The sequence below is a fragment of the Novosphingobium sp. BL-52-GroH genome (assembly GCF_044813085.1).
Lineage (GTDB): Bacteria > Pseudomonadota > Alphaproteobacteria > Sphingomonadales > Sphingomonadaceae > Novosphingobium.
The window spans coordinates 457188-500253 of sequence record NZ_CP171150.1 but is presented as its reverse complement, the minus strand read 5'-3'; the positions used below and the strand labels follow the sequence as shown (position 1 = coordinate 500253).

Annotated in this window: 41 protein-coding genes and 2 pseudogenes (1 of these 43 running past the window's edge); 26 read left to right on the top strand and 17 right to left on the bottom strand. The window is 60.8% G+C overall.

Annotated features, from left to right (window positions below; translation table 11 throughout):
* Positions 1-293: 293 nt before the first annotated feature.
* The gene (locus ACFFDA_RS10030) at positions 294-893 is read right to left on the bottom strand and encodes a hypothetical protein (protein ID WP_404478545.1); all 600 of its coding nucleotides are present in this window, start codon (positions 891-893) and stop codon (positions 294-296) included.
* A 115-nt stretch (positions 894-1008) separates the two neighbouring features.
* On the opposite strand from ACFFDA_RS10030, the gene ACFFDA_RS10025 reads away from it, so the two are divergent.
* On the top strand, positions 1009-1662 hold the full coding sequence (locus tag ACFFDA_RS10025; RefSeq protein ID WP_404478544.1) for an NAD-dependent epimerase/dehydratase family protein: 654 nt from the start codon (positions 1009-1011) through the stop codon (positions 1660-1662).
* Between the two features lie 171 nt (positions 1663-1833).
* Entirely contained in the window at positions 1834-3018 is a 1185-nt protein-coding gene (locus ACFFDA_RS10020) for an FAD-dependent monooxygenase (RefSeq protein ID WP_404478543.1), read from the top strand.
* 55 nt (positions 3019-3073) lie between these two features.
* Here ACFFDA_RS10020 and ACFFDA_RS10015 read toward each other — a convergent pair whose 3' ends face one another.
* Together ACFFDA_RS10015 and ACFFDA_RS10010 are read right to left on the bottom strand one after the other, a co-directional pair.
* Positions 3074-3520, bottom strand: coding sequence for a response regulator (locus ACFFDA_RS10015; RefSeq protein WP_404478542.1), 447 nt, complete (start codon positions 3518-3520; stop codon positions 3074-3076).
* The gene (locus ACFFDA_RS10010) at positions 3520-4623 is read right to left on the bottom strand and encodes a histidine kinase dimerization/phosphoacceptor domain -containing protein (protein WP_404478541.1); all 1104 of its coding nucleotides are present in this window, start codon (positions 4621-4623) and stop codon (positions 3520-3522) included. Before ACFFDA_RS10010 ends, ACFFDA_RS10015 begins: the two co-directional genes overlap by 1 nt.
* A 344-nt stretch (positions 4624-4967) precedes the next feature.
* Between ACFFDA_RS10010 and ACFFDA_RS10005 the strand changes: the two genes are divergently transcribed.
* The 5 genes from ACFFDA_RS10005 to ACFFDA_RS09985 all read left to right on the top strand — a co-directional run bounded on the left by ACFFDA_RS10005 (position 4968) and on the right by ACFFDA_RS09985 (position 13609).
* Positions 4968-5780: an exonuclease domain-containing protein gene (locus ACFFDA_RS10005; protein WP_404478540.1), complete on the top strand. Its 813-nt coding sequence runs from the start codon at positions 4968-4970 to the stop codon at positions 5778-5780.
* 127 nt (positions 5781-5907) lie between these two features.
* Positions 5908-7035: a VWA domain-containing protein gene (locus tag ACFFDA_RS10000; protein ID WP_404478539.1), complete on the top strand. Its 1128-nt coding sequence runs from the start codon at positions 5908-5910 to the stop codon at positions 7033-7035.
* Positions 7036-7166: 131 nt separating this feature from the next.
* Positions 7167-8606, top strand: coding sequence for an IS1182 family transposase (locus ACFFDA_RS09995; RefSeq protein WP_404478538.1), 1440 nt, complete (start codon positions 7167-7169; stop codon positions 8604-8606).
* Between the two features lie 441 nt (positions 8607-9047).
* Positions 9048-13181 carry a hypothetical protein gene (locus ACFFDA_RS09990; protein WP_404478537.1) on the top strand — a complete coding sequence of 1378 codons (4134 nt, stop codon included), beginning with the start codon at positions 9048-9050 and terminating at the stop codon, positions 13179-13181.
* Positions 13182-13474: 293 nt separating this feature from the next.
* Positions 13475-13609 carry a hypothetical protein gene (locus tag ACFFDA_RS09985; protein ID WP_404478536.1) on the top strand — a complete coding sequence of 45 codons (135 nt, stop codon included), beginning with the start codon at positions 13475-13477 and terminating at the stop codon, positions 13607-13609.
* Positions 13610-13780: 171 nt separating this feature from the next.
* On the opposite strand, the gene ACFFDA_RS09980 is transcribed toward ACFFDA_RS09985, so the two are convergent.
* The gene (locus ACFFDA_RS09980; protein ID WP_404478535.1) at positions 13781-14071 is read right to left on the bottom strand and encodes a hypothetical protein; all 291 of its coding nucleotides are present in this window, start codon (positions 14069-14071) and stop codon (positions 13781-13783) included.
* A gap of 89 nt (positions 14072-14160) precedes the next feature.
* A complete protein-coding gene (locus ACFFDA_RS09975; protein WP_404478533.1) occupies positions 14161-15945 on the bottom strand; it encodes a chloride channel protein in 1785 nt (594 codons plus the stop codon).
* Positions 15946-16018: 73 nt separating this feature from the next.
* Between ACFFDA_RS09975 and ACFFDA_RS09970 the strand changes: the two genes are divergently transcribed.
* Positions 16019-16432 (top strand): MarR family winged helix-turn-helix transcriptional regulator, encoded by a 414-nt coding sequence (locus ACFFDA_RS09970; protein WP_404478532.1) that lies wholly within the window; start codon positions 16019-16021, stop codon positions 16430-16432.
* Between the two features lie 260 nt (positions 16433-16692).
* Here ACFFDA_RS09970 and hmpA read toward each other — a convergent pair whose 3' ends face one another.
* From hmpA to ACFFDA_RS09955, 3 genes are read right to left on the bottom strand one after another with little or no spacing between them, the layout of a single operon-like run.
* A complete protein-coding gene (hmpA, locus tag ACFFDA_RS09965; protein ID WP_404478530.1) occupies positions 16693-17904 on the bottom strand; it encodes an NO-inducible flavohemoprotein in 1212 nt (403 codons plus the stop codon).
* 45 nt (positions 17905-17949) lie between these two features.
* Entirely contained in the window at positions 17950-18225 is a 276-nt protein-coding gene (locus ACFFDA_RS09960; protein WP_404478529.1) for a DUF1971 domain-containing protein, read from the bottom strand.
* Positions 18222-18662 carry a group III truncated hemoglobin gene (locus ACFFDA_RS09955; protein ID WP_404478528.1) on the bottom strand — a complete coding sequence of 147 codons (441 nt, stop codon included), beginning with the start codon at positions 18660-18662 and terminating at the stop codon, positions 18222-18224. The genes ACFFDA_RS09960 and ACFFDA_RS09955 overlap by 4 nt, the downstream gene beginning before the upstream one ends.
* Positions 18663-18771: 109 nt before the next feature.
* Between ACFFDA_RS09955 and ACFFDA_RS09950 the strand changes: the two genes are divergently transcribed.
* From ACFFDA_RS09950 to ACFFDA_RS09935, 4 genes and pseudogenes are all read left to right on the top strand, one after another.
* A complete protein-coding gene (locus ACFFDA_RS09950) occupies positions 18772-19221 on the top strand; it encodes an Rrf2 family transcriptional regulator (protein WP_404478527.1) in 450 nt (149 codons plus the stop codon).
* 379 nt (positions 19222-19600) lie between these two features.
* Positions 19601-19876: a hypothetical protein gene (locus tag ACFFDA_RS09945; protein ID WP_404478526.1), complete on the top strand. Its 276-nt coding sequence runs from the start codon at positions 19601-19603 to the stop codon at positions 19874-19876.
* A 97-nt stretch (positions 19877-19973) separates the two neighbouring features.
* Positions 19974-20279 (top strand): hypothetical protein, encoded by a 306-nt coding sequence (locus ACFFDA_RS09940; RefSeq protein WP_404478525.1) that lies wholly within the window; start codon positions 19974-19976, stop codon positions 20277-20279.
* 85 nt (positions 20280-20364) lie between these two features.
* Positions 20365-20663 (top strand): annotated as a pseudogene (locus tag ACFFDA_RS09935) (transposase); the annotation flags it as partial.
* Positions 20664-21731: 1068 nt separating this feature from the next.
* On the opposite strand, the gene ACFFDA_RS09930 reads toward ACFFDA_RS09935, so the two are convergent.
* Positions 21732-22145, bottom strand: coding sequence for a hypothetical protein (locus ACFFDA_RS09930; protein WP_404478524.1), 414 nt, complete (start codon positions 22143-22145; stop codon positions 21732-21734).
* Positions 22146-22213: 68 nt separating this feature from the next.
* Positions 22214-22792 (bottom strand): hypothetical protein, encoded by a 579-nt coding sequence (locus ACFFDA_RS09925; protein ID WP_404478523.1) that lies wholly within the window; start codon positions 22790-22792, stop codon positions 22214-22216.
* A 95-nt stretch (positions 22793-22887) separates the two neighbouring features.
* Here ACFFDA_RS09925 and ACFFDA_RS09920 point away from each other — a divergent pair, with 95 nt between their 5' ends.
* Positions 22888-24099: an IS256 family transposase gene (locus ACFFDA_RS09920; protein WP_404477663.1), complete on the top strand. Its 1212-nt coding sequence runs from the start codon at positions 22888-22890 to the stop codon at positions 24097-24099.
* Between the two features lie 28 nt (positions 24100-24127).
* Here ACFFDA_RS09920 and ACFFDA_RS09915 read toward each other — a convergent pair whose 3' ends face one another.
* Positions 24128-24445, bottom strand: a complete 318-nt coding sequence (locus tag ACFFDA_RS09915) for a hypothetical protein (RefSeq protein ID WP_404478522.1) — start codon at positions 24443-24445, stop codon at positions 24128-24130.
* A 600-nt stretch (positions 24446-25045) separates the two neighbouring features.
* The gene (locus ACFFDA_RS09910) at positions 25046-25429 is read right to left on the bottom strand and encodes a VOC family protein (protein WP_009822167.1); all 384 of its coding nucleotides are present in this window, start codon (positions 25427-25429) and stop codon (positions 25046-25048) included.
* A gap of 511 nt (positions 25430-25940) precedes the next feature.
* On the opposite strand from ACFFDA_RS09910, the gene ACFFDA_RS09905 reads away from it, so the two are divergent.
* The 8 genes from ACFFDA_RS09905 to ACFFDA_RS09870 all read left to right on the top strand — a co-directional run bounded on the left by ACFFDA_RS09905 (position 25941) and on the right by ACFFDA_RS09870 (position 32140).
* Complete coding sequence (locus ACFFDA_RS09905) at positions 25941-26936, top strand: hypothetical protein (RefSeq protein ID WP_404478521.1); 996 nt, start codon at positions 25941-25943, stop codon at positions 26934-26936.
* Positions 26927-27613, top strand: a complete 687-nt coding sequence (locus ACFFDA_RS09900; RefSeq protein ID WP_404478520.1) for a phytanoyl-CoA dioxygenase family protein — start codon at positions 26927-26929, stop codon at positions 27611-27613. Before ACFFDA_RS09905 ends, ACFFDA_RS09900 begins: the two co-directional genes overlap by 10 nt.
* A 41-nt stretch (positions 27614-27654) precedes the next feature.
* A complete protein-coding gene (locus ACFFDA_RS09895; protein ID WP_404478519.1) occupies positions 27655-28368 on the top strand; it encodes a M24 family metallopeptidase in 714 nt (237 codons plus the stop codon).
* Between the two features lie 68 nt (positions 28369-28436).
* The gene (locus ACFFDA_RS09890; RefSeq protein WP_404478518.1) at positions 28437-29507 is read left to right on the top strand and encodes a hypothetical protein; all 1071 of its coding nucleotides are present in this window, start codon (positions 28437-28439) and stop codon (positions 29505-29507) included.
* Positions 29504-30307, top strand: a complete 804-nt coding sequence (locus tag ACFFDA_RS09885; RefSeq protein ID WP_404478517.1) for a hypothetical protein — start codon at positions 29504-29506, stop codon at positions 30305-30307. Before ACFFDA_RS09890 ends, ACFFDA_RS09885 begins: the two co-directional genes overlap by 4 nt.
* Before the next feature lie 75 nt (positions 30308-30382).
* Entirely contained in the window at positions 30383-30670 is a 288-nt protein-coding gene (locus ACFFDA_RS09880; protein ID WP_404478516.1) for a hypothetical protein, read from the top strand.
* Between the two features lie 71 nt (positions 30671-30741).
* Positions 30742-32004, top strand: a complete 1263-nt coding sequence (locus ACFFDA_RS09875; protein ID WP_404478515.1) for a radical SAM protein — start codon at positions 30742-30744, stop codon at positions 32002-32004.
* Entirely contained in the window at positions 31952-32140 is a 189-nt protein-coding gene (locus ACFFDA_RS09870; RefSeq protein WP_404478514.1) for a hypothetical protein, read from the top strand. Before ACFFDA_RS09875 ends, ACFFDA_RS09870 begins: the two co-directional genes overlap by 53 nt.
* A gap of 885 nt (positions 32141-33025) precedes the next feature.
* Here the strand turns inward: ACFFDA_RS09870 and ACFFDA_RS09865 are convergent.
* Entirely contained in the window at positions 33026-33301 is a 276-nt protein-coding gene (locus ACFFDA_RS09865) for an HU family DNA-binding protein (RefSeq protein ID WP_404478513.1), read from the bottom strand.
* A gap of 102 nt (positions 33302-33403) precedes the next feature.
* Complete coding sequence (locus tag ACFFDA_RS09860) at positions 33404-34405, bottom strand: MucR family transcriptional regulator (RefSeq protein ID WP_404478512.1); 1002 nt, start codon at positions 34403-34405, stop codon at positions 33404-33406.
* An 887-nt stretch (positions 34406-35292) separates the two neighbouring features.
* Between ACFFDA_RS09860 and ACFFDA_RS09855 the strand changes: the two genes are divergently transcribed.
* Positions 35293-35544: a hypothetical protein gene (locus ACFFDA_RS09855; protein ID WP_404478511.1), complete on the top strand. Its 252-nt coding sequence runs from the start codon at positions 35293-35295 to the stop codon at positions 35542-35544.
* A gap of 64 nt (positions 35545-35608) precedes the next feature.
* Here ACFFDA_RS09855 and ACFFDA_RS09850 read toward each other — a convergent pair.
* A pseudogene (locus ACFFDA_RS09850) lies at positions 35609-36804 on the bottom strand (tyrosine-type recombinase/integrase).
* 281 nt (positions 36805-37085) lie between these two features.
* Here ACFFDA_RS09850 and ACFFDA_RS09845 point away from each other — a divergent pair.
* The 3 genes from ACFFDA_RS09845 to ACFFDA_RS09835 are packed head-to-tail and all read left to right on the top strand — an operon-like array spanning position 37086 to position 40107.
* Positions 37086-38744, top strand: coding sequence for a Mu transposase C-terminal domain-containing protein (locus ACFFDA_RS09845; RefSeq protein WP_404478510.1), 1659 nt, complete (start codon positions 37086-37088; stop codon positions 38742-38744).
* Complete coding sequence (locus ACFFDA_RS09840; protein WP_404478509.1) at positions 38741-39664, top strand: TniB family NTP-binding protein; 924 nt, start codon at positions 38741-38743, stop codon at positions 39662-39664. The genes ACFFDA_RS09845 and ACFFDA_RS09840 overlap by 4 nt, the downstream gene beginning before the upstream one ends.
* Positions 39661-40107, top strand: a complete 447-nt coding sequence (locus ACFFDA_RS09835) for a TniQ family protein (RefSeq protein WP_404478508.1) — start codon at positions 39661-39663, stop codon at positions 40105-40107. Before ACFFDA_RS09840 ends, ACFFDA_RS09835 begins: the two co-directional genes overlap by 4 nt.
* 28 nt (positions 40108-40135) lie before the next feature.
* On the opposite strand, the gene ACFFDA_RS09830 is transcribed toward ACFFDA_RS09835, so the two are convergent.
* Positions 40136-41347, bottom strand: a complete 1212-nt coding sequence (locus ACFFDA_RS09830; protein ID WP_404477663.1) for an IS256 family transposase — start codon at positions 41345-41347, stop codon at positions 40136-40138.
* Positions 41348-41681: 334 nt separating this feature from the next.
* Between ACFFDA_RS09830 and ACFFDA_RS09825 the strand changes: the two genes are divergently transcribed.
* The gene (locus ACFFDA_RS09825; RefSeq protein WP_404478507.1) at positions 41682-42212 is read left to right on the top strand and encodes a hypothetical protein; all 531 of its coding nucleotides are present in this window, start codon (positions 41682-41684) and stop codon (positions 42210-42212) included.
* 236 nt (positions 42213-42448) lie between these two features.
* Here the strand turns inward: ACFFDA_RS09825 and ACFFDA_RS09820 are convergent, their stop codons facing one another.
* Positions 42449-43066: the 3' portion of a hypothetical protein gene (locus ACFFDA_RS09820; RefSeq protein ID WP_404478506.1), read on the bottom strand. Its footprint extends 183 nt past the window's final position; the window shows 618 of its 801 coding nt (coding positions 184-801); the start codon falls outside the window, past its right edge; the stop codon is at positions 42449-42451.

Here is a 43066-nt window from a genome sequence, read left to right as displayed (position 1 = left end):
ACCCCATCCAATCATCATGATGACATCCCCCTGTTTCTTCATCCGGTCTGAGTGAGAGTTTTTCGGTAATGTGACCCTCGTGCTGAAGGAGCATGCCGTGAAGAAGAGTCGCTATACCGAAAGCAGATCGCCTACGCATTGAAGCAGGCAGAGACGGGCGCACCGGTAGCGGAAGGGATCCGCCGCATGGGACGCTGGGCAGATTCTCAAATCGACCAGACGTTGCCTCCCGAAATTTGCGGGCGAACGACAGCTTGCCGACCTAGTCCCAGCCATTCAAAGGCCTAAGCGGCTCAAAACTTGGCCGGCGGCGAGAAGGGTCGATCCGCATCGACGACGAACATGACGAGCTGGCTTAGTCTCGCGCGACCTGAACTGCTCAGTTGCATCACCATTTCGGCGCCATGGGCGTTGAGGGCTTCGCGCGGCCCGGCGGTTTCGACGCCGTGCCGGGTCCGCTGGGTGACTTCACCGTTCAGGACGTAGATCGCCTCGGCACCGGGATGGGTGTGGACCGGTGTCGCTGCACCGGTTGGGCCGCCGGCATGATTTATGCGCAACAGATAGGTCTTGGCACTCGGGACCGGGATTGGGCCGATCTCGGTCACCTTCGTGCCGCCCGGCGTCGCCCCGCCCTTTGCGCCCAGAGTGAAGAGCCAGTGCCGGCCATCGACCGAAGCTGCCAACGCATAGCTGTTCTTATGCACCAGCGCAGACGCTGCATCCGAGAAGGTTTCGATGCGCCAGTAGAGCGGACGTGCGGTTGCCAGATGCTCGACCCGCTGCTCGGCGACGGTCGTGATGAAGAATTTCGCATCGGTCGCGGGCGCGACGTCTGCTGGCTGAGCGATGACCACAGACCCGGTCAAGCTGGCCAGAAGAATGGCGCTCATGATGCGCAACATCATCATCTCCGAAGCGGTCCGCCAAGACTAATTCCAGCGACACCGAGCGACAAGTTTTTTACCAGGCTGGTCTGACCCGCTGGCCAACCCCAAATAGTGCGACATGACCAAGCTCCTTCTCGCAGGCGCAACGGGCCTGATCGGCTCGGCGGTGCTCAGGCAACTGCTCGACGACCCTCGCGTCGCGCAGGTGGTGGCGCCGACGCGGCGGCCACTTGCTCCGCACGGCAAGTTGATCAACCCGCTCACGACGATAGAGACCCTGCCGGCCGATTCAGACTGGTGGGACGTTGATGGCGCGATCTGCGCACTCGGCACGACACGGGCGCAGACGCCTTCGCCCGAGGCTTATCGCGTCATCGACCATGATTATCCGCTGAAGATCGCGACCCTGGTCCGCGAGCGCGGCGCCATCGCGTTCGCGCTGGTCTCATCAGCGGGTGCCAACCCGAAATCGTACTTCCGCTACGCCCGCATCAAAGGCGAGCTGGAAGACGCAATCACCAGTATAGGCTTCCCGTCGCTAACGATCGCACGTCCAGGCTTTCTCAGCGGCCAGCCGAGGGCAGAACGCGCAATGGAGCATGCGATGGTGACGCTGCTGCGTTTCGCCAGCCCCGTCCTGCCCGCCAGTGCCCGCATCAATCCGGCCGCAACGGTGGCCGCATTGTTGATCGAAGCGACGCTCGCCGGCGTCGCGGGCAAGCGGATAATCATTTCGGCCCAGATCGCCCGCGCTGCCGACCGGCCGCGCTGAACGCTGCTCCTTGCGGGGCAAGAGTAGTTTGCACGCGGCAACATCGCGCTCTGGTTTGTGGAGAAGGATCCAACGCGACCCGCAGCCAGAGGGCGAGCCGATGCGCCGTCCGGATCAAGATCGGGGAACGCGAAGGTCGGAGCGCAGGTTTACCCCTGAAAGGAGACCTTCATGCCCCGACGCGTCCTCATCACCGGCGCCAGCATCGCCGGCAATACCGCTGCGGCAGTGCTGGCGCGGGAAGGCTGCGAGGTCGTGGTGGTCGAACGGGCTCCGGCGTTTCGCGATGGCGGACAGAATATCGATGTGCGGGGAGTCGGGCGCGAGGTGATCCGTCGCCTCGAGCTGGAGGTGGCAGCACTAGAGCACGGGACCGGAGAGCAAGGCACCGTCTGGGTCAACGAGGACGGAAGCGAGGCGGCGAGATTTGCCGTTGGCGATACCGGCAGCGACGGTCCGACCGCGGAGATGGAAATCCTTCGCGGCGACCTCGCCCGACTGCTCTACGATCGTGCGAAGGGCAGCGCAGAGTATCGGTTCGACGATCGGATCGCTGCGATCGACGATGGCCCGAACGAAGCGCAGGTCACGTTTGCCAGCGGCACGACCGAGGCCTTTGATGTGGTCATCGTCGCCGAGGGGGTCGGGTCTCAAACGCGCGAGCTGGTGTTCAAGGGCGAGAATGATCCCCGCTGGATGGACATGACGATCGCCTATTTCACAATCCCGAGGATCGCGGGCGATGACCGGATGTGGCGCTGGTATAATGCGCCGGGCAGGCGCAGCGTATCGCTTCGACCCGACCGGCGCGGCACGACGCGGGCCATGCTGTCGATCTCCAAGGCACCCGAGGGCGAACAGGATTGGCATGTCGACCGGCAGAAGGCGTTTCTGCGCGACTGCTTCGCCGGAGCTGGCTGGGAGACGCCACGGATCCTCGCGGCGATGGATACGACCGACGATTTCTACTTCGACGTCCTGCGCCAGGTGCGGATGCCGCGCTGGTCTTCGGGGCATGTGGTTCTGACGGGCGATGCCGCCTGGTGCGCGACCCCGCTTGCCGGCATCGGCGCGACGCTCGCTGTCACGGGTGCCTACGTCCTGGCAGAGGAACTCGTACGGGGCGGCAGCGTCGAGGCGGCGCTAGAAGCCTATGAGACGCAGATGCGGCCGATGGTAGAAGATGGCCAAGGGGTGCCAAAAATCGCGCCGCGACTGATGCATCCCAAAAGCCGGCTTGGGATCAGTCTTCTTCATGGCGTTCTCGGCGTCGCCAGCTCGAACCTGATGCGGGATCTGGCCGCGAAGCTGTTCAGCAGCCCCGGTACGGAGGTCGATCTTTCGCGTTACGCGTGAACGCAGGGTGTCACGAATGCAGCGAACCGTCGCTCGCCAGGTGCGTGCGGCAGCCTTAAGCCCAGGTCGCGGCGAAAGCCGGCGATGCGTGAAAGCTCGCCGGTTGGGGCGAGACTGGCGGCGGGTCGCAGACGCCTTCCTCGATATAGCGCATCGCGGCCATCAGCCCGTTGCGGGAGAAAGGTTTGGGGATCACGCCATGCGCTCCGGCAAAATCCTCCGGTATTTTCGCCGAGTTAGCGGTCACGAAGACGATGAAAGTTCCCTGCCAGCGATCCTGGATCAGGCGTGAGACATCGAGCCCGCTTGTGCCGCGGGCGAGTTGGATGTCGACGAAGGCCAGATCGAACCGGCAGTCGTTCGGCAGATCCTCGACGTCGTACAGGGACGCGGCTTCGGCGACAACCTGATGGCCAGCGTCTTCGATCATGCTCTCGAGATCCATGGCCAGCAGTGCCTCATCTTCGACGATGAGGATGGAGAGCGGTGCCAAGGGGCGCATCAGTTGCTCTCCACTTCGAATTGGACATCGACCCGCGTGCCGGTCGCGCCGCTGATCCAGGTAACCTGCGCGCCCGCCTGCTTGGCAAGCCGACTGATCAGCGTGGTGCCCAGCCCTCCGGAGGGCGGCTTGCCGCCCGCAAAACCCGGTCCGTCGTCGGCGATGGTCAGCATGGCATCAGTGCCGTCACGGATGGCAAGAACCGACAGTTTGCCGCCCCTTCCGTCGGCGAACGCATGTTTGATGGCGTTGGTCAGGATCTCGTTGAGGACGAGGCCGAGAGCCGATGCCATCGCGGCCGGAATTTCAATACGATCAACGGTGATATCAGTGATGATGTCACGGCGCCCGCTCGACCCCACGACATCGGCGACAAGGTTCTCGCAGAACGCCCCGATATCGAAGCGCTCGATGTCGTCGCTCTGATAGAGCCGGCGGTGAACGGTCGCGAGCGCGTCGATGCGCTCGAGCATCGCTTCGAGCTTGGCCGAGACGGCGGGATCGGCGATGGTGCGGGCCTGAAGCCGCAGCAGTGATCCGATCATCGTGAGATTGTTTTTCACGCGGTGATCAACCTCGTGCAGCAGCAGCGTCTTGGCGTCGAGGGCTGCGGTCAAGTCGGCGGTGCGCTTTTCGACCTCGCGTTCGACGATCGCTTTCTGCTCGGCAATCGTGCGCTGCGCCTCGATACGATCGGTCACGTCGAGCTGCGAGGCAAAGAAGAACTGGATGTCGCCCGCCTTGTTGCGGACCGGGCTCAGATAAAGCGCATTCCAGAAGGTGGTGCCGTCCTTGCGATAGTTGAGGAGGTCGAGGTCGATCGGGTTGGCGGCGGCAATCGCATCGTGGATCCGGCGAACAGCAGCCCGGTCGGTGTCCGGTCCCTGGAGAAAGCGGCAGTTGCGCCCGATGATCTCCTCGCGCGCATAGCCAGTGAGCTTCTGGAAGGCCTCGTTGCAGAACACGATCGGATTGTCGGGTTTGGCGGGGTCGGTGATGACCATCGGCATGCGGGTCGCGCGCACCGCCGCGGCGAATGGATCGCCGGGCCCGGTCTCGTGGGCAACCTTGTCCGTCAGATGCCAGTCGTCACGCTCGTCCACATCCACTCCTTTCGCAGGAGCCGTGGTTCGCGGTCCGTGCGTCCGAGCATAACACGGCTCGCCCCAGCGCGTTCCCGAGCCGCCTGGGCATCAAGCAGCGCCAACGCCGACAGGCCCGCGGCCATACTCGGCATCGTCCGCTTCGCGATCGACGTAACTTGCACGCACGCCGATCGCGCTTGGAGGTGACGCTGCGTACCGCTATGGTCGCGTTATGTTCCGTTACCGTCCAGACCTCGCCCAGACTTCCGCAGTGGATCCCGCGGCCCCCTGCGATGCGACCACTGCCCCGGCTGCGCCATGGCCCCCCCCCGACCTCGTCGGACCCTGACGCTCCCGACTTCGTGTCGGTCGATGTCGAAACAGCCTGTGGCCGGGTCAGCAGTATCTGCCAGATCGGCATCGTCGGCTTCAAAGACGGGAAGATCGCCTTCGAATATGAGACGCTGATCGATCCCAGGGATTATTTCAGCAGCTTCAACACCCGCATTCACGGCATCACCGAGAATCATGTCATCGGCAAGCCGTGCTTCGGCGATCTGCACGAGGTGATCGACAAACATCTGGCGAGCCGCGTGACAGTGGCCCATTCCTATTTCGACAAGGGCGCGCTCACCGCCGCCTGCCGGGTCCATGACCGCAGGCCGATCGAGGCGAACTGGCTCGACAGCGTGCGGGTCGCCAAACGCGTCTGGCCGCAACTTGCCAGCCACCGGCTCAATGTCGTCTCAAAGCATCTCGGCATTCGCCTCAAACATCATGATGCGTTGAGCGACGCCCGCGCGGCCGGCCTGATCGTCGTCAAGGCCAGCGAAGAAGCGGGCATTCCTCTAGCGGGCTGGCTGACCGTTCCTAAGCGCGCTTCCGCCGAGCCGGCCCCCAAGCCCGCGCTCGACGGTCCGCTCGTCGGCCAGCGCGTCGCGATCCTGGGTGAGCCACGTCATGGCGAACTGGCCCATCGCATCGCCGCGATGGGCGGCCGGATCGTGACAGCGGTCGGCAAGACCACGACGATGCTCGTGGTCTGCGGGGACGAACCCTTCGGCTATATCCGCTACGACACGCAGTTCCGCCGCGCCCGTGAATTGCAGGATTTAGGGCACGCGATCGAAATCACGAGCACCGCCGCGCTCGGGGCACGCTACAGCGACCTCTGAGCCGTCGGACCTCGGCCAAGGGAACGCTCGCACGCGATTACGGGTTTTCGGATGCAACAGCCGGAGACGATGCGGTGATCCTCGCGCGATGAAACCTGAATCCCCAAGAACTGGCCGCCGTGTCAGGATGTGCACCGCCGCCGCGATGCTGGCGCTATGTCCATTGTTGGCCAGCTGCGATCGCAAGACGGACAGCGCGTCGGGCGGCAACATGCAAGGTTCGACGCGCACCGCTGACCGCTCGCCTGAGATCGAGGCCTATCTGAACCAGTTCAAAGCCGGCGATCGCGAGGCCTGTTTCAACGATCCTGCGCTGGTCGACGCATCGTTTACGGTACCTGAAGTGGCCGCCGGCCCGGTACCGCCGGCGCGCGTGATAGTCGCGATCGATGCGTCGGGCTCGATGGCGGGCCGGGTGTCGAGCCGCCAGAAGCTCGATCTCGCCAAATCTGCCGCGGCAGCATTCGTCGACGAATTGCCGGAGACAGCGGAAGCCGGCCTGCTGGTGTTCGGGCAGGCAGGTAACAACCGGGCAGATGGCAAGACGCAATCCTGCGCCGCGGTCGATCTGCCAGTGCAGATGACGCGCGATCGGGCCGCGCCTGTGCGCTCGGTCGCGACGATCCGGCCGGTGGGTTGGACCCCGCTCGCCGCAGCGCTCAAACGCGCCGAAGCGCTGCTCGCCGCGAACGGCCATCCCGGCGAGCAAATCATCTATGTCGTGTCCGATGGTCAGGAAACCTGTGGCGGTGATCCGGTCGCGGCGGCTCGATCGATCAACCGGGGATCGACCAAGGCGATCGTCAACATCATTGGCTTCGCGGTGCCGTCTGGCGAAGCGGCATCGCTGCAGGCGGTGGCTGCGGCCGGCGGCGGCAGCTTCGTCAATGCCGGGACCGATCGCGAGGTCGATGCGACCGTCGCTCGGATCCGCGAGGACGGGCGCAAGGCGAAGAACCGCCTGGCGCAGAGTGGCGCAGTCGCGCAAAACCGCATCGCAGCCTCGGGTGCAGCCGCCAAGGCGCGGATCTGTGCTGGCGGGCTCGTTGCAAACGAGCGCATCGCCGTCAGCGCCGACGTCGCGAAGAAGCGCATTGCGGGCAGAGATGTCGCTCTTGAGGAACGTGCCGAGAAAGTCCTGGCGGAGCGCCATGCCGCGCTCGAACGCCGGGCCGAGGCATTTGTGCGCGCGGCGGAAGCCAAGGGCCATCGGGCTAACGCGGCGATCGACGCGAAGGCAGCGAGAGCGCGGTGATAGCTACCGCCTTTCCAACCCCCTTTCCGAGGTGAACATTCGCCACGTCCTTCATCGGCGGTTCTCGACCGAGGCTGTGTAAAAACGCGAAGATATGTTAAGGTTTTCTCGGATTTGCGGGGGGCTTTGGGATGGGCCGGTTCGTTCAAGGGGAAGACCGCCGGCAGGATTTTTTGCTGCCAGCATCGCTTGATGACTACGTGTCCGAGGACAACCCGGTTCGGGTAGTTGAGGCCTTTATCGACGAGCTCGATTTCCACGCTTTGGGTTTTGCCGGAGCGACGCCTGCCGAGACCGGGCGCCCGGCCTACCATCCTTCGACGATGCTCAAGATCTACCTTTACGGCTATCTGAACAGGATCCAGTCCAGCCGGCGCCTGGAACGCGAGGCCCAGCGCAATGTCGAGCTCATGTGGCTCACCGGCCGACTGGCGCCGGACTTCAAGACGATCGCCAACTTTCGACGGGATAATGGTGCAGCAATCCGGGCGGTCTGCAGCCAGTTTGTGATGCTGTGCCGGCAGTTGAGCCTTTTCGGACAGGCAACCGTCGCGATCGATGGCAGCAAGTTCAAAGCGGTGAACAATCGGGATCGCAACTACACAGAACACAAAGCGACGAAGCGGATCGAACAGGTCGAGGCCAGCATCGAGCGCTACCTTGCCGCACTCGACCGTGCTGATCGTGAGACAAGCGACGTCCCGCAGGCACGGGTTGAGCAAATCCGGGAGAAGATCGCTGGCTTGCGCGGGCAGATGCGGTTCCTGAAGGAGATGGCCGCACAAGTCGAAGCGGCGCCCGATCATCAGGTATCGCTGACCGATCCGGATGCCAGGTCCATGAACAGCAGCGGTCGAGGTACTGGAATCGTCGGCTACAATTTGCAGGCAGCGGTGGATGCCGAACACCACCTCATTGTCGCGCATGAAGTGGTGAACGAGGGCAACGACCGGGCGCAACTCGCGCCAATGAGCCTGCTAGCCCAGGCAGCCATCGCCGAACCTGAAATCACCGTCCTGGCGGATCGCGGTTATATGAACGGAGCGCACGTACTGGATTGCGAAGGCACCGGCATTTTACCCTGCGTGCCCAGAACCGATACATCCGGCAAAGCTCAGCGCGGCTTATTCACCAAGGCTGACTTCGTGTACGATGCCGACCACGACCATTATACCTGCCCGGCAGGGGAACATCTGACCAAGGCGCGTGCACGGTCCGATCATCATGGCGACATTGATCACTACCGCAACCTGAGCGCCTGCCAGAGCTGCGTTCTACGACCGCGCTGCACCACTGAATATGTGAAGCGTGTCAAACGGTGGAAGCATGAGGCGGTCATCGATGCCATGCAAAAGCGGCTCGACCTGTTACCCAATGCGATGGGCATCCGTCGCCGGACTGTCGAGCATGTGTTCGGCACACTCAAGTCCTGGATGGGCAGCACGCATTTTCTGACGAAAACGCTCAAAAACGTCAGAACCGAGATGAGTTTGTGCGTGCTGGCCTACAATATGAAGCGGATGATCCAGATTATGGGCGTTCAGCCCCTCATCGCGGCGATCCGGACCTGACGCGTTCGCGCGAAAGCTGCGCTTTCCGCCAACGCGACCCCCAAAATCCATCTCCCGCGCAGTTCACCTCGCAAGCGTTTCTACACAACGTCGACCATCTCAGGCTGTTCCGGTGCGAACGCTGAAATGTTCGCTATCGCCGGAACTGGTCGCTCGTTTTTTGGACTGCCGCCGGGCGGCTTGGCGCCCATCCAAGCCACTCGACCGCAAAATTACGAAGCTTGGAACCGGACCGTCGGATTATGACGAGGCCTGGGACTTTACGGTCATTCGTTGGCCGCCGTCGAAAGGGCGGCTTACAGTCGAACTCCGGACGTTCTAAAAGAAAGCAGATGACTGGAGGAAGCGGGAGGGACGTTCCGGTTAGGGCCAGGCCACGTGACGTGACGCTATTTGTCGCATAAGCACGACAATCTATGGAATCACTACTGCGGCTGGCGAATGGCTCCTGATATTGATTTTTCGAAAATTCGTGCGGAACACGGCGATCAGAGAGAAGGCTTCGAAGAATTCTCCGCCCAGATTTTCCATCGTTACGCCGTAGCTGCGGGCTCGCGATATGAGCGGTATCGCGGTGCAGGTGGCGATGGCGGCGTCGAGGCGATCTGGCGCCTCCCCAGCGGGAAAGTCATAGGCCTTCAATCAAAATATTTCCTGCCATTGAAGGCAGGGCATCTCGCGCAACTCGAGAAATCGCTCGACACCGCGCTCGACAATCATCCGGATCTCGAAACTTATATCGTCACCCTGCCATTCGATCCCACACCAACGATCAAGGCGCGTTCCGGCGAAGGCCAGGCGGAGAAGCTCGAGACCTGGCGGAAAAGCCTGATCGAGCGTGCCGCCAAGCGCGGCGCGACGATAACGGTCGAGTGGTGGCATGCGAGCGAGTTGAAGTCGCGGCTTCTGGGAATGGACAATTCCGATGGCCGGATATTGTACTGGTTCGGCTCGCCAAACCTGAACATGGAGACGCTTGAGAGCGCCGCGACCGTAGCCGAAGGCGTCGCCGGGCCTCGATATTCGCCCCTTCTACGGGTCGGAAACGACGCCGGTAATACGATCAAGGCCTTCGGACTCGATCCGGGTTGGCCAGCGGTCCATGAGGGCTGGGGTGCGCGCTTGCGCAAGGCAGCTGGTGTCTGGAATGCTTTGTCACCCGAAGCGCATCCGGTTGAGTCAGCGCAGATATTGGCGGCCTTGAGGGATGCAAACCTTCGCTTTGCCGCTGTCGAGGATCTTTCCTTTAAGGAAGCCGACCGCGCAGCGCTGCAAAAGCTCGCCAGTCAAACGCTTCCTATAGCTCAGTCCCTCGAAGACGCGGTCAAAGACGCATTCGACAGCATGCACGGCGAGGAAAACGACAACATCCGTTGGCGGCAATGGCAGGCCTCCTTTCAGGCTGCATTCCCTGCGGCGGATCTCGATCGCGCTCGCGAAGCTTGCACGCTCCTTCGCGACATCCTCGCATTTGCAGAGAGCCCAGCTGCGATCGCGGCCGGAGCGGGCACTCTGCTTATGCGGGGGCCTGCCGGTATCGGGAAAACACACACCACGATCGATGCCACCAAAGAACGGATTGCTGCCGGACGCGGCGCGTTGGCCGTACTCGGGCAGGAAATAACGCACGGCCAAAACCTGTGGAGCGTGGTGGCAAGCAAGCTGGGCATCGGCCCGACGGTGAGCAAGTCCGAGATTCTCGGCGTGTTGGCCGCGTTCGCCGAAGGCACCGGTGCGCCGTTCCTGCTCTGTGTCGATGCAATCAACGAGACGCCTGATCGTCAGCAATGGCGATCCTGGCTCCCCCAACTCAAGGCCGATATCGCAGGACAGCCGATCAAGCTGCTCCTCACCTGCCGGGACATCTTCATCGAGGGTACGCTTGGCGCTGCAGCCGACGACCTACCCACCTTTACGCATGCGGGCTTTGCCGGCCGCGAATATGACGCTGCTTACGCCTTCGCTGCATTCTACAAGGTTGGCCCGCCCGCCGAAGTCGTCGCGCAACCCGAGTTCGCCAATCCGCTGTTCCTGCATCTGGTCTGCCGGGCGGCGGTGAATATGAAGTGGGATCGCATTCCAGGTGGCCAGATCAGCCTCACCAAGCTGATTGTGGCAATCCTCGACGGCGCGAACAGGAAGGCGGCCGAGCTGCTCGACTTCGACGTCCGCATCGAGAATCCGGTGAATGACGGCGCCATGGCCCTTGCTCAGGCGATGGGACAGAGAGGCGTGCGCCTTTTACCGTTGGCTGATGCCCAGACGATTCTGGCGGGCGTTCGGCCAGCGCAGGGCGCTTCGAGATCCTTGCTCAGGGCGATGGAAGAGGCCGACTTGGTATCGGTCGCGTCCGACAGTGGCGCCTCTTTCCTGCGGTTCGCCTTTGAGCGTCTGGGCGATGTGTTGATCGCGCAAGCGAGCATCGCCGACCAGAACAAGGCGACCGTGCGCGCACGGTTCCTTTCGGGAGACTTGGCGACGCTCGTTGCGACGCCCGACACGGTGTCCGAGAATGCAGGCCTCATCCAGGCCTATTCGATCGTCCTGCCCGAACTGCATGGCATCGAGATCGCCGACCTGCTCAGAGGAACTGCGACCCACCTGGAAGTGACGATGCTGGCACTGGGCATCCTCGCCTGGCGGGATCTCGCCAGTTTCACCAGCACGGCCTGGATACTGCATCACGGAAGATTCGTCGATCTCATTGATGTTCTCGAAAAGGTTCTCGCCGTCGCTGCGGTGCCCGGGCATCCGGTAAATGCAGAGTGGCTGGACTCGCGGCTCCGGAGCTATCAGCAACTCGACCGGGACGCCATGTGGACCTCGGCGCTGAAGCAGGCCTGGGAGCAAGGGGGAGCGGGCTACCAGCTCATCGGTATCGCGCGGGGTCAGGACCTGTCACACCTGTCGACGGAATCCGCCGTTCTTCTCGGTATTGCCCTGGCCTGGTTCACCGCCAGTGCCGACCTGCTCATTCGCGATGAGGCGTCGCAGGCACTGACACGCCTAATGGTCGCACAGCCGATATCGGGCGAACTGCTCCACTATTTCATCGAGTGCGACGATGATTTCATTCGCGAGCGCGTGCTGAATTCGGCGTATGGCGCGGGCCTGCTGATGCAGGATCCGGCCTATTGGGGCGAGATCGCCGACATCGTGTTCGGCAGCTTCTTCGCTTCGGGCATGCCGCCCGAGAATGTGCTGCTCCGAGATCTGGGGCGGCTCATCGTCGAGGAGGGCATTGCAGCAGGTACCATGGCGAGCACACCGGCTCCAGCATCGGTGCAGCCCCCCTATGCAAGCGCGTGGCCGCTTCAATTCACGTTTCCGGATTGGCTGGCGGTTGATGCCACGCATCCCGACCTGCCGGCGAACCTGAAACTGGGGAATCAGTGGCAGCCCGACTTCGCGCGCTACGTCGTCGAGCCTGCCGCGAAGGATTTCGGCCTTGCTGCCGCCGGATTGACGCTTGCGCACCTGAACCAGTGGATCGTCGAGCAGATCCTGACTCTTGGGTATGATGGCCCGAGCAAATTCGCGCTTGCGTATGATTGGAAGCTCATTGAGGAACATGGCCAGGAACGCGGCGTACCCAATCGCCATCGGCGCGTCAGCAAGAAGCATCAGTGGATATTCCTGGCGCGGCTACTGGGTCGGCTCCACGATCACGCCCCCCATAATCCGTCCTCATGGGGAACGCCTCGAAACCCTTGCGATTTGCAGGCAGTCGAGCTTCGCACGCTCGATCCGACCGACTTGGCGGACGATCTGACAGCGCCCCTCCCAGGCGTAAGCATCTCCGATTTTTTTATCGCGCCCTCCGTCCGACCAGAGGCTCGCAATCCTCAGGATTGGGCGGCCGAACTGTTCATTAACCGGGACATCGAACTGGTTGGCGAGAAGTGGTTGCTGCTGGCCGGCTATCAGATTTGGCGATATCAAGACGAGGTGAGCAAGCGTTATTTGATCGCACCCCGGCGCGTGGCGGCGATGCTAGTTCCCGATAGCGAGATGGCCGCGCTAAAGAAGTCCTTCACGTCGTCCATTCCAGACTCGGACATTCCCGAACTCCGCCAGTTATACCAAGGCGAATTTCTTGGAAGCGTCGCCCTGCATACACATTCTAGCCAATGGAAACTCGACGCTAAGTTCGGCATCCCAGCATCTGTGATCGTCAGTCACTTCGAAGACTCAGAGACTCCGGCACATTCGCTCTGGGTACCGGCTTCGGACCTTATCACCCATAATATCGCCAGGTGGGACGGTGCGCGTAGCTGGATGGATGCATCCGGCGAAGTGATTGCGGCACAGATCGGCCAGGGCGATGATGTCGCGCTGGTTTTCGACAAAGCGAGAGTGCTCGCATATCTGACGGCGACTCAGTCTCAGATCGTATGGGTCTTATTCGAGAATCGGCATGCTGCGATCGCATCCGAGCCTTTGGCTTCCAACGACCTGCGTCAAGCATGGTCTTGGAGCGGTAAAAGGCTAGCCAAACTCGCCGAAGAACAGGAGGACTTCATTGAGCTGGGCAAGGCCGAGGACACGAACAACGTAACGGATGACGATGATTAAGCTGGCGGAGCGCTCTTGCGTTGCGAATGACTGGTTTTGTCTGTCCTAGACGTTGCTGCTTCGTCATAGGAGCGGCGTATGTTGGTCGCGTGCCGACGGAAGCGGAACGCCGCGCCGTGGGACAAACTCGCCGTTCACGTTCATGGTCGAGAATGGCAAGGTTCATATCCAACACCCGCCATTCCCGGAGTTCCCAACGATCGGTCGCTGGTCTGAACCGCGCCGGGATTGCCGGAGGCCAGTTTTGTTAATTAGGCAGCCAGTGGGACGTCGTCCAGCATGGCATAGTAGTGTTGCTCGGCTTCGACTGGTGGAATGTTTCCGATCGGCTCGTCGATGAAATGCGGCGTCAGCTGATCGTCATCCCGGGTGCCAGTGTCGTCGAGCGGATGGCCGGTGAGGCGGCGATACGGTCTATAACGTTCTGAGGCATGCGCTGATCGTTTGTCTGACCTGCCGGCGTCGTTGAGCAGGGTCGTCGTTTCCGGGGAATGCTTCCTGCCGAATGCGCCGGACCAGAGAGCGGAGCGCCGCCCTATCTGGTCGCCGTTGTGCGCCGATGGCGGCAAGAAGCGCAGGATAAAACCAGCGCAGGGCCATTACTTGCCATCCCGTTCAAGCGTCTCCGAACCCAGATTTTTATTTCGGGACGTGAGCCACAAAAAGAGTGCGCCGAACAGCCCATATGCTGCGCACAGCCTGACAAAACCGCTGTGGGTCAGGCCGCTCAGCGAAACGATTGCCAGTAGCCCGAGAACAAGAAACGCAGCCCAATTGCTGTGGTGCAAGCGATTCGCCACACCTGACGCAAGGCAGCACATCAAGGCGACAGCCAGAAGGCTGCCGAAAACGGCACCAATGGCCTCAACCATTCCGGCAATCACGAACATAGGTCGTCCTTTCCAGCCTGACCCCGCTTAAGCTGCCATCCGGCAGCATCCTGCCCCCGAACATTTTATATCGTATCACGACATAAATATCAAGTGCCAGCTGTCGTCCTGGTTCCGCCGACATGCCGGGTCCGCTGCGTTTCCTCGACTCGAATCCTGTGTCGTGCCTTGAGCAAATCTTGGCGCGAGAGAATGCCGACAACCTTGCGACTATCGGGATCGACGATTGGGATGCGGCCGATGCCGGATTGAACGATAAGGTCGGCCACAATGCCGCTGGGGCTGTCGGGAAAGGCGGTAGGCTGTGAGGCATCAGAGAGGCTTTCGGCAAGGAGCGTCTCCTGATCACAACCCTCCACTTCCCATCGCAATACGTCGCTGCGTGAGACAAGCCCGACCAAGCGCCCGCTCTTATCAATGACGGGATAGCTGCGATGGCGAGCTTCCTTCTCGAAGAACCGGATGACCTCGCGTATCGGCATATCGCCAGCAAGCGTCTCCGGTTCAGCGGTCATCAAATCTCTCACCTGCAACAGATCCAATGCATCGACACTATATTCCTGGAGGATATGCCGCCCACGCCGCGCGATCTTCTCCGTCAGGATCGAACGGCGCATCAACAGGACGCTGATCGCGTAGGCTGAGACCGCGGCCGCGATACAGAACGGCAGCGCAGCGAACTGCCCGGTCAGCTCGGCCGCAAACAACGCGCCGGTTATAGGCGCGCGCATTGCGCCGCTCATGATGCCAGCCATGCCTATCATGGCCCAAAAACCCGGGTCTCCGGGCAGGAACTGTCCTATGAGGCAACCCAGCGCCCCGCCCAGGATCAAAAGCGGCGCTAGTACGCCGCCTGACGTTCCTGACCCCAACGCGATCAGCCAAACGAGCCCCTTCACCACCAGAAGCATGATGATGGCGCGCATTCCCAGGCTATCGCCCAGCAAGGCATGGATATTGCCGTAGCCCGCGCCCAACACTTGAGGCTCGACCAAGCCGCCTAGCCCGACCGCGATCGAACCCAATGCAGGCCACCACATCCAATGCAGTGGCAGATGATGGAACCCGTCCTCGATCCAATAGAGTGCCTTTGAAAGCAAGGTCGCTTGCAAGCCAAGAAGCAGGCCGATACCCAATGCATACGCCAGCGACCATGATCCGGTTGGAAGCGCGAGATGGGCCGCGAACATCGGACCATTGCCAATGAGCAGCGGTCGCCATGTGAAGGAAACGAGGACCGCAAGGACGACCGGCACGAAGCTGCGCGGCTTCCACTCGAACAACAGCACCTCGATCGCCAGCAATATGGCGGCGAGAGGTGTGCCGAATATCGCAGTCATTCCCGCCGCTGCGCCGGCAACGAGCAATGTCTTGCGCTCTGCTGCGCTCAGGTGGAAGCATTGCGCAAATAGAGAACCAATTGCCCCCCCCGTCATGATGATCGGTCCTTCAGCGCCGAAGGGGCCGCCGCTCCCGATGGAAATCGCGGACGATACGGGTTTGAGAATTGCCACCTTCATCGACAGTCGGCTTTCACCGAATAATATCGTCTCGATCGCTTCGGGTATCCCGTGTCCGCGAATCTTTTCCGAGCCGAAGCGCGCCATCAGTCCGACAATCACGCTGCCAATCATCGGGATGACAAGGACAGCCATCCCGAGGGCATTGTCCGCCATGTCAACTTCCGCGAACGACAGGCGGCCGAACCAGAACAGGTTCGTCGCCAGCGCGATCAGCTTCAGGAGCACCCATGCACTTGCTGCGCCACCACTCCCAACGAACAGTGCCATGGCGGCCAACATGATCATGCGCCGATCCGCGCTATGGTCGCCCAGCCTGACAGCCTCGGCAGAACAGGAGGCTTCCCGAATCATACAAAATCCCTCTTTGAAGAAGTAGCTTGGGGCAGCTATATCGCATTGCGATATATTTCAACACGGAGGTGCTATGGAAACGAAAGAAGCAGAGTTGGATGATGCCGATTATGCCGCGCTGGCGGATTTGCGGTTTGCCTTGCGGAAATTTCAGGCTTTCAGCGACGAACGGGCAACGCAAGAGGGCCTAACGCCCCAACAGCATCAGGCCCTTCTGGCGCTACGCGCTGCCCCCATTGATGATGCTACAGTCGGATTCGTTGCACGGCGCTTGCTGTTGAAGCCGCATAGCGCAACGGGCTTGATTGATCGGTTAGAGAAGCAGGGATACGTAACCAGACATTCGAACGACGATGACCGGCGCCGTGCCCAATTGCGGCTGACGCCCCAAGCTTCTGAGATTTTGTCGAAACTCTCGTGCGCCCACAGGGACGAAATTCGGCGGCTCGGCCCCCTGCTCACGGAAATGTTGGCCCGCTTCGTTTGAAATGTGAGATGTCAACCGAATGGCGGCGGACGTCGAGAACCCGTGCGGTCCTGTCGCCGGCCGGGGACGCTAAAGCCGAACTCGCGCGCTCAAGCGGGTCGCTTCTACCTCGGCTTGGGGCCATTATTCTTACCAGGAAGGACGTGAAACGCCCCGAATACACAATCACAATCCGGCTCGCCAAGCATCACCAAGATGGGGCGGTGACGACGGGCCGGATCTTTGAAAGTCAGTCAGCCGATGCAATCGGCAAGCTTTTTTTAAGCCGCTAAGAGTTCGTCAGCGGGCCCGAAGAACTCATAGTGGATGCGGCTCGATGGAACGCCTGCGAGCGAGAGAGCGGAAACCGCGTGGCGCAAGAACGGGCGCGGACCGCAGATGTAATAGTCGGCATCGGCAACCAGTGTGTTGGATACGAGCCATGCGTCGGTAATGATCCCGGCGACGTCGTAATCCTGCCCGGCGATCTCGCCCGCGATCGGCGTCTGGTGGAAGTCGACAACGTTGACGTTTGCGGTCTTCGCCGCCAGCGCACGGACATGATCGCGCATTGCGTGCGTGCTTCGATCGTGCGTGCCGTGGACATAGTGAATAGGCACGTCGCTGCCGCCCGCGACCAAGGCTTCGAGCATCGCCACCATCGGCGTCAAGCCAACGCCGCCCGACAGCAGCACGATGGGGCGATCCGGGGCGCCGTCCAAAAAAAACTCCCCTGCGGGCGCCGCCACCTTGAGGATGGTGCCTGGCTTCGCGTTGTCGTGAAGCCAACCCGAGACGAGCCCGTGGGGCTCGCGCTTGACTGAGATGCGATAGCTTTCGCCGTTGGATGCCGATGAAATCGAATAATTGCGTTTGATCGACGGATGGCCGGGGATCTCGATCCAGAAGGTCAGATATTGGCCGGGCTTGTGTGTCATCACCGGCCCCCCATCGGCGGGACGCAGAACGAACGACGTGATGACGCTGCTTTCCGGGATGACCTTCTCGATCCGGAAGTCTCGCCACCCGTTCCAGCCCCCCGTAGCGTGCTGTTGGTCGTGATAGATGCGATCTTCGCGTGCGATCAGGATGTTGGCGAGGAACCAGTAGGCTTCGCCCCAAGCCGCGAGAATTTCTTCGGTTGCGGCGTCGCCGAGGACCGCCTTGATCGCGCCAAGCAGGGCGTCGGCGACATAGGGATAATGCTCGCGGAGGATCTGAAGCCCGACATGCTTCTGCGCGATGCGCTCCACCGCCGGCGCCAGTGCGCCGAGATTATCGATGTTGCTGGCATAGGCGAGGATCGCCGCAGTCAGCGCGCGGGGCTGCGAGCCGGCGTCGCCGTGGTGCGACTGGTTGAACAGGTCGCGGATTGCCGGATTCTCGAACATGCGCCCATACATTTCGCGCACGATGTCGAGGCCGTGCGCCTCGAGCGCGGGAACGGTGGCTTTGACGAGCGCGATGGTCTCGTCGCTGAGTGTCTGCGACATCAACGTCTCCTGTAGCTAAGAATTTGCGGGAGCGGGAAGGAGGGTTCAGCCATCCGGCGGCTGATCGTAGAAATCGACCTGCATCCTGACCTTGCCTAGCGGTGTTACGAAATGGGTTTGCTCGGGCTCGACGACGCCGGGATTGCCGGGGCTAAGAATCTTTTCGGAGGCGGGCTCGGCATAGGTGAGATTAAGTTCGCCCTCGATTACGCGGATAAGACCCCAGACCCCCGCTTTGGTTTGGTGGAAGCCGCGCAAGGCTGCAGGTATGCTGGTCTCGTCGAAAACAGGTGCCGAGCGGTAGGGAGTCGGCGCGGTCATGACAGTTGCCCCACCGCGCTCGCAGTCGTCTTGTGGCTTCCTGCGGCAACCGACATCGCCGGTCCGTCCAATCGGAAGAACATCGCCAGTTGCAAGCTTTCGGCGATACGCGCCGCTTTGGCCTGCAACGCTGCTGCGGCGGCGGGCGGCATCAGGGCATTGGTCGTTTCCGTCCAAAGGGCGAGCCAACGATTGAAGAGGGCCGGAGTGATCCGGCCGCTGTGCTTCATATGCGCCGGGACTGGCTGGCCTTTGTAACGACCCGTTGTCAGCATAACCGAGGACCAGAAGGCCGCCAGTTTATTTAGGTGGTTCGGCCAATTGTCTATCGCGTCGTTAAAGATCGGCCCCAGGTCGGCATCGTCGCGGACACGAGCATAGAAGGCATGCACAAGCTGCCCCAGCTTCTCTTCATTGATCTGCGCCACTGTGTCCACGACTCAGGCTCCAATCATGTATTCCTTATGCATCTATCGCTGTGCGTTGAAATATGCAATCTAAATGCATATTATCTGAGTGAGCCATGAAGCGGGCTACCCGGAGCGTATGAAACTGACCCTGTTCACCGACTATTCGATGCGTGTGCTGCTCTATCTCGGCGCGCGCGACCAAAGGCTGTGCTCGATTGGTGAGGTTGCGAAAGCCTATGGGATCTCGCAAAACCATCTGATGAAGGTTGTCAACGAGTTGGTCCGCAGCGGCTATATCGAAAGCGTGCGCGGCCGCTTTGGTGGCATCCGGCTCGGCAAGCCGCCCAATGCGATTAACCTCGGTACGCTTGTGCGGCATACCGAAGAGGGGTTCGATTTGGTCGATTGCGGAAGCTGTGTCATCGCCCCGGCTTGCGGCTTGACCGGAGTATTAAAGGAAGCCTTGGGTGCCTTCCTTGGTGTTCTAGACAGCTACACACTTGCTGATCTGCTCGCCCGGCAACCGGGTTTTGCTGCGATGTTTCCACTCGTGTCTGAGCCGGCAGAACACAGAGCCAAAATCTGAAAACTATTGCTCCACTGCTTCGCTTCGCCGCATCCCCGGATCCGTCCTGCCAATGCGTTTGTGTGCGAGGTTGCAGATTGATGTGGGAGCTTGCGCTTTGGCCCGCGTACCTGCTGACCAGGATCTGTTTCGAAAAGGGTCAAAGGCATCGGCCATGCCGAACTGCGTGTTTCGGAAAGTCCCCAGACATCGATTCCGGTAAGTCGCGGACAGTGATTTCGGAAAGGCCCGGACAGTTTACGCGGCGCGGAGGCGCGCCGGTGCCGCTGTTTCATGCGATCGGCGCCCAGGGGCAGTTCCCGATGGATGCGATGACTGATTGCTCGGTTATGAACGCATCGAGCTTGGCCGGTGAAAGATAGAGTGTTACGTTTGATTGATGACCGGATCGATCATCGAGCGAGCGGCACGAGCGCTCGCGCAGTCAGCTAGCGGGCATGATGACTGGGATTCCCTGGACCCCAAGCATCAAGAAGCGATCGAGCGTGATGTGCGCGCAGTATTCCATGCCATCCGCGAACCCACCGACGCAATGGCACTCGCGGGCGGCGAGGTAATCCGCAACATCGCCCTTGTCGAAACCGCGGTGGACCGTCGAGGCGACGCTGCGAGCACTTGGCGCTTCATGGTCGCTGCCGCAATGGACGAGCGATGAGGCGGTCCCTGATCCGAAATTGAAGTGGGGGCCTGACCGTAACGACCGCATAATTGGCGGAAGGTACGCCCGTTATTGCCTGCTGGGAGGAACAGACGTGAAAGCAATCCACGATAGCATCATAGGCCCTTTCACGATCGAGGAGGATATCGCGCTCTATGGTACCATCACTGGTGCCGCGACCTTGCGCAGCGGTTTTCGGCTCATTCTCCACGGAACGATTGCTGGCAGCCTAACCGTGGAACGAGGATCCCGGGCAATTATCCATGGCACCGTCGCTGGACGCATCTTCAATGACGGAGGCCGCGTGGAGCTTTTCGGCATGGCGGATGGTGTCGCCAATAGCTCGGCGGATGCGGTTACGGTCATCGACGCATGCGCCCATGTCAGGGGGCGGGCATAAGTGATGATCTGATCCCGGAAAACTGGATCGCTTTGAGTTAGAGTTTTTCGCCGTAAACTCCCTTGGCTGGGAGGAGCGAAGGACGATGAAGGCATCGAGATTCTCAGACGCGCAGAAGGCGTTCATTCTGAAGCAGGGAGCCGAAGGCATTCCCGTGGCAGACATCTGCCGCAGGGCCGGGATCAGCCAGGCGACCTACTTCAACTGGAAGAAGAAATACGACGGCATGCTGCCGCCGGACATGCGCCGGTTGAAGCAGCTCGAGGACGAGAACACGAAGCTGCGCAAGCTCGTGGCGGACCTCTCGCTCGACAAGGAGATGCTGCAGGATGTCATCCGCCGAAAACTGTGAGGCCTGCTCGTAAACGCGAGCTGGCCGGTGGTGGCGTTGTAATTGTTGTCGGTCTCGTCACGGCGGATCATCTGGCCGTCGCCGTTGGTGCGGAACACGATGCTGCGCGGCCGCCCGTCGCCGACATAGGCGTTGGTCAGCACGCCCTGGCCATCGAGGGTGAAGGTAGTCGTATAGGTCGTGCTCTTCGACGTGTCGGGCTTGTAGGTGATCGCGCTCTGCACCGCGCTGTCCCACCATTGATAGGCATTCACCGTGCTCGAGCTGTTCTGATAGCTGCTGTTCTTGTAGTTGGCGGTCGTCACCGTGCCGACCGCCCCGAGCAGATATTCCCCGGTCCCCGAGAGCGTGTATGTGTAGGTGCTGCTCGTCCCGTAGATCACATTGTCGTAGCGCTTGGTGGTCGTATATTCCGTCAGCAGCGCGCCGTTCGCGGCATAGGTCGCGGTTTTGGAGTAGACCGCACCCGTCACGCCGGACTGATAGTCGCTCTGGGCGGTCTGGCGGCCCATCAGGTCGTAGCCGAAGGTCGAGTTGGTGAAGCCGCCTGTCGTCGGCGCCGCGGGGATCGTGGCGGGCGGCGTCGATACGCCGGTGCCGTAATCATAGTTTTCGGACGCCAGGTCGCCTTGCGTGGTGCGGATCGCGGTGATCCGGCCCGCGCCGTCATAATCGTACATCTCGCGGCTTTCCTGGTAATAGCCGGGGACGTAGATGCCGAAATAATAGGAGTAGGAGCCGGGCATGTAGTCGGTGCGGATCGCCGCGGTCCGCTGCCCCGTCAGGTCATAGACATAGTCGCTGCTCGGCGTCGCGGCGCCATAGCTGTAGGTGCTGGCCCGAACGATCGTCGTGCCCGCCGCGCCTGCTGCTCCGGACAGCACGACGCGATCGGTGACGAGGCGGTTCATGCTGTCATAGCGATACCAGTAGGTATCGGTAGTGGTCGATGCCACGCCGCCGTTGAGGTTCAGGACGGCGTGGGTGCTGACCGTGCTGCGGACGTTTCCGGCCGCGTCATACGTGTTCGTGATACTCGCTGCCGGCGTATCGGTCGAACCCAATCGATACGCGACTAACTCTCACTGTGAATTACAGAATTAAGCGAACTCCGCTAATTGCCCCTCAACGCGAGAGACTAATTCTTCAGCCTCACGAAGAGGAAAATCCATCCCCTTGTCATGAAAGAAATGGAACGCCGCGGCATTCGCCATCCTAAGCCCCTTTACGATAGGCGCGCGCAAATCCCGAGCATTGATAATCGCTTGTGGCATGGAAATCTCTACCACAAGACCTTTATCTTTCTTCCCAAAATGGCCCAATCGTGTGCCCTCAAAGTCTGGCTCGCCGAGAGATCCAGCAATAATGAAGATTGGATTGACCCAAGGGGTTGTGCCATCAGCATAATTTCTAGGGCGAAGCTGATTTATTGTCGCGCTAGCCTTATCCAGAGCAGCTCGAATTCTAGAGTTGCGATGCTCTGGGCCGCGATAATGTTCACCCGTTGCAATCATTTGCCTTCCCTGCCCTCTCAAGTCGGCAGCCGAACCCGCGTGTGGAATGTTACCATGCGGTAGCTTGGTCAATTATACAATGCCGATCTCAAATAGTTCTGTATTGTGCTGGATTCGACGTTAATAAACGGACCAGATTTGTTCTCGATTTTCAGTATGCCGTGCTTGGGCGAAGATATACTCAAAACATCATCGTCAAGGCCGGTGCCGTTACCTTCCTTTCCAACACATTCGAAAAATTTTTCCCCGAGCCACATCGTTGAACCGACAGCTTCGATATATCCGTCTCGCATAATCCAGCGACCGGGATTGCTCGACGTGTCTACTATCATTTGGTCAAGAGGAGCGGGAAGGCCATTCGACACCAAGGGAAGCTGGTCAACTGATTTCCCCGCTGCCTCAAATTCAAGGGGATCTGATGCATTCTGCCAGTAATCATACTCCGCATCCGATACCCAAGCCTCAACAAAGCTCGGTTCACTCAGAAATGGCTCCACCCAAACGTCCCAAGACCGAGCCGCTCCGGACTCCTCCTCTTCAATAAGAACAAACCCTTGGTTCAGCGACGGAACGAATCCAGCCGTTAGCGTCCGCGCTCGTGGTGTAATTTCTGGTGTAGATTGAGGTGATCGCATCGGGTGGGGCATGCCCCACCCGATGCGATTTCGATCTCGGTGGCCACCGGGCTCATCGGTAAGGTGGAGTTACCACACTTCACACGCCCACCGAGGAGTTGATCCCGATGACCGACGACAGACTACCGCTTGCCGAGCTGATGGCGAAGACCGGAGATGGAGATTTCCTGCGCACGATCGCCGAGAGCGTATTGCAGATCATCATGGAGGCCGACGTCGACGGCCTCGTCGGCGCTAGCCGACACGAGCGCTCCGGCGACCGGACGACCTGGCGGAACGGCTACCGCGACCGCAGCCTCGATACCCGGCTCGGCACGCTCAACCTGAAGATTCCCAAGCTGCGGACCGGCGCCTACTTTCCCGGCTTTCTGGAGCCGAGGAAGACCGTGGAGAAGGCGCTGGTCGCGGTGATCCAGGAAGCGTGGATTGCCGGCGTCAGCACCCGACGCGTCGACGAGCTGGTGCAGGCGATGGGCATGACCGGCATCTCCAAGTCCTCGGTGTCCAAGCTGTGCAAGGATATCGACGAACGCGTCCATGCCTTCCTTAAGCGACCCCTCGCCGGTGAGTGGCCCTATCTCTGGCTCGATGCCACCTACCTCAAGGTGCGCGAGGGCGGGCGGATCGTCAGTGTCGCCGCGATAATAGCCGTTGCCGTCAACATCGAGGGCAAGCGCGAAATCGTCGGCCTGCACATTGGCCCCTCCGAAGCCGAACCGTTCTGGTCGAGCTTCCTCAAGGACCTCGCCCGGCGCGGCCTGAGCGGCGTTAAGCTGGTCATCTCCGATGCGCACGAGGGCCTCAAGGCAGCGATCACCCGCGTGTTCAGCGCTACCTGGCAGCGCTGCCGCGTTCACTTTATGCGCAATGCCCTGGCTTACGTGCCCAAGGGCCAGAACACCGTGGTCGCCGCTGCCATCCGCCAGGTCTTTCTCCAGCCCGATCATGCCGCCGCAACGCAGGTCTGGCGCCAGGTCGCCGACCAGTTGCGAGCCCGCTGGCCAAAGCTTGGCGCTTGCATGGACGACGCCGAGCACGACGTCCTCGCCTACATGACATTCCCCGAGCAGCACCGGGTCAAATTGCATTCGACCAACCCGCTGGAGCGCCTGAACAAGGAGGTGAAGCGTCGCGCCGACGTTGTCGGCATCTTCCCGAACGAGGATAGCATCATTCGCCTCGTCGGCGCTGTCCTGCTCGAGCAGAATGACGAATACCAGCTCCAGCACCGCTACATGCAGATCGAGGGCATGGCCGCCCTTGCCACACCAATGATCGAGGAGGTCCAGCCGCTACAGATTACACCCAAGGCCGCCTGAAAATGCAGCCCGCTGGCCACACCCAATTTTACACCACATTGACGGACGCGACCAATCCAGCCTGAACTTTAAGACTGCCTAAAAATACGCTTGCGCCCCAATTTCCTCGATGAATTACGAAATCCTGAAATTCAGATATTGAAAAAATCTTCCCATCCCCCCGCTGGAACTCAAGTGGCATATCAAGGGTCTTCGCGGATTGGGCAATATGGTCGATGATAACTTTAAATTCTATTCCCCGATTTGCATGTATTTCACGAACTTTGTCGCCCGAAAAATTGCGCTCGGTGCCTTCGATCGCGAAGGTTCCTAATACGATTTTGAGCTTTTCTAATCGGGCGTTCATTTGAATTCCTTAATAACGACCGTTACGTTATTATCGCGTCCGAACTGAATCAGCGACCGCGCTGCCGATGCTCCGCCAGGTTGGACTCGAAGATCAAGAATCATGTTTGCACGAGATCCATTGACTGTCGCGCCTCTGCTTCCGAGATCTGCTATGTGATCCTCCATTCGCGTCATCCAGCACGAATGACCTGCCCCCCGGCGGTCCCTCGGTCATAACGAGAGTCTTGCGGTTGAATATTCCGGCACGCTCGCCTGCACAAGCGCGTCGGGCGTGATGCTATCGTCCTGCACGAACGTCCGACGCGCTTGTGCAGGCGTTCGATTTCCCAACCATGAGTGGGGCCGAACATGGGACAAATCCGTCATTCCCAACAACCTGCGGCAACGGCAGCTTCTGCTGGAAGCGGCCATTGCCACCCCGATCGATTGCCGGCGCGGAACGCGTAATTGTGGGGCGATTCGCCCCGACCCTTTACCTCGCCACCAACCGGGCAGCTATCGGGAAAGTGCGCTGGCTTTTGGGGTCGGGAACGCGGACGTTCGCTGGATCGCATGATCGAGGTCCGCTAGGGTCAGAGGCGGACTGGTGCCGGACGGATCAGGCAGGAAAATGAATTCCGCACAATTTGTTACCGTCGGGGTCACGAAAATAGGCCAGTTCGATGGTGCCCATGGAGGCAGTTTCGCGCGGTCCGGGCGGAGCTTCGATCGAGGTCCCGCCAGCGGCAACGGCGGTATCGTGAAGCTGCTTCACCTGCTCGGGCGAGTCGCAGGAAAAGGCGACGGTGCTGCCGTTGGCGACGCTTGCCGGTTCGTCATTGATCGGCTGGCTGACGATGAAGTTGGTCCCGTTGCCGTTATTGTAGATCAGACGTGTATGGCCGCTGTCGGCGATGTTCTTCGTCCCTTCCCCTGCACCCAAGGTGGCGAGCACCGTGTCGTAGAAGCGCTTGGACCGTTCAATGTCGTTCGATCCGACCATGGAGTGAAAAAGCACGCATACTCTCCTGAAGGCTGATCGACTTCCGATCGCCATTAGCGATCTCACCTAACAGGCACATGATCCGCAGTCACCCCCGAGCCCTCGGAATGTCCGCTACTGGGGCGGCTGCCGACCGTCGGTTTCATGAGGATCGATCGGCAGCTCCCGTCAAATCCGGACGTTCGCGTCCCGTTTAGCGAACGGCGAAATCTGGACTGCCGCCGGGTGCTACCGCCGGATTTTGGGACTTTTCTGCCGCTCCCTCGCGACTTTGCGACCGGCAGGTCCGGCCAACAGCGGTCATTCGGGACCCGCCAGAAAGCGACCGCAGGATCACAGAGATGGGCCGAGAGCGGATTAGCAGCTTTCGGGTGATCCGTGGTTGTATGCGGACGTTGTCGGAGGACGCCTCGAGATGGCGGCTGCTAGGGCTGACGAGCTACGTGACGATTATTCCTTGACAACTCGCGCTCAATACTTTGCCATGGCTATACTAGGCGGGGGACTCCTTATGGCGTCGATGGCAGATGTTCTTCCTCACCCCCCCGGGTTAGCGGCGCAGCAGGACGTCTGGGAACCGAGCCACCGGCCTCAATTCGTCCTGCTGTTTCCAACGCATTTGGCGAGCGATCAGGTCCATGTCGCCGAACGGCTTGTCATGCTCGCCGCTGCGCTCGAACGCGCGCCTAGGGCATCAGACCTTCTGCTGTGCATAGCCGTCCAGTATCGGGATGCTGCGTCGCGAGCTGCTGCGGTGGAGTTCGCCAGCCGACTTGAAGACGCGGTGAGGCTTAGCGGTCTGCATGTTGTAAAAGTTGCGCTGGAGTCCCGCCTCAAGGTCGACTCGATCAACTGGGCGTGGGCAAGCATCGCAAGGGATCGTGCAACTTGGCTGGGCTGGATCGACGACGACGTGCATGTCGAGCCAGGGGGTGTGACCGCACTGATCAACGCGTGCGAAGCCGCGCCACTCGATGTCGTAGCCGTGGGGTTGAACAAGCGGGCGCAAACCCGACCGACGCTTACTTCCCGAATCCTCAAAGAACGGCGGGAGGCGCTAGGAGCTTTGCGGTATCCCCATGGCTGCTGTGTCTGCGTTAGGAGTTCCGCAGGCCTGCTTCCGATCCCGCGCGACGTCTCCGATGACGGCTGGATTGCAGCGAAGCTTGTGACCCTCGATCCGGCCGATCCGTTTTCAAGGGCGATCGTCCTTAAAGAACCGCGCGTATGCTATTGGACCTGCCCAGATTTCCGCACCCAGCTCGTCCGCATCCGACGCATCTATATCGACAGCTACATCATCCTGCTGAAGCACTTGTCTCCGGAGCATCGCAAGGTCTTTATGGAGCAGGTTCTGTTCCGGCGAAGGTCAGGGATGACAGTCAAGCAGGTACTCCTCTGGCCAATCAGCCAGGGCGTGCCCCGGCTTATGTGGCTGAGCCTCGGGGCCAGTATCTGGGCTCGTGCGCGTCTGAACAGACCAATGAAGTGGCCGGCATGGAGCTGATGAACCAGAAGCTCCAGAACGCAGCGTGTAGCCTGGATCGTCATGGCTACTGCTGCATCAACGCGGCCATACCGCATACTGCAGTCCGGGAGCTAGTCGGTCTGCTCGTGCCGCTCGCAAAACGCGAGCTTCGACCTCCTCTCAGAATAGACCTTCGCCACATTTCATCACCATCAACCTCTCCCATCTATCAGTTGAATAGACCGTCCGAGATCAATCCACACATCAAGGCAAGCGCGGCATTTCAAGAGATCAGGAATATGCTCGAAATGATGCACCTAAGCTGCCATTTTGTATCAGATGCACTAATCTTAAAAGATGGTCCACATGCGCCGGCGACCCCGTGGCACCAAGACGTTGCCTACGACACGGGACCTTCAGACCCAAGGGGAGGCCTCACCGTCTGGGTTCCGCTTGATGCTGCCGACCGCGTGACAGGCGGCCTGCGCTATCTAGTGGACTCTCACCGGGACGGCCTAGTGCGACATCTTACGGCCGAGGCGACCAAGGTTCGCTATATTGCAGATGACACGATGCCATCCTCTACGGTGCATGAAACGACATCTCGCCCCGGTGACCTCTGCATTCACTGGCGAACGACAGTTCACGGTAGCGCGGAAGTTCGGGGCTCACACTCCAGGTTGGCTTGGAGTCTCGGGTTTGAACTTCGCCCATGAGGTTGTCGGACGCAGAGCGCCGTTGTCTTGAGCGTTTGGGCATGGACGCCGCTCAGCTTTTAGCTGACCTGTGTTCGGCTGCGGAGCCGGGTATCACGACCGCAGAGCTCGACACGTTGTTCCGGCAATGCGCGCCGAAGTTCGATCTCACTTCCGCAGTCTTCGGCTATCGCGGCTTTCCCCGGCACATCGTCACGTCTCTCAACAGCACGCTGTCAGGCGGTGTTCCGAGTACCCGGCAAATCCTCAAGGACGGAGATCTGCTGACCGTCGACATTGCCGTAGAGCGGCGCGGGCAGATGGTGGATCTCGCCCACAGCATCGCTGTCGGGAGATCTCACCCTCGTCACCAAAGCTTGCTCGTGGCGAGTGCAACTGCCGTCTTGGCAGCAGTCTCGGCCGTAAGGCCGGGCGTTCCTACCACAGCTGTGGCCGCAGCGGTCGAGGCAGCTATTGGTCCTAGTGGGGCAGTCGTTTGCAATGGGCTCGAAGGGCATGACATCGGGGCTCGCCTTCATGGAGGAGTTCGAATTCCGCACTCCAAGTTTGATAAATGCCCCGAGGCGCGTTTCGCTCCGGGCATGATTGTTGCTGTCGAACCGGTCATAAAGTTCGGCTCGCGAGACGCGCAGGTCGGGGGGGATGGCTACAGCTGGCGCGCCGCCGATGGCGAGGCAGGCGCCTACTTCGAGCGAACCGTTCTAGTCACGGAAGATGGTGCCATCGACTTGACCGCACCTGCGCGAGCGAGCTGAACGTGCATGTAGGTGTGCTTTACATGCAAAGTTGGGGATACGCCGGGAACACCGTGTGGGCCAGACGCGTGGCTGCCTGGCTGGAGCGCAGCGGGAACGCGACTGTCCATCTGATCGCGGCGGACCAGCCAGGGAGCGTCCTCGGCGATGCCGGAGTTCGATTGGCGCGGCTGAAGCGTACTTTGCGCACGCCGGACATGCTCAGAGCCGCCTATCGCGACTGGGCAGAGGAGCTCTGGACTGACTTCGGGTGCCTCTGGAATGATGTGTTGATCAGTGGCACCGCGGAGAAGGCCGTCGGCGAGATCAAGGCTCAGCTCGATGGTCTTTCCTGCGAGGTACTCTTGGGAATGAAGGGACTCCTCTCTCAGCTGCTGTGTGTGACGAACCCACAGTGGAGTGCGCATCGCGCCCCTCAAATCTGCAACTTCGTATCCAACCCTGGGCTCCTCCAATTCATGATTCACCGGCCGCAGCAGGCGATCACTCACCTGACGCCCTTCCCTCGGTGGGCGCTCGATGTGCGCACAGCGCTCGGGCCCTACGCCGACGTGAGGCTGCTCTCTTTCGATCAGCTTGTCGCCAGCCGACGCAAAGCACTGGCGCCCACATGTTCCCCGGATGCCGTGCCGACCCTGCTAATCTACGCAAACAATGAGTCCGACGGCTGGCTGGACCTACTGCGAACCATGCTCTCGATGCGCATACGGGTCCAGATATTCTTCATCGCCGTTCGCGATGAACAACTCGCCGAGCGCGCCAGACAGCTCGCGAATGCCAGACCAGACGTGAGGGTCCTTACTTGGCTGACCGAACGGGAGGCCGACGCAGTTCTGTCGAAGGCGGAACTGAGCGATCGCTCGGTGGCGGTCACCAAATGCGGTCCGGGGACGCTGCTCTTCCTCAGTCAGTACAGGCTCTCGATCGTTGCTGTGGACAGTGGGCTGCCTCCGGAAGACTGGGTGCTCCGGTCGCTTACCAGCTGCGACGGGCGTTCCACAGTCGCAACTCCGCTGGACGCCGCCCCGGTTGTACGTAGCCTCTTGGATAAGGTCGCAGCGGCGCCGATTCGGATCCCGTCACTTCTTGGCCTTAAAAGCGACGATAACCTGGGAGTGCCGACGTGGAGATATCCGTGAATGTCGATGAAGCCTCAAAGGAAGAATTTGCGCTTTGGCGCGAACACGTCCGGAGCCATTCGTCAGCCGAGATCGAACGCGTTCTGCGGGGGGCAGGATCTGCCGACGGGCTTGTTCAGTACGCGCTTGGACGCGAGGGGACGTTCGCCTGGAGCGCGTTCGCAAGCTGGTTCGTGCGCGGCCACCCTGCAGCGGACATGATCGCATGCTGCGTCGCACTTCACATGGTCGGGATCAAACTGCTTGATGACTTGGCGGATGAGGACTCGCCATTTCCACCGCAGGATCTGCTCTGCGGTGCACGACTCGGGGAGTGGGCAGCCATTTGCGCGGCCTCGCTTGCGGGAGGACAGGCGGCCGCTGTCGCGATGTTCGCCGACATGGCGCCGGTTTGGTGCGCGTTCAGCGGTGAACCATTAGGAGAGAAGCCCGACACTCTGGGCTCCTGGCTTGCCCTCGCGTCCGCCAAGGCGGCGGACTTGCTCCAAGCCTACGTCTCTTTTGCCGTTCGGCTTGCCGGTGAGCGGTCGCCCTCCGAAGCGGTCACCACCCTAGCACGCAATCTCGGCCTCATGCTGATGGTTCGCGATGACCTGCGCGATTTCCACGAAAAGGCCGAGAGGAGTGGGAACCTCTGGCATATCCTGCAGCAGGACTGCCGGTGTCTCGCTGCTGCTCTGGGTCCTGTTCACCAGATGGCACTCCAAGCAAATGCCGCGGCGGGCGTAGAACTGGAATGGCTGGTGAACGAAATTGCCGCCGACATAGAACTCCGCGCTGCCCTCTCAACTAGTACTTGACTCGCAGTGGGCGACGTGAACTAATGCTCACGGAACCGCGCGACCAACGATCGCGCGCCAATCGTGGAGACTGATATGCACGGCTGCGCAGTTGGATCAGATCAGTACGAGAAGGACGTCAAGAAGGTTCTCGAGCGCTGGCGCATTCACCCCGACTATGCAGTCTTCTGCAATGATGTCTACCAAGACATGCTGCACAAGATCGAACGTTTCCAAGCGGAGCAGAACTCCGTGATAGAAAAGGAAGGTCAGTCAGAGGCTACGGGCATTTCTCGCGGCGAATCGGCCGAGCTTCTGATCGCGTTCTTGACCCACACGAAGGAGCAAATGAGGAACTTTCTCAACGAGCGTGCAAAGAAGTAGACGCTTCTTGTTGCGAGCGACTAACGTTCGCAATGCTCCGGCGCGTAGCTGCGCGGGAGGTCTTGTGACTGATGCCACTTGAATATCTCGAGGAGCTAGCGTTCGTACGCAGTTCGGCATCTAGCATGTTCAATGGGCGGCAGCTTAAGGAGCTGCAAAGCTATGAAGACAGGCAAGAACTGACGCGCAACGCAGGCGACTATCCCTCCAGACTTTTCTTGATCATCAAGGCCACCCGGCTGTGCAACCTTCGATGCTCCTATTGCCGTGCCTGGAGGGAGGGTCGCGATCAGGTCCTGGCTTTCTCGCATCTGCTCAGTGTCATCGCCCAAGCGATGAGACTGCCGGGAATCCGTGACCTGCACATTGTCTGGCACGGCGGCGAAACCACTCTCCTCTCGCGACGGTACTTCGAACGCGCAATCTGGCTGCAGGAGCATTTCCGGATTGATGATCGGAAGGTCGGTCATGCCATTCAGTCCAATGCGACCCGCATAGATGAGCACTGGGCACGGTTTTTCCGTGCGACCGGCTTTTCGGTGGGCGTCAGCCTTGATGTCGACGCCGAGAGCCACGACCGCTCGCGGCAGTTTCCGGGTGGCGTCGGCAGTTATGCTGCAACCAAGGCGGGGCTTGAGGCACTCGCGGCCGCGGGAGTTCCTCATGGCCTATTGGCTGTCATCGATGCAAGCATGATAAAGGCTGGTGCGGCATCCCTTCTGGAAAACCTGAGCGCTCACGGCGTTCGGAGTGTGGGGCTTCTAAACGCGCTACCTTCAAACGAAAGCGTCGACGGTCAATCTTATCTCGATTGGGAGAGCTACGTTTCGTTCCTACGGCAGGTGTTCGCGAAATGGCACTCGAATCCCGGCAACCTTTCACTCCGGGAGCTTGAGTCTCTCTTCAACATAGTGAAAGGATCTGGATCTCGCCTATGCATCTATCAGGGAGGATGCATGGGTCAGTATCTTACGATCGAGCCAGACGGCCGAGTGTCGGCTTGCGACAAGTACGTCGGCGATCCAACTCACCACTTTGGTGACCTTTGCAGCGAGTCACTCTTCAGCATTCTCACCGTCAGTGCCGGGTTAAAGCGTGCACGTGAGGAAGCGGCTGAGGTCCTGAAACGGTTCTCCGGCTGCGCCAACTTTGCCTATTGTCGGGGCGGATGTCCTCACGACGCCCGCCTGAATACGCGCTTCGGCAACCCAGGCGCACAGTGCTGCGGGCTCAGCCCCCTAATCGACGACATGCATCACGCCGCCAGCAAGGAGAGAGACAATGGCAGAGATTACGATCGATCGCGACGCATACGAGAAGCTGAAGTCGGGTGACGGGCAGCCGTTCAGTGGAGATTCCAAACTAGCGACCTTCCTCGCCCACAAGTTCGAGGAAGGCGAAGCGGCTCAGCGGTCCAAGTCTGCGGACGAGGCGAGCTGGGTCTATAACATCTGGACCTATAGCTGGTAGGGAGCGCACCTGCGCCTCTCAGGCGGGCGCGCGCAAAACAAGCACTGCGCCGCTTTGGTCGCCTCGGCCAATCTAAGTTGGAACGGGTTCGGGGGCGTGATCACCAGGAACTGATCTCGGAAGGTCCGACCTGCGGCAATATTGCGGAGTCCGCTCCCGGCCGCCAGGAAGTTGATTGCGTCCACTGCTGAAAATTAGCTGCCGCGGTGTTCACCGAACCGATGCGATAGCATCGGAGGATTGAACCAGTTGCTAACCTGCGGTCGGCTTTCCGAACTGGATCGACCTAGGTCCCAATGTAGATCATCGCGTTCGCCTATGTTGGTCTGTTGGTCAGATGAACGGACGGCAGCAATCGGGATCTCCTGACAGCTCGGTGATGGCCGGGATCGGGGCGCCTTCCCCATAGTCCGCTTCGCGGCGTTTGGCGGCAGCTTCTGCCATTAGCGAACGTTCGGGGTGGCTGATCTGAACGACGTGTGTTGGTCGGCACCCGCCTCGCGCGAGCGTCGGCTATCCCCGCACCCCGGCTCCAAACCGGATGGTCGCCTACCGGCCCGTCGAAGACCTCGCGAATGAGGAAGCGGCCGGTTTGCACCTGGGAGCGTAAAATTGGGTGCTGACCGACCGGGAAGGGCCAGCTATGGTGGGCAAGACCTCGAACAAACCAATCGTTCAGGAAATCGATCGCGATAGCCACCTTTCCCTTTCCACGACACTGCACGGCGCCGTTCGGAACATCCGGTGCTGAGTTGAAAGCCGCTCTTCGGACCAAGGCCCGCGAATGACGAGATGTCACAACCCCGGCCATTGTAGCGCTCACGTAAGGCGGTGAAAGAAATAGCCGAAGGGCAGCGCCTCGCCTGAGACGCCGCTTTCCGCGGTTTATCCGTTCAGCTTGTCCTTAACCCCCTTAGCGGGCGTGAAAGCGAGTTTGCGGGCCGCCTTGATCGTCATCGCTTCGCCGGTGGCAGGATTACGCCCTTCACGCTCGGGCGTATCCTTGACTTTGAACTTGCCGAAGCCGTTGAGCGAAATTTCCTCGCCTTTGGCAGCTGCGTCCGCGATTGCCTCAAATACAGCGTCAACCACCTTGCGCGCATCCGCCTTGGTGAGGACAGCATCGCTGGCGATCGCTTCGGCCAGATCATTGTTGTTCATAGCAGTTCCTTCATCAATGGGCGGGAGGCCTTAGGGCAACGCGGCGATATCAGTCACGCCTCGGGTCCCGTTTCGCGACCACCGGGTCCGCAGGCCGAAAACTCAGCCAGCGTCGTTCGTGGCCGCCTTCGGCGAGCGCGCCATGCCGGGCTTGTCGGCCTGCACGGGCTTGGAGGATGTTTCTCCCGTCGCAGTGGGGGCACCCTTTTCGGACGTAGCCTGCCCCTTGCCAAACAGCCCCAGCTTGCCGCGCGGTTTGTCTGCCGGCTTGGGAGCGGGTGCCGACGCGGCCGGCGGCGCGGCCGCAGCGATAGGAGCCGGCATGGCGGCAACGGCCTCAGGCTTTGTGCCCTTCGTCGCTGCACGCTTTTTTGCAGTGGCTGCCGCGCTGCTCGAGCCGGAATTCGAGCCGCTCTTAGGCTTGGCGTTCGCCTTGGAAGCGATTGGCTTGACGGATGTCGCCTTGGCGGTCTCCGGGGCGGTAACAACGGGCACATCACTAGTTTTAGCCGGCTCAGGAGCCGCATTCCGCTTCGCCTTCGCTACGGATCCCCCCAATTTCGTGGGCGCGTCCTTGGAGCCTGGCGATGTGACCGCGGAGGTGTCGCCTGATAGTGGCTTGCTCTCGGCAGCAGGCCCGGAGCTCGCCGCCAACGTGACCGCCGCGAGCGACTTCTGGTTGTCGTGGGAAACGGCAGGTTTCCGGCGATTTCCGAGACCGATCTGCTCGGCGATGGCGCGGCGCTTGGCCGCGAAGTCCGGGGCGACCATCGGATAGTTCGCAGGCAGTTTGTACCGCTCGCGATAGGTTTCCGGGGTCAAGCCGTTCGCGGCCAGGTGCCGCTTGAGCGTCTTGTACGGCTTGCCGTCGATGAGGCTAAGGAGATGCGCACTCGACGACTGGCTCTTGCGGATCGACACCGCCGGTGTGAAGGTCTCTTCGTCGACTACCGGCTCGGGCTTCGTATCTTCCGACAGTGCAAGACGGGTGTCACGGATCAGTCGCGGCAGATCCTCGGACCCGACAGTGTTATTGGCGAGATAGGCGCTGAGCAATTCTACGGTCAGTGCTGTGAGGTCGGCGGGGTTTTCGGTGTCAGCCATAGTAGAGAATGCTCCTGCAGCGCTTTATGGATCTGGACGTTGCAACACGCTGCTTGTCACGCCAGATGCAATTATACACAAGGGAAAAAGTGCCGGTTCCAACGAGCTTGAATGTATCGAGTCTTTGCAGGAATATTCAAGACGAGCGGGTTGCTGAGCGATACGCCTCCGTATCGCACCGCCTGACCGCAAATGCGTTCCGACGAATTCGCAGGCATCCTCTCCCAAAACTCCTAAAGCCGTCCTTCGGGTCGGCTTCTTTATCGCCCATTCCTTTAACAGAGAAAGTCGAACTGTCCGGTTCGCCGATGATCATCGAGCGATCCACTGCCTATCCGCAAGTTTTTCGCCCTTTCTCCGCCAAGTTATCAACACCCTGCCCGGTTCCGGCAAGTGCCCTTCAGGCCATCAACGCGACGGCGTGCAGGACCAAGCGAAAGCAGACGACCGGTTCGTGTTCGTCGCGATCGCACGCCATGCATCGGGCAAACCCTCGCGCTCGGTCTGCTCCTTCCATAAGCGCTCTCAAGGGTCGAGTAATCACCTCAAATGCCGAGGGACCCCGCTCGCCGCGGATGATGTAGATAGCGGCCAATGCTTGTGATCATAGCCCGGTCCATGAACTTTCCGATCACAGCCACGATCCGCAAGGGATCGAACGCGGCACGCAATGGTTCGTAACGACCTCGATGCCAAGGGCGCCGTAATCCGCGGGCGCCTATGAGACAGTGGCAGCGATGATATCGGCTGCCCTGCAGGATATGCAGAACCAACCTCCAGCCTTACCGGGGGAACAAAGGTCTGACATCCCCCCGATCGTAGGGTGTGGAACTCAGCCGGAACCATTCGCCCGGTGTCTCCTTGATAGTACCGAAGGAGACAATCGCATGATTGGCAAAATTATCGGAGCACTCGCCGGCAGCCAAGCCTCAAAGCACGTCCAAGGCCTCAATGGAACGGGCGGTGCACTTCTTGGTGCCGCCGCGCCGACGCTGCTGCGCCGGCTTAGTCCGATGTCCCTGCTTGCCATGGCCGCTGGGGGATATGCCTGCAAAAAATACTCAGATCGCCGCGAGGCGGAAAAACTGCGGCGTGCACGCCCCAGCGGCTTCGCCGAGCCTACCCGCACCCAGGCCTGAACGCACGGCGCGGTGCCCTCAGGTCATAGAGCCCCTTGGGCACCGCGCTTCCCTGCTCACCGTTTCAGCCCAGCTTTTTCATCAAGCGGCCGGCTGCCCCATGCTCGGCCGCCAGGTTGCGATTGTAAGCGAGCGGCATGCGCGGGCTTTTCCAACGCAAAGCATCCATGATCCCAGCAAGATCCTCGCCGCTGGCGAACAGGTCCTGGTTGAGCCCGACACGCGTGGAATGGCCGCTGATCCGCTTCAGCAAATGCTCGAGATCGTCCTTCGTGAGATCCGGCAAAGCGCCCTGATCGAAAGCCCGTCGGATAATCGCCCGCCAGATCGGCCCGATCGAGCCCGGATGCAGAGCGGCCTCGCCGAAACTGTATTCGGTGCGCGCCGGGACTGCGGGCTTGGGCAACGTTTTGCGCATGCCCCAAATCTCCCGCCCCGATATCGTCGTCAGGTCACGCCCGGGCACCCGGGCCCGCACCTTGTAGCGCCGCACGATCACCCGGCGGAATAATGGCCCGGTGGCGATGCTGGCCGCCGCGGCCCACGCTGCCACCGCGCGCACGATCCTCGGGCTGAGGAACGCGGTGGCCCCCTCCCCTTCGCTGTCGCCTTTGCTCCGCGCGATGGTCAGCAGCCGTGCATCGGGATCGGTGGCAGGCATGATGTCCTCCATCGTAACCGCGACCAGTTCGCTGGCGCGCAGACCTGTGTCGTAGGCCAGACTGAGGAGCGCGCGATCGCGAAGGCCCATAGGCTCATCGTCGCAGCTTTCGAGCATCGCGCGCAGGTTGAGCCCCCTCGCCGGATCGCGCTCGATGTCCGAAACGGGCCCCTTGAAGCGCAGCGGCGCCGCCTGGCGCTGGGCCACGCCTTTGTCGCGCCGGATCGCCGCCAGGGTCAGCTTGACCAGCGGCGCGGTGGTCGGATCGACGAGGCTAAGCAACTGGTGCAGCCGGGCGATCGAGGCTTTGTAACGCGCCAGCGAGGCGGGCCTGGCCCCCTGCCCGCTCGTGCACCGAGATAATCGGTCACGTCTTGCGGCGTCGCCGGCAGCGTGATCCGGCGATGCTGCCGGCACCACAGATCAAAGGCCGACCAATCGGACCGCAAAGCGGCGAGTGTGTGCTTTGACGAAGCAACCTGGAACGCGGCGATCAAGCCGCTGTCCACGGTCACCGGCGCCGCGGCGCGCAGCGTTGTGATGATAGGCACGAGGTCAGCGCCGTGACGAGAGGCGGCCGGCAGGCTCAGATCGTCCATGGCGTCCTTTCCATCTGGTGTTTTCCGCTCGGGTCACCGGCGCCTTCGCGGCCGATTGTGCAAGTGGGTAGCGGGTCTCCCATGCGCCGCCACGGACCCGCCACCTCCGGCCGAGGCCGGTTTGGAGCTGTCAGTTAAAGAATACGGGCGGACGAGAAAATGGCAGAAAAGCTTGGGTCACGTGTAAGAATACCTCCGGACGTTCGACCTGAAGGCGCGGTTCAGCTACAAAACGACCGGACCCGGCAACACGAGTCCCTGGCAAAAATCGGGGATAGGTCATGGCCGAAGCTGGCACTGCCCTCACGACGGTTGATCCTTCACAATGGCGTACAGCTTGCGAGCGCGAGCCGGTAATTCGCGCTCTTGCCGCGGAACCTCGGCTTGGCCACAAAGCGATTGCAGAGGCTGGCTCGACGCTGGGCCTCAGCCGGTCCCGCATCTACGAGCTTCTGGCGAGATACCGGGAAAATCCGGTAACCAGCTCATTGGTCGATCATCACGACGGTTTCCCCAAAGGCCGGTCTCGCCTACATTCCGAGATCGACCGCCTGATCGATGCCGAGATAGCGAAATTCTATCTCAGCCGGCCAAAGCCGACTCTCGCACAGCTGGTTCGGCAGATACGCTATACGTGCCTTGAGCAGAACCTCCGACCTCCAGCGCGGCAAACGGTTCTACTTAGGGTCGATGCGTTGGAACGGGAACACCTTATCAAAGCCCGAGATGGCGCCAAGGCTGCAGCAGATCGCTTCCGTCCAGTCACGGTCACCTACGAGGCGGAGTATCCGCTTCAGGTCGTGCAGATGGATCACACGCTTGTCGACATCATCATCGTCGACGAGTACTTCCGGAAGCCACTGGGTCGACCAACTCTGACCCTGCAGATCGACGTTGCCACACGCGTAATCCCGGGCTTCTACATTTCGCTGGAGAAACCATCGGCGACCTCGGTGGGCATGGCGATCCGCCACGCGGTTTTACCCAAAGATCGTTGGCTGACCGAACGCGAATTGACGTTCGCATGGCCAATCTTCGGCCTCCCCGACATCCTCCACCTCGATAACGCCTCGGAATTCCATTCGCGCGCGCTCTCACGCGGCTGCCAGCAATTCGGAATTGACCTTCATTGCCGTCCTCCACGTACTCCGCACTTTGGCGGGCACATTGAGCGTCTGATAGGCACTACCATCGGCGAAGTGCATCTTCTTCCCGGGACCACCTTCTCCAACATCCAAGACAAGGGAGACTACGACGCAGAGGGCGAGGCCTGCATGACCCTCAAGGACTTCGAGCGGTGGTTCGCTCTTCAAGTGGGCATCTATCACGGTACTATTCACCGAGCTCTCGGCGTTCCGCCGATGACCGCGTGGCGCGACGACCAGACAAACCGCACTGTGCCACTTAGGCTGCCGGCTGACCAAGAACGCTTTTTGCTCGACTTCCTTCCATTCGAAATGCGCCGGGTTCGGCGCGACGGCATCAAGCTCTTCCATTTGGTCTACTGGCATGGCGCTTTGACCACATTGGTGGCGAACAGCGTCCATAAACTCCCCATCAAATACAACCCGCTCAACCTTTCGGCGGTTTATCTCGAACTGCCCGGCGGCGAGCATGTGATTGTTCCCCTCCGCGATAAGCGCCGTCCTGCGATCTCGAAGTTCGAGCACGACTATGCCCTGAGAGCGCTTCGGGAGCGCGGGCGCGGCGCGGTCGACGAGCAGATGCTGTTCGAGATGGTGAGCACACAGCGTAGTATCGTGCTCGCCGCCGTGACGAAAACCCGAGGCGCTCGACGAACGACCCAGCGCCTCGTCGATGCGCTCATCCGCGGCGAGCCGCCTACGGTTCACATCGAGGCTCGAGAAGCTAACGAACAACTCGCAGCACCAAATCTCGACGGGCCAGTCGTCCCGCTCCCCATCGAGGAACGGTCATGAGCATGCTCTACGGTCATCTCTTCCCGGCTTACCGCGAGTATGCCGAACTGACTGATGATGCCCGGGTCGACTGGCTTCGGCGCGACCGTTGGATTTCGTTGCCACAGGCTGAAGCCGCGCTCTGTCACCTCGAGGACCTGGTAATCTATCCACCACGAGGGCGAATGCCCTGCCTGTTATTGTTTGGTTCCACCGGGATGGGCAAGACCGAGATCGTCAGCCGCTTCTCCAAGCTTCATGCGCCCCAGTTCGATACAAGGACCGGGCTTAGCAAGATGTCAGTGCTCCTGGTGCAGATGCCGCCGGAGCCGACGGAGGATCAATTTTACACCGAGTTGCTGACCGCGCTCAATTGCGTCGAGCTTAGCTCCCTGTCCGTGCGATCGATGCGGGCGGAAGCGAGGCACTTGCTTGCCGAAGTCGAAACCAAGGTGCTTGTCCTGGACGAAATCGATAAGATGCTCGCAGGCACGCCGCGCCAGCAGCGGTTGTTCCTCAATACAATCCGTTTTCTGACGAATGACCTCAAAGTTCCGATTGTCTGCGCAGGCACCGAGGACGCGCGCATGGCCGTCCTGACCGATCCGAACCTTGCTGATCGGTTCGGAGCGTTCGAGTTGATGCCATGGTGCAACGATCACGCCCTGCGCCAGCTCCTTGCGAGCTTTTCTGGTCTGCTGCCCCTCAGACGACCTTCGCAGCTCGACACCGTCGAAGCGCGGCAACGTTTACTGGCCCTCACCCAAGGCGTGACCGGCCGAATATTCAGGCTCATTGAGGCGGCTGCCGTCGCGGCAATTCGCGATGGCCGCGAGATGCTCGACGCAGCAAGCTTCGACGCAAAGGACGTAACACTTCCTCTCGTCTCCATGTACGCTTCGGCAGGCAAGCGAAAGGCAATCGGCCGAGCGATCCTATGACTTTCGTGGAGCCATTCCCGGATGAGCTTCTCAGTTCTTGGCTGCCTCGCATGCAACCCAATCGGAATACTATGAACGAGCCTTTGCTTCGGGCCTATCGAAACAGCGCTGGCCACTGGCGTCATCCGGACGTCCACCCGACCAGATCGATGATCGCTGAACTTGCCACAAACATCGGCATTGCGCCGACCCAGATTGCCAAACTCGGCCTCTGCTATCGGTATCCCAGGATCGACCCAAACTTTGTGGCCTGGCGCTACGTTCCATCCGATTATCTTGGTCGGTACTGCGAGCCCGCTCTTTCCCTGCGGATTACCTGGTGCAGCCGTTGCCTCGCCGAGGACTATGCTGGCGGCCGCGCCGCCTATGTCCGCGCCGACTGGGCTATGGCTGCGGGAGGCTTTTGTTCCCGACACCAGGTCGCGTCCGTCAATGTGGTGTAAAATTGGGTGTGGCCAGCGGGCTGCATTTTCAGGCGGCCTTGGGTGTAATCTGTAGCGGCTGGACCTCCTCGATCATTGGTGTGGCAAGGGCGGCCATGCCCTCGATCTGCATGTAGCGGTGCTGGAGCTGGTATTCGTCATTCTGCTCGAGCAGGACAGCGCCGACGAGGCGAATGATGCTATCCTCGTTCGGGAAGATGCCGACAACGTCGGCGCGACGCTTCACCTCCTTGTTCAGGCGCTCCAGCGGGTTGGTCGAATGCAATTTGACCCGGTGCTGCTCGGGGAATGTCATGTAGGCGAGGACGTCGTGCTCGGCGTCGTCCATGCAAGCGCCAAGCTTTGGCCAGCGGGCTCGCAACTGGTCGGCGACCTGGCGCCAGACCTGCGTTGCGGCGGCATGATCGGGCTGGAGAAAGACCTGGCGGATGGCAGCGGCGACCACGGTGTTCTGGCCCTTGGGCACGTAAGCCAGGGCATTGCGCATAAAGTGAACGCGGCAGCGCTGCCAGGTAGCGCTGAACACGCGGGTGATCGCTGCCTTGAGGCCCTCGTGCGCATCGGAGATGACCAGCTTAACGCCGCTCAGGCCGCGCCGGGCGAGGTCCTTGAGGAAGCTCGACCAGAACGGTTCGGCTTCGGAGGGGCCAATGTGCAGGCCGACGATTTCGCGCTTGCCCTCGATGTTGACGGCAACGGCTATTATCGCGGCGACACTGACGATCCGCCCGCCCTCGCGCACCTTGAGGTAGGTGGCATCGAGCCAGAGATAGGGCCACTCACCGGCGAGGGGTCGCTTAAGGAAGGCATGGACGCGTTCGTCGATATCCTTGCACAGCTTGGACACCGAGGACTTGGAGATGCCGGTCATGCCCATCGCCTGCACCAGCTCGTCGACGCGTCGGGTGCTGACGCCGGCAATCCACGCTTCCTGGATCACCGCGACCAGCGCCTTCTCCACGGTCTTCCTCGGCTCCAGAAAGCCGGGAAAGTAGGCGCCGGTCCGCAGCTTGGGAATCTTCAGGTTGAGCGTGCCGAGCCGGGTATCGAGGCTGCGGTCGCGGTAGCCGTTCCGCCAGGTCGTCCGGTCGCCGGAGCGCTCGTGTCGGCTAGCGCCGACGAGGCCGTCGACGTCGGCCTCCATGATGATCTGCAATACGCTCTCGGCGATCGTGCGCAGGAAATCTCCATCTCCGGTCTTCGCCATCAGCTCGGCAAGCGGTAGTCTGTCGTCGGTCATCGGGATCAACTCCTCGGTGGGCGTGTGAAGTGTGGTAACTCCACCTTACCGATGAGCCCGGTGGCCACCGAGATCGAAATCGCATCGGGTGGGGCATGCCCCACCCGATGCGATCACCTCAATCTACACCAGAAATTACACCACGAGCGCGGACGCTAACCGACACCACTGGCCGCTCGTCGACCGATGCGGCACTTGCGGAGGTGCCCATTGGGCGATGAAGCGGTCATCGCAAGGGCCGCCGAGGATGTGCTGCGCCCGCTGCCGTCGGGGTCTCGAACGGGCAAATCCTAGGGCGCTTGAACTCGAGCCAGCGGCGCATTCGCTTTGGAAAATGATCGCAGGTTTCGAAGCCGCGCTGCGCGATGCCCTCACAGGAAAAGTGCCGGACCAATTCCGCTTCAACGACACCACAGCCCCTCAGCTGCTCGACGAAACCTCCACAATCTGCCTTCTCCTAGCGAGGGCTCGCAGGCGCGCAGGGCTACGTGATGAACTTTTCGATCGCTTTGCCACGCCCGCGCTCACACTCGAAGACGCCTGCCCAGACGAACCGTCCTGTGAAATGCCACTCGCGCTTGCTAGCCCGTCCCTGCGCCGTTGTCTGATTGCGATATGCGCCGCAATGCTCGATGCAGATTATGGCGCAACGGAACTCTGTCAGGGCAAGTTGGTTGTCGACATATGGTCGCGGACGGTCGGTAGCATGGCGCTCAAGCATTTTATTCAAGATCGTCTGGCTTGCTCGTCGACACTGAAAAGAAAGTTGGAAGCAGCGCGCCACCGGAATGAAAAACTTGATCGGATATTATCTTTACGAAACGCGTCGAATACCTATAAATCTCTGTTCAAATCCGCCGTCTAATTATCCGTGTGCGACATCCATGTTTATCGATAGCTTGATTCTGGAAGACGGATTGCGACCAACTTGCGCCGCTCCGATGCCATTGCGGGAATGACAGATTACGCCGGAATCTGTCATCGCGGAATCCGAGCCGCTGGGAAGTTGGCATCTGATGCACGCGTTTCAGAGCGATTGGGTAGGCGCACACTTCTCCCGTTTTAAGCAGCAGGCATTCCACGAAGGGGATGACGCCGCGATCACCGCACCGCGCGGATCTCGCTGGCCACCACTTCGCTTGCGCCTCGGCCGATCGACCACAGGCGGCGTTTCGCCTGGGGGTCCCAGTCGATCGCTTGGCCAGGCGTGGCGATGCCGATTGTGTCCACCAATTCGAGCCGTGAGCCTGCCTCGGGCAACTTCAGCGCGTAGACCTCCGGGCGATCATGGCCGGTTGCGTAGATCAATCCGTCGTCGCCCCAGCTAAGGCCCGAGCAGCTCTTGGGCGCCATGCGCGCCAGCACAGCCTCGGGGAAGGCCCAGCTGGCTTCGGCGCGGAACTGATCGTCCATGCGCACCAGCACGGTATAGCGATAGTCGCGCCCCGGATCGCCGCCCTTGCCTTCGTAATTGGCGAAGACCGCCCACCACTTGCCCCCATGGCGGTCCATTACCGTCAGCGAACCTGGCCCGAAACCGAGGCTGACGCTACGGATGTGCTTCAGTGTGCGGGTGTCGAACACCTCGACCGCGCTGGTCTGCGGCACCGCCGGATAATTGGAGGCGGCGCAGACCAGTTCTGCGCCGACCACCGTGCAGCTGTTCATGTGCGGGTACAGCCGCCGCTCGCCCTGCCACTGCGCCACCTTCTCGCCCGT

Excerpts from the sequence above, each read along its gene's own strand:
- ACFFDA_RS10030 (WP_404478545.1), bottom strand. The coding sequence starts at position 893 with ATGAGCGCCATTCTTCTGGCCAGCTTGACCGGGTCTGTGGTCATCGCT.
- ACFFDA_RS10025 (WP_404478544.1), top strand. The coding sequence starts at position 1,009 with ATGACCAAGCTCCTTCTCGCAGGCGCAACGGGCCTGATCGGCTCGGCG.
- ACFFDA_RS10020 (WP_404478543.1), top strand. The coding sequence starts at position 1,834 with ATGCCCCGACGCGTCCTCATCACCGGCGCCAGCATCGCCGGCAATACC.
- ACFFDA_RS10015 (WP_404478542.1), bottom strand. The coding sequence starts at position 3,520 with ATGCGCCCCTTGGCACCGCTCTCCATCCTCATCGTCGAAGATGAGGCA.
- ACFFDA_RS10000 (WP_404478539.1), top strand. The coding sequence starts at position 5,908 with ATGTGCACCGCCGCCGCGATGCTGGCGCTATGTCCATTGTTGGCCAGC.
- ACFFDA_RS09995 (WP_404478538.1), top strand. The coding sequence starts at position 7,167 with ATGGGCCGGTTCGTTCAAGGGGAAGACCGCCGGCAGGATTTTTTGCTG.
- ACFFDA_RS09990 (WP_404478537.1), top strand. The coding sequence starts at position 9,048 with ATGGCTCCTGATATTGATTTTTCGAAAATTCGTGCGGAACACGGCGAT.
- ACFFDA_RS09980 (WP_404478535.1), bottom strand. The coding sequence starts at position 14,071 with ATGTTCGTGATTGCCGGAATGGTTGAGGCCATTGGTGCCGTTTTCGGC.
- ACFFDA_RS09975 (WP_404478533.1), bottom strand. The coding sequence starts at position 15,945 with ATGATTCGGGAAGCCTCCTGTTCTGCCGAGGCTGTCAGGCTGGGCGAC.
- ACFFDA_RS09970 (WP_404478532.1), top strand. The coding sequence starts at position 16,019 with ATGGAAACGAAAGAAGCAGAGTTGGATGATGCCGATTATGCCGCGCTG.
- hmpA (WP_404478530.1), bottom strand. The coding sequence starts at position 17,904 with ATGTCGCAGACACTCAGCGACGAGACCATCGCGCTCGTCAAAGCCACC.
- ACFFDA_RS09960 (WP_404478529.1), bottom strand. The coding sequence starts at position 18,225 with ATGACCGCGCCGACTCCCTACCGCTCGGCACCTGTTTTCGACGAGACC.
- ACFFDA_RS09950 (WP_404478527.1), top strand. The coding sequence starts at position 18,772 with ATGAAACTGACCCTGTTCACCGACTATTCGATGCGTGTGCTGCTCTAT.
- ACFFDA_RS09945 (WP_404478526.1), top strand. The coding sequence starts at position 19,601 with ATGACCGGATCGATCATCGAGCGAGCGGCACGAGCGCTCGCGCAGTCA.
- ACFFDA_RS09930 (WP_404478524.1), bottom strand. The coding sequence starts at position 22,145 with ATGATTGCAACGGGTGAACATTATCGCGGCCCAGAGCATCGCAACTCT.
- ACFFDA_RS09925 (WP_404478523.1), bottom strand. The coding sequence starts at position 22,792 with ATGCCCCACCCGATGCGATCACCTCAATCTACACCAGAAATTACACCA.
- ACFFDA_RS09920 (WP_404477663.1), top strand. The coding sequence starts at position 22,888 with ATGACCGACGACAGACTACCGCTTGCCGAGCTGATGGCGAAGACCGGA.
- ACFFDA_RS09915 (WP_404478522.1), bottom strand. The coding sequence starts at position 24,445 with ATGAACGCCCGATTAGAAAAGCTCAAAATCGTATTAGGAACCTTCGCG.
- ACFFDA_RS09910 (WP_009822167.1), bottom strand. The coding sequence starts at position 25,429 with ATGGTCGGATCGAACGACATTGAACGGTCCAAGCGCTTCTACGACACG.
- ACFFDA_RS09905 (WP_404478521.1), top strand. The coding sequence starts at position 25,941 with ATGGCGTCGATGGCAGATGTTCTTCCTCACCCCCCCGGGTTAGCGGCG.
- ACFFDA_RS09900 (WP_404478520.1), top strand. The coding sequence starts at position 26,927 with ATGGAGCTGATGAACCAGAAGCTCCAGAACGCAGCGTGTAGCCTGGAT.
- ACFFDA_RS09895 (WP_404478519.1), top strand. The coding sequence starts at position 27,655 with ATGGACGCCGCTCAGCTTTTAGCTGACCTGTGTTCGGCTGCGGAGCCG.
- ACFFDA_RS09880 (WP_404478516.1), top strand. The coding sequence starts at position 30,383 with ATGCACGGCTGCGCAGTTGGATCAGATCAGTACGAGAAGGACGTCAAG.
- ACFFDA_RS09875 (WP_404478515.1), top strand. The coding sequence starts at position 30,742 with ATGCCACTTGAATATCTCGAGGAGCTAGCGTTCGTACGCAGTTCGGCA.
- ACFFDA_RS09870 (WP_404478514.1), top strand. The coding sequence starts at position 31,952 with ATGGCAGAGATTACGATCGATCGCGACGCATACGAGAAGCTGAAGTCG.
- ACFFDA_RS09865 (WP_404478513.1), bottom strand. The coding sequence starts at position 33,301 with ATGAACAACAATGATCTGGCCGAAGCGATCGCCAGCGATGCTGTCCTC.
- ACFFDA_RS09860 (WP_404478512.1), bottom strand. The coding sequence starts at position 34,405 with ATGGCTGACACCGAAAACCCCGCCGACCTCACAGCACTGACCGTAGAA.
- ACFFDA_RS09855 (WP_404478511.1), top strand. The coding sequence starts at position 35,293 with ATGATTGGCAAAATTATCGGAGCACTCGCCGGCAGCCAAGCCTCAAAG.
- ACFFDA_RS09845 (WP_404478510.1), top strand. The coding sequence starts at position 37,086 with ATGGCCGAAGCTGGCACTGCCCTCACGACGGTTGATCCTTCACAATGG.
- ACFFDA_RS09840 (WP_404478509.1), top strand. The coding sequence starts at position 38,741 with ATGAGCATGCTCTACGGTCATCTCTTCCCGGCTTACCGCGAGTATGCC.
- ACFFDA_RS09835 (WP_404478508.1), top strand. The coding sequence starts at position 39,661 with ATGACTTTCGTGGAGCCATTCCCGGATGAGCTTCTCAGTTCTTGGCTG.
- ACFFDA_RS09830 (WP_404477663.1), bottom strand. The coding sequence starts at position 41,347 with ATGACCGACGACAGACTACCGCTTGCCGAGCTGATGGCGAAGACCGGA.
- ACFFDA_RS09825 (WP_404478507.1), top strand. The coding sequence starts at position 41,682 with ATGATCGCAGGTTTCGAAGCCGCGCTGCGCGATGCCCTCACAGGAAAA.